The organism is Thermotoga sp. Mc24 (assembly GCF_000784835.1).
In the GTDB taxonomy this organism is placed as follows: domain Bacteria; phylum Thermotogota; class Thermotogae; order Thermotogales; family Thermotogaceae; genus Thermotoga.
Genome location: NZ_JSFH01000008.1, coordinates 1 through 56,362 on the forward strand (window position 1 = coordinate 1; position 56,362 = coordinate 56,362).

The 56,362-nt window shown below is 45.8% G+C and carries 63 protein-coding genes, 1 tRNA gene and 1 CRISPR repeat array (1 of these 65 cut by a window edge); of the genes, 48 read left to right on the top strand and 16 right to left on the bottom strand.

Annotated features, from left to right (window positions below):
- Nucleotides 1-16: 16 nt before the first annotated feature.
- Nucleotides 17-1,454: direct repeats of the CRISPR family, unit length 30 nt; unit sequence GTTTCAATAGTTCCTTAGAGGTATGGAAAC.
- Between the two features lie 203 nt (nucleotides 1,455-1,657).
- The 3 genes from MC24_RS03440 (at nucleotide 1,658) to MC24_RS03450 (ending at nucleotide 3,812) form a co-directional block, all read left to right on the top strand.
- Nucleotides 1,658-2,434, top strand: a complete 777-nt coding sequence (locus MC24_RS03440; RefSeq protein WP_038052552.1) for a GH12 family glycosyl hydrolase domain-containing protein — start codon at nucleotides 1,658-1,660, stop codon at nucleotides 2,432-2,434.
- Entirely contained in the window at nucleotides 2,431-3,255 is an 825-nt protein-coding gene (locus MC24_RS03445) for a GH12 family glycosyl hydrolase domain-containing protein (RefSeq protein WP_038052560.1), read from the top strand. Before MC24_RS03440 ends, MC24_RS03445 begins: the two co-directional genes overlap by 4 nt.
- A gap of 119 nt (nucleotides 3,256-3,374) precedes the next feature.
- Nucleotides 3,375-3,812, top strand: a complete 438-nt coding sequence (locus MC24_RS03450) for a ferritin family protein (protein ID WP_008194711.1) — start codon at nucleotides 3,375-3,377, stop codon at nucleotides 3,810-3,812.
- On the opposite strand, the gene MC24_RS03455 is transcribed toward MC24_RS03450, so the two are convergent.
- Nucleotides 3,774-4,196: an Rrf2 family transcriptional regulator gene (locus tag MC24_RS03455; RefSeq protein WP_004081895.1), complete on the bottom strand. Its 423-nt coding sequence runs from the start codon at nucleotides 4,194-4,196 to the stop codon at nucleotides 3,774-3,776. The two genes, MC24_RS03450 and MC24_RS03455, sit on opposite strands and share 39 nt — an antisense overlap.
- A gap of 27 nt (nucleotides 4,197-4,223) precedes the next feature.
- Here MC24_RS03455 and menA point away from each other — a divergent pair, with 27 nt between their 5' ends.
- From menA to MC24_RS03505, 10 genes are all read left to right on the top strand, one after another.
- Complete coding sequence (gene menA / locus MC24_RS03460; protein ID WP_004081897.1) at nucleotides 4,224-5,093, top strand: 1,4-dihydroxy-2-naphthoate octaprenyltransferase; 870 nt, start codon at nucleotides 4,224-4,226, stop codon at nucleotides 5,091-5,093.
- Nucleotides 5,094-5,098: 5 nt separating this feature from the next.
- The gene (locus MC24_RS03465) at nucleotides 5,099-5,719 is read left to right on the top strand and encodes a CPBP family intramembrane glutamic endopeptidase (protein ID WP_038052563.1); all 621 of its coding nucleotides are present in this window, start codon (nucleotides 5,099-5,101) and stop codon (nucleotides 5,717-5,719) included.
- 101 nt (nucleotides 5,720-5,820) lie between these two features.
- A complete protein-coding gene (locus MC24_RS03470) occupies nucleotides 5,821-6,678 on the top strand; it encodes an electron transfer flavoprotein subunit beta/FixA family protein (RefSeq protein WP_004081902.1) in 858 nt (285 codons plus the stop codon).
- Nucleotides 6,671-7,687 carry an electron transfer flavoprotein subunit alpha/FixB family protein gene (locus MC24_RS03475; RefSeq protein WP_004081904.1) on the top strand — a complete coding sequence of 339 codons (1,017 nt, stop codon included), beginning with the start codon at nucleotides 6,671-6,673 and terminating at the stop codon, nucleotides 7,685-7,687. The genes MC24_RS03470 and MC24_RS03475 overlap by 8 nt, the downstream gene beginning before the upstream one ends.
- A complete protein-coding gene (locus MC24_RS03480; RefSeq protein ID WP_004081907.1) occupies nucleotides 7,684-9,000 on the top strand; it encodes an NAD(P)/FAD-dependent oxidoreductase in 1,317 nt (438 codons plus the stop codon). Before MC24_RS03475 ends, MC24_RS03480 begins: the two co-directional genes overlap by 4 nt.
- 6 nt (nucleotides 9,001-9,006) lie before the next feature.
- Nucleotides 9,007-9,285 (top strand): ferredoxin family protein, encoded by a 279-nt coding sequence (locus MC24_RS03485; RefSeq protein ID WP_011943758.1) that lies wholly within the window; start codon nucleotides 9,007-9,009, stop codon nucleotides 9,283-9,285.
- Nucleotides 9,286-9,294: 9 nt separating this feature from the next.
- The gene (locus tag MC24_RS03490; protein ID WP_008194733.1) at nucleotides 9,295-9,636 is read left to right on the top strand and encodes a hypothetical protein; all 342 of its coding nucleotides are present in this window, start codon (nucleotides 9,295-9,297) and stop codon (nucleotides 9,634-9,636) included.
- Nucleotides 9,602-10,501, top strand: a complete 900-nt coding sequence (locus MC24_RS03495; protein ID WP_038052566.1) for a polyprenyl synthetase family protein — start codon at nucleotides 9,602-9,604, stop codon at nucleotides 10,499-10,501. The genes MC24_RS03490 and MC24_RS03495 overlap by 35 nt, the downstream gene beginning before the upstream one ends.
- A gap of 12 nt (nucleotides 10,502-10,513) precedes the next feature.
- Nucleotides 10,514-11,098, top strand: a complete 585-nt coding sequence (locus tag MC24_RS03500; RefSeq protein WP_038052568.1) for a DUF981 family protein — start codon at nucleotides 10,514-10,516, stop codon at nucleotides 11,096-11,098.
- Nucleotides 11,099-11,155: 57 nt separating this feature from the next.
- A complete protein-coding gene (locus tag MC24_RS03505) occupies nucleotides 11,156-12,481 on the top strand; it encodes a B12-binding domain-containing radical SAM protein (protein WP_038052571.1) in 1,326 nt (441 codons plus the stop codon).
- Here MC24_RS03505 and MC24_RS03510 read toward each other — a convergent pair.
- The 10 genes from MC24_RS03510 to recJ all read right to left on the bottom strand — a co-directional run bounded on the left by MC24_RS03510 (nucleotide 12,469) and on the right by recJ (nucleotide 21,403).
- Nucleotides 12,469-12,738: a rod-binding protein gene (locus MC24_RS03510; RefSeq protein ID WP_038052574.1), complete on the bottom strand. Its 270-nt coding sequence runs from the start codon at nucleotides 12,736-12,738 to the stop codon at nucleotides 12,469-12,471. The genes MC24_RS03505 and MC24_RS03510 overlap by 13 nt on opposite strands.
- Before the next feature lie 10 nt (nucleotides 12,739-12,748).
- On the bottom strand, nucleotides 12,749-13,744 hold the full coding sequence (locus MC24_RS03515; protein WP_038052577.1) for a flagellar basal body P-ring protein FlgI: 996 nt from the start codon (nucleotides 13,742-13,744) through the stop codon (nucleotides 12,749-12,751).
- Between the two features lie 10 nt (nucleotides 13,745-13,754).
- Nucleotides 13,755-14,354, bottom strand: coding sequence for a flagellar basal body L-ring protein FlgH (locus MC24_RS03520; RefSeq protein ID WP_038052581.1), 600 nt, complete (start codon nucleotides 14,352-14,354; stop codon nucleotides 13,755-13,757).
- Nucleotides 14,351-15,211, bottom strand: coding sequence for a flagellar basal body P-ring formation chaperone FlgA (gene flgA, locus MC24_RS03525; protein ID WP_038052584.1), 861 nt, complete (start codon nucleotides 15,209-15,211; stop codon nucleotides 14,351-14,353). The genes MC24_RS03520 and flgA overlap by 4 nt, the downstream gene beginning before the upstream one ends.
- Nucleotides 15,212-15,217: 6 nt before the next feature.
- Nucleotides 15,218-16,003, bottom strand: coding sequence for a flagellar basal-body rod protein FlgG (flgG, locus tag MC24_RS03530; protein ID WP_038052587.1), 786 nt, complete (start codon nucleotides 16,001-16,003; stop codon nucleotides 15,218-15,220).
- Between the two features lie 17 nt (nucleotides 16,004-16,020).
- The gene (gene flgF, locus MC24_RS03535) at nucleotides 16,021-16,770 is read right to left on the bottom strand and encodes a flagellar basal-body rod protein FlgF (protein ID WP_038052590.1); all 750 of its coding nucleotides are present in this window, start codon (nucleotides 16,768-16,770) and stop codon (nucleotides 16,021-16,023) included.
- A gap of 4 nt (nucleotides 16,771-16,774) precedes the next feature.
- Nucleotides 16,775-17,785, bottom strand: coding sequence for a rod shape-determining protein (locus MC24_RS03540; protein ID WP_004081933.1), 1,011 nt, complete (start codon nucleotides 17,783-17,785; stop codon nucleotides 16,775-16,777).
- A 67-nt stretch (nucleotides 17,786-17,852) separates the two neighbouring features.
- Nucleotides 17,853-17,928, bottom strand: a tRNA-Arg gene (locus MC24_RS03545).
- Nucleotides 17,919-18,575, bottom strand: coding sequence for a RuvX/YqgF family protein (locus MC24_RS09355; RefSeq protein WP_156105036.1), 657 nt, complete (start codon nucleotides 18,573-18,575; stop codon nucleotides 17,919-17,921). The genes MC24_RS03545 and MC24_RS09355 overlap by 10 nt, the downstream gene beginning before the upstream one ends.
- The gene (gene recJ / locus MC24_RS03550; RefSeq protein WP_038052593.1) at nucleotides 18,536-21,403 is read right to left on the bottom strand and encodes a single-stranded-DNA-specific exonuclease RecJ; all 2,868 of its coding nucleotides are present in this window, start codon (nucleotides 21,401-21,403) and stop codon (nucleotides 18,536-18,538) included. The genes MC24_RS09355 and recJ overlap by 40 nt, the downstream gene beginning before the upstream one ends.
- A gap of 78 nt (nucleotides 21,404-21,481) precedes the next feature.
- Here recJ and MC24_RS03555 point away from each other — a divergent pair, with 78 nt between their 5' ends.
- Genes MC24_RS03555 through MC24_RS03565 form a run of 3 tightly spaced genes read left to right on the top strand, consistent with a single transcriptional unit; the run spans nucleotide 21,482 to nucleotide 25,562 of the window.
- Nucleotides 21,482-22,894: an HD domain-containing protein gene (locus tag MC24_RS03555; protein ID WP_038052596.1), complete on the top strand. Its 1,413-nt coding sequence runs from the start codon at nucleotides 21,482-21,484 to the stop codon at nucleotides 22,892-22,894.
- A complete protein-coding gene (locus tag MC24_RS03560; protein WP_235280294.1) occupies nucleotides 22,888-24,702 on the top strand; it encodes a polysaccharide biosynthesis protein in 1,815 nt (604 codons plus the stop codon). The genes MC24_RS03555 and MC24_RS03560 overlap by 7 nt, the downstream gene beginning before the upstream one ends.
- On the top strand, nucleotides 24,687-25,562 hold the full coding sequence (locus MC24_RS03565; protein WP_038052602.1) for a glycosyltransferase family 4 protein: 876 nt from the start codon (nucleotides 24,687-24,689) through the stop codon (nucleotides 25,560-25,562). The genes MC24_RS03560 and MC24_RS03565 overlap by 16 nt, the downstream gene beginning before the upstream one ends.
- On the opposite strand, the gene MC24_RS03570 is transcribed toward MC24_RS03565, so the two are convergent.
- Nucleotides 25,458-26,348 carry a DUF1385 domain-containing protein gene (locus MC24_RS03570; protein WP_038052604.1) on the bottom strand — a complete coding sequence of 297 codons (891 nt, stop codon included), beginning with the start codon at nucleotides 26,346-26,348 and terminating at the stop codon, nucleotides 25,458-25,460. The two genes, MC24_RS03565 and MC24_RS03570, sit on opposite strands and share 105 nt — an antisense overlap.
- A 76-nt stretch (nucleotides 26,349-26,424) precedes the next feature.
- On the opposite strand from MC24_RS03570, the gene amrA reads away from it, so the two are divergent.
- From amrA to lepB, 22 genes are all read left to right on the top strand, one after another.
- Nucleotides 26,425-26,949 (top strand): AmmeMemoRadiSam system protein A, encoded by a 525-nt coding sequence (gene amrA / locus MC24_RS03575; RefSeq protein WP_038052606.1) that lies wholly within the window; start codon nucleotides 26,425-26,427, stop codon nucleotides 26,947-26,949.
- Nucleotides 26,950-26,961: 12 nt separating this feature from the next.
- Nucleotides 26,962-27,957 carry an AmmeMemoRadiSam system radical SAM enzyme gene (gene amrS, locus MC24_RS03580; RefSeq protein WP_038052608.1) on the top strand — a complete coding sequence of 332 codons (996 nt, stop codon included), beginning with the start codon at nucleotides 26,962-26,964 and terminating at the stop codon, nucleotides 27,955-27,957.
- Complete coding sequence (locus MC24_RS03585; protein WP_038052610.1) at nucleotides 27,924-28,973, top strand: FAD:protein FMN transferase; 1,050 nt, start codon at nucleotides 27,924-27,926, stop codon at nucleotides 28,971-28,973. Before amrS ends, MC24_RS03585 begins: the two co-directional genes overlap by 34 nt.
- A gap of 35 nt (nucleotides 28,974-29,008) precedes the next feature.
- Nucleotides 29,009-29,329, top strand: a complete 321-nt coding sequence (locus MC24_RS03590; RefSeq protein ID WP_235280295.1) for a NusG domain II-containing protein — start codon at nucleotides 29,009-29,011, stop codon at nucleotides 29,327-29,329.
- Nucleotides 29,326-29,871: a Gx transporter family protein gene (locus MC24_RS03595; RefSeq protein WP_038052616.1), complete on the top strand. Its 546-nt coding sequence runs from the start codon at nucleotides 29,326-29,328 to the stop codon at nucleotides 29,869-29,871. The genes MC24_RS03590 and MC24_RS03595 overlap by 4 nt, the downstream gene beginning before the upstream one ends.
- Nucleotides 29,795-30,409: a Maf family nucleotide pyrophosphatase gene (locus tag MC24_RS03600; protein WP_038052618.1), complete on the top strand. Its 615-nt coding sequence runs from the start codon at nucleotides 29,795-29,797 to the stop codon at nucleotides 30,407-30,409. Before MC24_RS03595 ends, MC24_RS03600 begins: the two co-directional genes overlap by 77 nt.
- On the top strand, nucleotides 30,336-31,004 hold the full coding sequence (gene radC, locus MC24_RS03605) for a RadC family protein (RefSeq protein WP_038050999.1): 669 nt from the start codon (nucleotides 30,336-30,338) through the stop codon (nucleotides 31,002-31,004). Before MC24_RS03600 ends, radC begins: the two co-directional genes overlap by 74 nt.
- Entirely contained in the window at nucleotides 31,001-31,549 is a 549-nt protein-coding gene (locus tag MC24_RS03610; protein ID WP_038052621.1) for an HD domain-containing protein, read from the top strand. Before radC ends, MC24_RS03610 begins: the two co-directional genes overlap by 4 nt.
- 11 nt (nucleotides 31,550-31,560) lie before the next feature.
- Entirely contained in the window at nucleotides 31,561-32,307 is a 747-nt protein-coding gene (deoC, locus tag MC24_RS03615; RefSeq protein WP_038052627.1) for a deoxyribose-phosphate aldolase, read from the top strand.
- Nucleotides 32,297-32,905, top strand: a complete 609-nt coding sequence (locus MC24_RS03620; protein WP_038052628.1) for a cyclodeaminase/cyclohydrolase family protein — start codon at nucleotides 32,297-32,299, stop codon at nucleotides 32,903-32,905. The genes deoC and MC24_RS03620 overlap by 11 nt, the downstream gene beginning before the upstream one ends.
- Entirely contained in the window at nucleotides 32,890-33,999 is a 1,110-nt protein-coding gene (gene tgt / locus MC24_RS03625; RefSeq protein ID WP_038052629.1) for a tRNA guanosine(34) transglycosylase Tgt, read from the top strand. Before MC24_RS03620 ends, tgt begins: the two co-directional genes overlap by 16 nt.
- Nucleotides 33,996-34,796, top strand: a complete 801-nt coding sequence (locus MC24_RS03630) for a hypothetical protein (RefSeq protein WP_038052632.1) — start codon at nucleotides 33,996-33,998, stop codon at nucleotides 34,794-34,796. The genes tgt and MC24_RS03630 overlap by 4 nt, the downstream gene beginning before the upstream one ends.
- 4 nt (nucleotides 34,797-34,800) lie before the next feature.
- A complete protein-coding gene (locus MC24_RS03635) occupies nucleotides 34,801-35,607 on the top strand; it encodes a mechanosensitive ion channel family protein (RefSeq protein ID WP_038052634.1) in 807 nt (268 codons plus the stop codon).
- Complete coding sequence (locus MC24_RS03640) at nucleotides 35,582-35,854, top strand: acylphosphatase (RefSeq protein WP_038052636.1); 273 nt, start codon at nucleotides 35,582-35,584, stop codon at nucleotides 35,852-35,854. Before MC24_RS03635 ends, MC24_RS03640 begins: the two co-directional genes overlap by 26 nt.
- 151 nt (nucleotides 35,855-36,005) lie before the next feature.
- Nucleotides 36,006-37,307, top strand: coding sequence for a signal recognition particle protein (gene ffh / locus MC24_RS03645; RefSeq protein WP_038052638.1), 1,302 nt, complete (start codon nucleotides 36,006-36,008; stop codon nucleotides 37,305-37,307).
- Nucleotides 37,308-37,320: 13 nt separating this feature from the next.
- Nucleotides 37,321-37,608 carry a 30S ribosomal protein S16 gene (rpsP, locus tag MC24_RS03650; RefSeq protein ID WP_004081979.1) on the top strand — a complete coding sequence of 96 codons (288 nt, stop codon included), beginning with the start codon at nucleotides 37,321-37,323 and terminating at the stop codon, nucleotides 37,606-37,608.
- A complete protein-coding gene (locus tag MC24_RS03655; protein WP_004081981.1) occupies nucleotides 37,605-37,832 on the top strand; it encodes a KH domain-containing protein in 228 nt (75 codons plus the stop codon). Before rpsP ends, MC24_RS03655 begins: the two co-directional genes overlap by 4 nt.
- 4 nt (nucleotides 37,833-37,836) lie before the next feature.
- Nucleotides 37,837-38,367, top strand: a complete 531-nt coding sequence (gene rimM / locus MC24_RS03660) for a ribosome maturation factor RimM (protein ID WP_012896407.1) — start codon at nucleotides 37,837-37,839, stop codon at nucleotides 38,365-38,367.
- Nucleotides 38,367-39,104: a tRNA (guanosine(37)-N1)-methyltransferase TrmD gene (gene trmD / locus MC24_RS03665; RefSeq protein WP_012896406.1), complete on the top strand. Its 738-nt coding sequence runs from the start codon at nucleotides 38,367-38,369 to the stop codon at nucleotides 39,102-39,104. The genes rimM and trmD overlap by 1 nt, the downstream gene beginning before the upstream one ends.
- Nucleotides 39,098-39,676 carry an RNA methyltransferase gene (locus MC24_RS03670; protein ID WP_012896405.1) on the top strand — a complete coding sequence of 193 codons (579 nt, stop codon included), beginning with the start codon at nucleotides 39,098-39,100 and terminating at the stop codon, nucleotides 39,674-39,676. The genes trmD and MC24_RS03670 overlap by 7 nt, the downstream gene beginning before the upstream one ends.
- 2 nt (nucleotides 39,677-39,678) lie before the next feature.
- Nucleotides 39,679-40,026: a 50S ribosomal protein L19 gene (rplS, locus tag MC24_RS03675; protein WP_004081989.1), complete on the top strand. Its 348-nt coding sequence runs from the start codon at nucleotides 39,679-39,681 to the stop codon at nucleotides 40,024-40,026.
- Nucleotides 40,026-40,946 carry a signal peptidase I gene (gene lepB / locus MC24_RS03680; RefSeq protein WP_038052640.1) on the top strand — a complete coding sequence of 307 codons (921 nt, stop codon included), beginning with the start codon at nucleotides 40,026-40,028 and terminating at the stop codon, nucleotides 40,944-40,946. The genes rplS and lepB overlap by 1 nt, the downstream gene beginning before the upstream one ends.
- On the opposite strand, the gene MC24_RS03685 is transcribed toward lepB, so the two are convergent.
- Nucleotides 40,943-42,754, bottom strand: a complete 1,812-nt coding sequence (locus tag MC24_RS03685) for an outer membrane protein assembly factor BamB family protein (RefSeq protein WP_038052643.1) — start codon at nucleotides 42,752-42,754, stop codon at nucleotides 40,943-40,945. The two genes, lepB and MC24_RS03685, sit on opposite strands and share 4 nt — an antisense overlap.
- Nucleotides 42,755-42,823: 69 nt before the next feature.
- Between MC24_RS03685 and truA the strand changes: the two genes are divergently transcribed.
- From truA to prfB, 6 genes are read left to right on the top strand one after another with little or no spacing between them, the layout of a single operon-like run.
- The gene (gene truA / locus MC24_RS03690; RefSeq protein WP_008194815.1) at nucleotides 42,824-43,561 is read left to right on the top strand and encodes a tRNA pseudouridine(38-40) synthase TruA; all 738 of its coding nucleotides are present in this window, start codon (nucleotides 42,824-42,826) and stop codon (nucleotides 43,559-43,561) included.
- Between the two features lie 35 nt (nucleotides 43,562-43,596).
- Nucleotides 43,597-44,874: a PQQ-binding-like beta-propeller repeat protein gene (locus MC24_RS03695; protein ID WP_235280296.1), complete on the top strand. Its 1,278-nt coding sequence runs from the start codon at nucleotides 43,597-43,599 to the stop codon at nucleotides 44,872-44,874.
- Nucleotides 44,853-45,656 carry a TlyA family RNA methyltransferase gene (locus tag MC24_RS03700; protein ID WP_038052648.1) on the top strand — a complete coding sequence of 268 codons (804 nt, stop codon included), beginning with the start codon at nucleotides 44,853-44,855 and terminating at the stop codon, nucleotides 45,654-45,656. Before MC24_RS03695 ends, MC24_RS03700 begins: the two co-directional genes overlap by 22 nt.
- The gene (locus tag MC24_RS03705; RefSeq protein ID WP_038052651.1) at nucleotides 45,653-46,879 is read left to right on the top strand and encodes a hypothetical protein; all 1,227 of its coding nucleotides are present in this window, start codon (nucleotides 45,653-45,655) and stop codon (nucleotides 46,877-46,879) included. Before MC24_RS03700 ends, MC24_RS03705 begins: the two co-directional genes overlap by 4 nt.
- 1 nt (nucleotide 46,880) lies before the next feature.
- Nucleotides 46,881-49,496 (top strand): preprotein translocase subunit SecA, encoded by a 2,616-nt coding sequence (gene secA, locus MC24_RS03710; protein ID WP_038052654.1) that lies wholly within the window; start codon nucleotides 46,881-46,883, stop codon nucleotides 49,494-49,496.
- Between the two features lie 5 nt (nucleotides 49,497-49,501).
- Entirely contained in the window at nucleotides 49,502-50,605 is a 1,104-nt protein-coding gene (gene prfB, locus MC24_RS03715; protein ID WP_008194827.1) for a peptide chain release factor 2, read from the top strand.
- On the opposite strand, the gene MC24_RS03720 is transcribed toward prfB, so the two are convergent.
- On the bottom strand, nucleotides 50,597-51,532 hold the full coding sequence (locus MC24_RS03720; RefSeq protein WP_156105044.1) for a helix-turn-helix domain-containing protein: 936 nt from the start codon (nucleotides 51,530-51,532) through the stop codon (nucleotides 50,597-50,599). The two genes, prfB and MC24_RS03720, sit on opposite strands and share 9 nt — an antisense overlap.
- A gap of 118 nt (nucleotides 51,533-51,650) precedes the next feature.
- On the opposite strand from MC24_RS03720, the gene MC24_RS03725 reads away from it, so the two are divergent.
- The 4 genes from MC24_RS03725 to MC24_RS03740 are packed head-to-tail and all read left to right on the top strand — an operon-like array spanning nucleotide 51,651 to nucleotide 54,947.
- A complete protein-coding gene (locus tag MC24_RS03725; RefSeq protein WP_038052657.1) occupies nucleotides 51,651-52,796 on the top strand; it encodes an alkaline phosphatase family protein in 1,146 nt (381 codons plus the stop codon).
- A 10-nt stretch (nucleotides 52,797-52,806) separates the two neighbouring features.
- Nucleotides 52,807-53,250, top strand: coding sequence for a ribonuclease H-like YkuK family protein (locus tag MC24_RS03730; protein ID WP_004082010.1), 444 nt, complete (start codon nucleotides 52,807-52,809; stop codon nucleotides 53,248-53,250).
- A 12-nt stretch (nucleotides 53,251-53,262) separates the two neighbouring features.
- Complete coding sequence (locus MC24_RS03735; RefSeq protein WP_038052661.1) at nucleotides 53,263-54,345, top strand: hypothetical protein; 1,083 nt, start codon at nucleotides 53,263-53,265, stop codon at nucleotides 54,343-54,345.
- Entirely contained in the window at nucleotides 54,339-54,947 is a 609-nt protein-coding gene (locus tag MC24_RS03740; RefSeq protein WP_038052664.1) for a ComF family protein, read from the top strand. Before MC24_RS03735 ends, MC24_RS03740 begins: the two co-directional genes overlap by 7 nt.
- On the opposite strand, the gene MC24_RS03745 is transcribed toward MC24_RS03740, so the two are convergent.
- Together MC24_RS03745 and MC24_RS03750 are read right to left on the bottom strand one after the other, a co-directional pair.
- Entirely contained in the window at nucleotides 54,937-56,190 is a 1,254-nt protein-coding gene (locus MC24_RS03745; protein ID WP_038052668.1) for a glycerate kinase type-2 family protein, read from the bottom strand. The genes MC24_RS03740 and MC24_RS03745 overlap by 11 nt on opposite strands.
- A protein-coding gene (locus tag MC24_RS03750; protein ID WP_038052672.1) for a nitroreductase family protein crosses the window boundary here: on the bottom strand, nucleotides 56,169-56,362 show its end. It continues 427 nt past the right edge of the window; the window shows 194 of its 621 coding nt (coding positions 428-621); its start codon lies off the right edge, out of view — the gene reads right to left on this strand; its stop codon occupies nucleotides 56,169-56,171. The genes MC24_RS03745 and MC24_RS03750 overlap by 22 nt, the downstream gene beginning before the upstream one ends.

The following is a 56,362-nucleotide window of genomic DNA, read 5'->3' on the forward strand; positions in this document are numbered from 1 at the left end:
CTTTTGAACTCAACGGGTTTCAATAGTTCCTTAGAGGTATGGAAACGTCGTTCGACGAGCTTTTGTTAGATCAAAGCGTGAAAGTTTCAATAGTTCCTTAGAGGTATGGAAACGGCTTCTTCACTCTAATCTCACCCTCACCTGCTTCTGTTTCAATAGTTCCTTAGAGGTATGGAAACTGTGGGAAAGGAGGTGTAAACATGGCAGATATCCCCAAGTTTCAATAGTTCCTTAGAGGTATGGAAACTACGAATACCGTGCGGGAGCTCAGACAGTCGTATTCGGTTTCAATAGTTCCTTAGAGGTATGGAAACAACGAGGTTCGCTGAGACGAGTGTGTAGTCTCCTCCCTGTTTCAATAGTTCCTTAGAGGTATGGAAACTCTTTCGAATATCCCTGTGCCGTGAGTCGTCTATATGGTTTCAATAGTTCCTTAGAGGTATGGAAACTTTCAATAGTATTGATAATGTATTCTCCAGAAGGAAGTTTCAATAGTTCCTTAGAGGTATGGAAACACAAAGACATCGTACACAACTCCTTCCCCGGTCTTGTTTCAATAGTTCCTTAGAGGTATGGAAACCAATATGTGCCGTATTTCAAACTTGGAGGTGTGCGCTATTAGTTTCAATAGTTCCTTAGAGGTATGGAAACCTCACATCACTGTGAGCGTAAACCTTCATAACTCCCAGTTTCAATAGTTCCTTAGAGGTATGGAAACCTATCAAGAAGCAATCGAAACAAACAAAACAGTGCAAGTTTCAATAGTTCCTTAGAGGTATGGAAACTTCGCTATATCGAGCATAGCTGGGATAACTTCTTCGTGTTTCAATAGTTCCTTAGAGGTATGGAAACTTCTTCATCAACGAGGATCACCTCCCCATCTCCCAGTTTCAATAGTTCCTTAGAGGTATGGAAACTAAACACATCGGCATCCCTTGGGCTGAGAGAAACAGGTTTCAATAGTTCCTTAGAGGTATGGAAACTATGTTCCCAAATATTCATAGTATGGTTGTTCAGCGGTTTCAATAGTTCCTTAGAGGTATGGAAACCGAGATACGGCACTTGTAATGAACCACTCATCGTATCTCCAGTTTCAATAGTTCCTTAGAGGTATGGAAACCTAAGCTCTCTAATATCGAATATTCCTTTCTCAGGAGTTTCAATAGTTCCTTAGAGGTATGGAAACAGATACAACACAATCTGTTGCAGGTGAGACAATAAGTTTCAATAGTTCCTTAGAGGTATGGAAACGCCTCCAGTGTCACAGTATCAGATGTCTGAAGCTCCTGTTTCAATAGTTCCTTAGAGGTATGGAAACAAGGTTCTGGAGTACTCCTCAATGCATTTGCTCACTCTTTGTTTCAATAGTTCCTTAGAGGTATGGAAACCCGTGACGGTTTTGGATCTGTTCACGAGTATGTCGTGTTTCAATACTTCCTTAGAGGTATGGAAACGCTCCCTCCTGCAGTCGTGGTCCACGATATTGAATCAGTTTCAATGCATCTTCAGAGGTACAAGAACAAAAATTTGATGAAAAGAGGAAAGCAGGGATTAATACCCCTGCTTTTTTATTTATTGGGTGTATTTAGTTCTATTTGCGAATTTTCAGATTTTGAATGTAAACATTTTCATAATAAGATGTTTTCTGGAGGTGATAATGGTGGTACTGATGACAAAACCGGGAACATCGGATTTTGTGTGGAATGGCATTCCCCTTTCCATGGAGCTGAATCTGTGGAACATAAAGGAATACTCCGGTTCTGTAACTATGAAATTCAACGGTGAAAAGATAACTTTCGACGCGGACATTCAGAATCTTTCTCCAAAGGAACCAGAAAGGTACATTCTCGGTTATCCCGAGTTTTATTACGGTTACAAACCCTGGGAAAATCACACGGCAGAAGGCTCGAAACTTCCGGTACCAGTTTCCTCTATGAAATCACTTTCCGTTGAAGTCTCTTTCGACATTCACCACGAACCGTCTCTGCCTTTGAACTTTGCCATGGAAACATGGCTCACAAGAGAAAAGTATCAGACGGAAGCATCGATCGGCGATGTTGAAATCATGGTCTGGTTCTATTTCAACAATCTCACACCCGGAGGCGAAAAGATAGAAGAGTTCACGATCCCGTTCATGCTGAACGGAGAGAGTGTCAAAGGTACCTGGGAACTGTGGCACGCGGAGTGGGGATGGGACTACCTCGCTTTCCGTTTGAAGGATCCCGTGAAGGAAGGAAAGGTGAAGTTCGACGTGAGGCATTTTCTCGATGCCGCCGGAAAAGCTCTTTCGAGTTCTGCTCGAGTGAAAGATTTTGAAGATCTTTACTTCACTGTCTGGGAAATCGGAACAGAATTTGGAAGTCCGGAGACAAAAAGTGCGCAATTCGGGTGGAAGTTTGAAAACTTCTCTATTGATCTGGAGGTGAGAGAATGAGGTGGGCAGTTCTTCTGATGGTGGTGTTTTCCGCTCTGCTCTTTTCCTCTGAAGTGGTTCTCACGAGCGTTGGTGCAACAGACATTTCCTTCAACGGATTTCCAGTCACCATGGAGCTCAACTTCTGGAACGTGAAATCTTACGAGGGAGAAACATGGCTCAAATTCGATGGAGAAAAGGTTGAGTTCTACGCGGATTTGTACAACATCGTTCTTCAGAATCCAGACAGCTGGGTGCATGGTTATCCGGAGATCTACTACGGTTACAAGCCCTGGGCGGGACACAACAGCGGCGTGGAATTTCTTCCTGTGAAGGTGAAAGATCTTCCAGATTTCTACGTGACTCTTGATTACTCGATCTGGTACGAAAACAACCTGCCTATCAACCTTGCCATGGAGACGTGGATCACGAAGAGTCCCGACCAGACTTCTGTTTCTTCGGGTGACGCAGAGATCATGGTTTGGTTCTACAACAACGTCCTGATGCCCGGTGGTCAGAAAGTGGATGAGTTCACCACAACAGTCGAGATAAACGGTGTGAAGCAGGAAGCAAAGTGGGATGTTTACTTCGCACCGTGGGGATGGGATTACATTGCTTTCAGACTGACAACGCCGATGAAAGAAGGAAAGGTAAAAATCAACGTGAAGGACTTCGTTCAGAAAGCCGCGGAAGTTGTCAAAAAACACTCAACAAGAATAGACAATTTCGAAGAGCTGTATTTCTGCGTCTGGGAGATCGGAACGGAGTTTGGAGATCCAAACACAACAGCGGCTAAATTCGGCTGGACCTTCAGAGACTTCTCCGTCGAAGTTGTAAAATAAAGCACAGAATCACCAACGAGAAAGGCGGGGGCTTCCCTGCCTTTTTCTTTTGGTAAATTATACACAAGTAGTATAATATTCTATGCAATGTGTGAAAATCAGAACAATGAGGTGATTCTATGAAAGTAAGCGACATTCTGACGATGGCTATCAGGCTGGAGGAGGAAGGCGAAAGATTCTACAGAGAACTCTCAGAACATTTTGATGGAGAGATAAAAAAGACTTTCCTTGAGCTTGCCGATCAGGAAAGGATTCATGCGGAAATCTTTAGAAAGATGTCAGACCAGGAAAACTGGGATGAGGTGGATTCTTATCTCGCGGGATACGCTTTCTATGAGGTTTTTCCTGACACGAGTGAAATTTTAAGGAGAAAGGATCTAACCTTGAAAGAGGTTCTGGATATAGCCATATCCGTTGAAAAAGACAGCATAATTCTCTACTATGAACTCAAAGATGGTCTTGTGAATTCCGATGCACAGAAAACAGTGAAAAAGATCATCGATCAGGAAAAAGAACATCTAAGAAAGCTTCTCGAGATGAAACGTGAAAGTACCTGAGGCGATATCTTTGATGGTGATGTTAGAAAACAGATCTTTCAAATAATCGGAAAGCCAGTTCCAGAAGTATTTTACCCTGCAGGCCCTGTAATTCTTGCACCGGCTGTTGCAGTCCACAATAACAAGGTCTTTTTCAAAGACGCTGATAACATCCAGAAACGATATTTCGTCTGGCGACTTTGCAAGAACAAAACCACCGTTTTTTCCTTTGATCGAATTCACAAGGCCCGATCTTTTGAGGTAATGAAGGACTTTCAAGGCGAAATTTCTGGTGATGAGTTCTTTCTCAGCGAGTTCCGAAGAAGACATAGGTCTGTTCTCCAGCGACAATCTCACGAGAAGTCTAAGAGCGTATCTCACGTGTTTTTGACACTTTCCAAACATCAAGCGCACCTCCAGGAGGGATAGATAGTGAAGTATTTCGTAGCTGTGAGACCGTTTTCCTTCGTTGCAAGTGCTTTTCCTGTTACTGTGGGAGCCATGCTGGCTGAGGAATTTTCCTTGATCAGATACATTCTATCACTGATTGCTTCCATTTTCCTACATGCAGGTGTCAACACAACGAACGATTATTTCGATTACAAAAAAGGTGTAGATACTAAAGATTCTCTTGGTTCGAGTGGACTTCTTGTTTCCGGGAAAATAACACCACGCGAAGAGCTCCTTTTGAGTGTTTTCTGTTACGCGGTGAGTGTGGTTCTGGGGCTTGTTCTCATAAAGATCTCTGGACCTGCTCTGCTGTGGCTGGGACTTACTGGTCTGGTTCTCGGGTACGCTTACACTGGGCATCCGTTCTATCTGAAATACAAATCCCTTGGTATGTTTCTCGTGTTTATTCTCATGGGACCCCTGATGGTGCTGGGAGCCTATTATGTTCAGACGGGAAGGTTCTCACTGGAAGCACTTCTGGTCTCTATTCCCGTGGGGATCGCTACAGATCTCATTCTCCTCGCCAATGAAATCAGAGACTCCGAGTTTGACAGAAGAAGTGGTATCAAAACCCTTCCTATTTTGATCGGAGACAGAGCAGCGTCTTTTCTCTACGCGGTCCTCACTGGTTTGATCTACGTCTTTATCGTGATCCTCGTATCGACGGGTGTTTTTAGAGTAATCTCTCTTGTCAGCTTAGTTTCTCTTCCGCTGTACATACGGGTGATAAAGCAGTTGTTTCAAAAATCAGCGGGAAGGAAAAATGCACGAGAGATCGCTGACGTTGATAAAATGAGTGCGCTGGCGGAAATGATACTCTTTGTTTCTATGATTTTGGGACTTTTGAGGTGATGCCGATGGTTAAAAGAATCTCTGAGATAAGTTTCCTTTCAGTTTTGATCGGACTTTTTTTAGGATGGTATTTCGTCTTTCAGGTGAATATGCTCGATTTCTGGTGGAGAATGTTCATGACCACTCTGATTTTTTCTGTGATTTCGATCTTTCTTGGCGGAAAGAGGAACATAAAGCCAAATAAGTACGAGGCGCCCCTTGCGATCTACTCCGCTGCAGCAGCTTATCTTCTTTTCGTCGTTGGATATTTGATTTCGCTTTTGATTCCTCCGTTTCACAGGGATGTTGTCAGTGTTTACGGACTCGCGGAAGGGCAAAATGCATTGAAAGTGATCATTCTTCTCGTGTTCATAGCCTTTTTTGAAGAGATCATATGGCGTGGTTTTGTAACAGAATTCCTTCTCCAACGGCTGGACGTTGTTCCTTCAATACTGATCTCTTCGCTTCTTTACAGCGTAGTCCACGTGTTCACTGGAAATATGGCTTTGATAGTGGGGGCGTTTGTCCTTGGGATAATTCTTTCTCTTCTTTATGTGATCACTGGAAAGGTCAGCACACCAGCTTTTGCGCATGCGCTGTGGAGCCTTCTCATATTCGTTGTTTTGCCTCTGAAAGGGGGTTTTTGAATGAAAGCACTGAAGCTGATAATCGAGTTTCCGGTTGCTGCAGCTGTTCTCATGTTCGTGGGATTTGACCTTTGGAGGAGATATCTGAGGAGGCGAAGAGCATGAATGTGGTTGTCTGTATCAAACAGGTTCCCGATACAACGAACGTCAGAATCGACAGAAAAACGAACAACCTTGTGAGAGAAGGTGTCCCGTCTATCATAAATCCCGATGATGAAAGGGCACTCGAACTTGCCTCACAATTGAAAGAAAAATTCGGAGCCACGGTTTATGTGATCACTATGGGACCACCGCAGGCGAAAGAGGCTCTGAAGGATGCCATTGCCTTCGGTCTCGATGAAGCAGTCCATTTGAGCGACAGGACGTTCGCGGGAGCGGATACGCTCGCCACGACGTACACACTTTACTGGGGAATAAAGAAGATCGAAGAAAGAATAGGAAAGATAGATCTCATTTTGACAGGAAAGCAGGCGGTGGATGGAGACACCGGTCAGGTGGGACCTGGTCTTGCTACAAGATTCGGATACGCGCTCGGTGCCTACGTCGTTCGAATAGAGGAAATAGATCCAGAGAAAAAAGAGATGGTGATAGTCAGAAGACTGGACCAGGGATTTGAAAAGATACGGCTCAAACTGCCAGCGGTTCTCACAATCACGGATGAGCTGAACAAACCGAGGTACGCAGATCTGCCCAATCTCATCAGGGCGATCAGGTACGAGCCCATCGTCTGGACTCACAAAGATCTGGGTCTCGATCCAAAAAAATGTGGATTCTTTGGATCACCTACAAGGGTTGTGAGCACAAACATACCCCCGGCGAGAAAAGGTGGAGACATCATTTCAAAAAATGAAGATCCGGAAGTGGCAGCGGAGAAACTCATAGAAGCTTTGAAAAAATTTGAAGCCGTTCGACTCGTGGAAGCGTTGAAACCTGTGTTGGAAGGTGAGAAAGATGAGTGAGAAAAAGATAATTTTCGTCCTCATAGAACATCACGGTGGAAAAGCTCATCCTGTTTCCTGGGAACTCATTGGAAAGGCAAGAGATCTCGCCTCGAAACTGGAAAATTCAGAAGTATGGGGTGTTTTGCTGGGAGAAGGTCTGGAGAGTGTGGCAAAAGAAGCAATTCAACGCGGAGCGGACAAAGTTCTTTATGTTAAGAACAGGGAATTCAACACGTATGTGAACTATCTCTACAAGAAAGCCCTCGTGGATATGGTGAGAAAGTACAGACCGGAGATATTCTTAATAGGTGCAACTCTCGAGGGAAGAGAGCTCGCTGGAATGGTGGCAACAGAACTTGAAACAGGTCTGACTGCCGATTGCACAGGACTGGATATAATACCGGACAAAAAGCTTCTTGCCATGACGAGGCCCACATTTGGTGGAAACCTCATGGCAACCATCATGTGTCCGGATCACAGACCGCAGATGGCAACGGTGAGACCGGGTGTTATGAAAGAGCTTCCGCCGGATCCAGAGAGAACGGGAGAGATCATAGAAGAGGAGTACGATTTAGGAACTTTTGACAAACTGATCGAGATTCTGGAAACCATACCGCTTCAGACCCAGGTGAACCTCGAGTACGCTCCGGTTGTGGTAGCAGGTGGAAAAGGAGTTGGGGGACCGGAAGGTTTCAAGAAATTGAAGGAACTCGCGGATCTCCTTGGAGGAGAAGTGGGAGCTTCAAGGGCGGCTGTGAAAGCTGGATGGATTTCTCCAGAGCATCAGGTTGGCCAGACCGGAAAAACTGTGAGGCCCGTTCTATACTTCGCGTGTGGCATTTCCGGTGCGATCCAGCACGTGGTTGGAATAAAAGAGTCAGAAATAATAGTGGCCATAAACATAGATGAGAAAGCACCAATATTCGATATAGCCGATATAGGGATCGTTGGTGACCTGCACAAAGTAGTTCCCGCTCTCACTGCAAAACTCAGAGAGCTTCTGAACAAAAGCGGGGTGAAAAAATGAAGATAGAATTCGACGTTGTCGTCGTTGGTGCTGGCCCTTCTGGTCTGTCCTGCGCATACGTTCTTGCCAAGAATGGTCTCAAAGTTGCGGTCGTGGAGAAAGGAGAATATCCGGGTTCCAAAAACGTGATGGGAGGGGTTCTCTACGTACATCCTCTGAAAGAGATCATGCCAGATTTTCTGGAAAAAGCGGCAAATTCGAAAGCTCTTGAAAGAAACGTTATAGAGCAGAACCTTTGGCTCCTCGGAAATGAAGGTGTCATCAAGATCGGTCACAGAAACGTGGAATGGAAAGAAAATCCGAATGCATTCACTGTTTTGAGGGCAAACTTTGACAGATGGTTTGCCCAGGAGGTGGAAAAAGCAGGTGCCCTGATCATACCAAAAACCAAGGTGGAAGACTTCCTGAGGAACGAAAAAGGAGAAATAGCAGGCGTGGTGACCTCGAGACCAAAGGGAGAAATACACAGCAAGGCGGTTGTGATCGCGGAGGGTGTGAATCCCATCCTCACGATGAAAGCTGGGCTCAGGAAGGAAGATCTGAAACCACACATGGTGGCCGTTGCTGTGAAAGAGGTGATCAGTGTTCCTGAAGATGTGGTGAACAGGGTCTTCGGTGTGGAGGGAAACGATGGAGCAACGATAGAACTTCTTGGAAGCTGGTCTGAAGGTATGTTCGGAATGGGATTTCTTTACGCCAACAGATCTTCCGTATCTCTGGGTTGTGGGGTTCTCCTTGAAGATCTCAGAAAAAAGAAGATCAAGCCGTATCAACTTCTTGAGAATTTGAAAAATCACCCTGTCATTTCCGATATGCTGGGAGAATACAGAAACAACACGATGGAGTATCTGGCACATTTGATACCTGAAGGTGGATACTACGCGATGCCGAAGGTCTATGGAGACAGGGTTCTGGTCTGTGGAGATGCGGCAATGCTTGTGAACTCTATACATAGAGAAGGATCGAATCACGCGATCACATCGGGAAGACTCGCTGCTGAAACACTTCTCGAAGCTTTTGAAAAGGGAGATTTTTCTGAAAAAATTCTGAAAAATTACTACCTCAGATTGAAAGAATCCTTCATATTGAAAGACCTGGAAAAGTACAAAGATCTCATGCCCACTATGGAAAAGAACCACCAGTTCGTGGAAATCTATCCGGATCTTGCAAACGATGCTTTGAAGAGATTTCTGCAGGTTGACGGAACTCCAAAGTGGGACGTTCAAAAACAGATCGCGGACATGGTACTTTCCAGGAGAAGTTTGATTGGAATCTCCCTTGATCTGCTCAGATTCTGGAGAGCTGTGAGGTGATGTACTGTGAGGATCGAAGATAAACTCTATTTGAACAGATACAGAACGGACGAAGAAAATCCACATCTGAAGATAAAGGATGAAAGCATCTGTGCGGAAAAATGTCCCGATCGACCATGTGTAAGCTGTTGTCCTGCGGATGTGTACGAATGGACGGAGAGTGGAATGGAAGTGAAATTCGAAGGGTGCCTCGAGTGTGGTACCTGTAGGATTGTCTGCCCCTTTGGAAACATAGAATGGAAGTATCCAAGGGGAAATTACGGTGTGCTCTACAAATTCGGGTGAGGTGATTTTATGTATGTGAAGATCGACAGAAAGAAGCTTCCCTGTGTGGAAACTGAAGGAACGGTTCTGTGTACCACCTGTGGAAACAGTTATCAGATAGAACCCCGGCAAAAATTGCACTCCATCATAGTTACAACGTGTCCGCACTGTGGCCATCAGAACATAAACGTTGTGACAAACAGCGTAAAGTTCATAGAAGAGGTCTTATCCAAGATAGACAGGCTGAGGAAGGATCTGATGGAGCTGAAGAAGTCCCTTGAAATTGAGATGCAGCAGAACGGCTTTGTCGACAACTATCCGGAGGTGTTCAAAGCAGATGATGAAAAACAGGCTGAACCAAAACTCCTGTGAACTGGAAAAAGTCAAAGAACGCATCGAACAGATTCTTTCCCGATTCTTCCCCGAACAGATAATGAAGGATCTTCCGCTCTACGGAAAGATGTTGAGGGTGAGACTTTCGATACTTTCTTTCAAAAATAGAGGAGTAGAGATCAGTGAAGATGCGATATCTTCTCTTGCGGCGCTCGAACTCGTTCACCTTGCCTCACTTCTCCACGACGATGTGATCGATGGTGCTCGTTTTAGAAGAGGAAAAGAGACGATAAATTTCATGTACGGTGACAAAGCGGCGGTAGCAGCGGGGGATCTTGTACTTGTCAGTGCGTTCTATACGGTTGAAGAGATAGGAAATGACAGACTGAGAAGGACTTTTTTGAATGTGATCAGGAGAATGTCGGAAGCGGAGCTGATCGAACAGCTGAGTCGATACAAACCGATTACAAAAGAAGAATATCTTCTCATAGTTGAGGGAAAGAGCGGTGCGCTTTTCGGCCTGGCGCTGCAGCTTCCCGCATTATTCGAAGGGGAACTCGGAGAAGATCTTTACAATCTGGGGGTCACCATTGGAACCATTTATCAGATGTTCGATGACATCATGGATTTTGCCGGGATAGAAAAGATTGGAAAAGACGGGCTTCTTGATCTCAAAAACGGTGTCGCTTCTTTTCCGCTGGTGACGACGATGGAAAAGTTTCCAGAAACCAGACAGATGTTTGAAAATCGTGATTGGAATGGATTGATGTCGTTCGTGAGGGAAAAGGAAATTCTGAAAGAATGCGAAGAAACTTTGAAGACTCTTGTGAAGAGAGTGATGGAGGAAAATCCTTGGTTGAAAGATTTTGTGGAGGGAATTTTCAGGGTCAAAATCTTTTCATGAGGAGGGGTGCGTATGTTTGTTGATTACCTGACCGTGTTCATGGCAGACGTGGTTGCTGGGCTTGGTGTTCTCATCGCTTTTGTTCTCAAAGGTTTGAACGATTCCGAGAAAGCGAAGTCTTTTGCTCCAGCTTTTGCGGCGGTTGGGCTTCTGGCGATCGCTACAGGACTCCACATGGTTCTGACCTGGCCACTTCCCGGAAGTCACAACATAGCGTTTGGAGAACCTTTCCTTCTCTATGGTTTTGTGTTCCTCGCCGCAGCGATAACCGTTGCGAAGGGATGGGACCTCATGCCCACGACGATCTTTGCTCTGTTTGCGGGGATATACGCGATCATAGTGGGAGGATCCATCATAGGTTACGGTATGACGAGACATCCGTTCACTTCTGGTCTTGGATTCATCGCAGCTGGTCTTGTGGGTGTTCTGAGTCCTGTAGTTTGGAAACTCAGAGAAAACAAGGTCATAAGGTTTCTCGGTGTGGTGCTTCTTGCTTTGACACTTCTTCTGTGGTTTATCACCATGTACGGCTCCGTCACAGGACATATAAACCCGCAGGGCAGTTTCGGAAAGTGGACTCCAATTCCGATGAGATAAAAAGAAGGGGCCGAAGCCCCTTCTTTCTGTGTTAGAATACCCACAGAGGTGGTTCTCATGAAAATACTCCTCGTAAATCCCTACAGCGGCGGGTACTACTACAGACTCGGTGCCGTCTATCCTCCCCTCGGTCTCATGTACATCAGTTCCTTCCTCAAGAGAAAAGGACACAGTGTGACTCTGATAGACATGAACGTGGAGAAGTTCGATCTGGAAAGGTTCAATTTCAGAGATTACGATGTGGTGGGTATATCAACCGATACTGTGCGATTCCCTGTTGTGGAAAGAATCGCAGAGAAAGCTAAAGCACAGAACGTAACAGTGGTGATGGGAGGTCCACACGCGACGGCCTACTACAATGAGATCCTTCGGAGAGGGCTCTGCGATTACGTCGTGCTCGGAGAGGGAGAAAAGGCCTTTTCAGATCTTGTAGAAAGCATATCAAGCAATGAAAAATATCCTCTCATACCCGGTGTTGCCTACATGAAGGATGGAGAAGTGGTAGCTTTGCCTTCTCGATTTTTGGAGAACCTGGACGATCTGCCGTTCCCCGACAGGGAGAAAGTCCATCTTTACAGGACGAAATTCGCGGGTGAGAGAGCGACGAGTCTGATCACTTCAAGGGGCTGTCCCTTCAACTGCGAGTTCTGCAGTGCTTCTCAGTTCATGGGAAGGAGAATCAGGTGGAGGAGCATTGAAAACGTGATGGATGAACTGAAGATCTTGAAAAAGAAGGGATACGGATCTGTAGTCTTCTTCGATGACAACTTCACGATAAATCCAAAAAGAGTCGTGAATCTGTGCGAAGAAATGTTGAGTGAAGATCTTCGTTTCAAGTGGTGGGCGTTCTCAAGGGCGGACGAACTTTTGGGACGAGAAGATATGGTGGAAGCGATGTCGAAGGCCGGTTGTAGAATGCTTTTCATAGGTTTTGAGAGTGCGAGCGATGAAGTGCTCGAGGAATACGGAAAGAATTTGAAATCGGATATAGCTTTCGACGTGATGAAACTTTTGAAGAAGTACAAGATAGACGTGTTTGCAAGCTTTGTGATAGGAGCTCTAAAAGACACGAGGAAAACCATAGAGAAGACTGTGAAATTCGCCAAAAAACTGAAAGCTTCCATCGTTCAGTTTTCTATTCTCACACCGTATCCCGGCACCGTTCTTTTCGAAAAACTGAAGCATCTGATCGTTGAGAAAGACTGGAGAAAATTCGACGGGACACACCTGGTCTTCAAGCATCCAAACTTCTCACCAAGGGAGCTGAGAAGACTCTTCATGAAGGCCTACTATGCCGTTTACACGTCACCGAAACTGATGTTCAAGCGCGGCATACCGTTCCTTGTGCGTCTACTCTCACATAGAGAAGCCTACTCTCTCTGAGGAAGGCTGGAGATTTTCTTTCCACCAAGACTCTTCATGACCATGTCGGCCAGAGGGCTCTGCTCTGCGGCGTGTTTCGAGTACTCCTGGAGGAGCATTTCTTTGAACCACTTCTCAGCGGTCGTTTCGGGTACGAGATCGTACTTTGGGATCGACTCGTACATTTCTTTGAAGATCCTGTAGAAGAGATCGCTCACGAATTCGACACTCGCATCCCGCAGATTATTTATATTCGAAGAAACTCCGTAGATGAACACGCTTTTCACCTCACATGATTATGAGCTCTCCTGTGATGTATCCTGATTTGTAGATCACCTGCAGAATGGCTATGATGTCCTGAGGAGTGGCACCCGCTGCTTTGAGGGCGCTGACGAGATTGGAGATTGTGGCATCCTTGTCTCCTATTTTTCCCCCCGTCACACTTATCGTGAAGTTTCCGTAAGAGATCACAAAGTCAGAGAGTTTCACATCTCCTCCGAACAGGACAGTGCCTGTTCTTTCGTTCACCACAATTCTTGCCGGAACGTCTGGCTGAACTTCTATCTCTTCAACGAGCGAGAGAAACGTGATGAGATCATCTTGGAACGCGCTGGGAACGGCCAATTTGATGGCAGATGGATCGACGGCCTTTGCAAGATCCATCTCGAACTTCTCGTTTATCGCCCTCGCCACCCTGGCTGCCGTGGTGACATCCGGCTGTCTCAGAAGGATCGTCACGCTGTCTCCATCGAGCATGTTGGATGGAATATCCCTTTCCACAATGGCACCCTCTGGAAGGTAGCCAACCACCCTGTACCTCTTTTGAAGATTGGAAGAGAGCTTCACGTCTTCTCCCCCGATGATCACGGAACCCTGCGCTACGGCGTACACCTTCCCATCGGCACCGTAGAGAGGAGTCTGGAGGAGATATCCACCCGCGAGCGATTTCGCATCGGCTATGGAAGCGACCACACAGTCTATTCTCATGCCTTCTTTGGCAAAAGGAGGAATGTCTGCAAGGACCATCACAAGCGCCGTGTTTTTGGATTTCAGGTCGTTTTCCGAGACCTGAACACCGAATTTTTTCATCATTTCGAGAAGAAGAGGAGAGTTCACATTGCCGGAGTCTCCTGTTCCGTTGAGTCCCACGACGAGACCTATTCCGAAGAGCTGGTTGTCACGGGCACCTCTGAAGAACGCTATGTCTTTTATTCTTGTGGTCACAGAGAACGAGAAGGTGATCGTCAAAACGATGACAAGCAGAACAGCCGATCTCTTCTTCATGTTCATCACCTCATGTGAAGAGTCCTGCTAAGAACGCGAGTATCTTGTCGAAGAAACTCTCTTTTCCAGGTTCCTCGCTGAAAACGAGTTTCCCGTTCACCCATATCTCGGAATCCGCGAGTTTGGTAGAATCCACTTCGTTTCCTATTTCTATGTCATCTGGCCTCACTTTTCCCTTCACGATGATTTCCTGATAGTCCTTGTCCACTTTTATCGTCTTTCTTCCTTCCACCACAAGGTTGCCGTAGGGATCGATGTCAACAACCACCACCGAGATCTTCGCCACAACTGAAGACTGCACCTTTCCACCGCGCTGTCTCTCAGGAGAGTTGTTGTTTATAGGAATGAAGTTGTTGAGGTTGACACCTGCGGCTGCGTTCACAACGTTCCCCAAGATGTTCAAGAGAGTTTTCTGGATCTCAAGACTTTCCCTCTCTGAAGACACGTTGTTGTTTTCTCGGATCACTATGGTGAGGATATCTCCAACCTTCGAGGCTTTCTGTATGGAAAGGAGGTTTTTGTACTCGGATTCGCCCGCGGAGTTCCATATTGAGAACGAGAAGATGCTTGTTGCGAAAACGATCAATAGCACTATCGATATCTTTTTCACTCTACCACCTCCAGGATTCTCAGCACGGGTCCTCTTTCTACTCTTCCAAAGACGTATTTTTTGCTCTCCACGTTCATTGCCCTCACCGTTTCACCGAGATAGCCGTTTTCCAGAACCTCAACGAACGTTGTCACTTTTATGCTACCCATGTCCACGTAAGCTGGAACCACCTGGCCTTTCACCACGTCGGGAGGATCTTTCAACATGTCTGCGGTCAAAACAGTTCCCTCTTTCAGGTATCTTCTGGATATCTTTCCGACCACCTCTGAAACGTCGAAGAACGGCTCTCCGTAGATCTCGAACACGTTTCGCTTTTCCAGTTTCACGTCTTCTTCCTTTATCACATCACCCACATTTATATTTCTCTTCAGAACCACCACATTCCTTTCTTTGCGTAGCAACATGTTGAGGGTCACGTACGTGTCTGGGAATCTCAGAAAGACGCTGAAGAAATTTTTCGAGATTTTCGTTGCTCTGATGGTTTGAGGTTCGAATTTCTCCGGTAGGGTTCCAAAGGTCTTCACCACGAAGGCTTCGAAGTCCTCCATTCCCGCTTTCTTTCCTATCTCTTCGAAAACAGCGTTTTTGAGACTGCTGGGTCCTTCCACAGTTATTCTCACACTTTCCGGGCCTGTGAAATCGTACTCCGGAAATTTTGTTCTGAGGAACTCTCTGGTCACGAGATATTCGAGTCCGGGTAGAAGGATCATCAGACTCTTTTCGGATTCTACCTTTTCGATTGTGATGTCATCTAAGAAAAGAACTCCTGGCGAAGCCAGGAGTGTTTCCTTCAACGTCAGAGTTTCAGAGAAGAGGAAGGAGGAGATGAGCGCTATCAAAACCGGGAGAATCCTCATAACTCATCATCTCTTCACGTTCGTAGCCGTTCTGAGCATTTCATCTGCTGTCTGAATGACTCGAGAATTGAATTCGTAAGCCCTCTGTGCCGTGATCATATCCACCATTTCTCGCACCACATCGACGTTGGACTTCTCCAGAAAACCCTGCTTTACAGCACCGAAACCGTCCTGCCCCGGAACACCCTCGATCGGATCTCCAGAAGCCGGAGTTGCGATGTAAAGGTTGTCTCCTATGGATTTCAGACCAGACGGGTTCACGAATCTCACAAGGGTGATCGTTCCAAGTTCCTGTATCGTTCCATCCTGGAGTTCGGCAGAGACGATTCCATCGGGAGAAACGTTTATCGAGACGGCGTTCTCAGGTATGGTGATCTCCGGTACCAGAAGAAGTCCGTTGGAAGTGACCATTCTTCCTTCGCTGTCAATCTTGAAGCTTCCGTCTCTTGTGTAGGCGATTCTACCATCCTGAAGCTGGATCTGGAAGAATCCGTCTCCAGCTATCGCAAGATCGAGCGCGTTTCCCGTTTGCTCGAAATTACCCAATGTGAAAATACGCGTTGTCGCTGCCGTTCTCACACCGTGGCCCACGTAGAGTCCTGTTGGAAGTGATGACGTCGCGGCGGTTGGAGTTCCGGCGTTCTTCACATACTGATAGAGAAGGTCCTGGAACTCTGCCCTCACTTTTTTGTAGCCTGTTGTGTCCACGTTGGCGAGATTGTTCGCTATGGTATCGAGTTTGAACTGCTGTGCTGACATTCCCGTTGCCGCGGAGTAAAGCGATATCATCATCTTTCAACACCTCCGGTTCATTTCAGACTGGCGAGTGAGTTAATGAGCTTTCCGTTCAGTTCGTCGTTCACTGTCACAGCCCTCTGCGATAGTTCGTAATGTCTCATCGCTGAGATCATGTCCACCATGGCTTTTAGGGCATCCACATTTGATTTTTCTACGTATCCCTGCATAATCCTAAAGTTCTCCGAAGGTGATGGATTTTCACCTGTGAAGAGCGTGTTCCCGAATTTTTCCGGGTTTTCCAGATTGTACACACCGATCCTGGTGATGATGTTTCCATAGGCGTCTCTCACGTAGCCCTCTTCGTCCACGGTGAAGTCATCGAAAAACCTGACTCTTTCACCGTTCTCATCGAGGAGGTAGCCCCCATAGTTCGTAACGATGTATCCCTCGTTGTTCACGGTGAATTCCCCGTTTCTTGTGTAGTATTCTTCTCCGTTGAATTCTATTCTGAAGAATCCTTCTCCATTTATCGCGAGGTGGTAAGGAACGTCTGTTTTTTCAACAGGACCCTGAGAGAGATCTGTTCTGACCTCGTCGAGGACAGTAGCGTACTCCAGAGGGCCAATTGGTACTTTTTTCGTTCTGCTCTCCACCGGGTCTGGCTCCTGCCTGAACACCTCTCGTCTCAGGTAGGACCTGAAGGCTTCCCGGTCCTGTTTGTAGCCGGCAGTGTCAACGTTTGCCAGATCGTTGGCGATTCTGTCGAGTTTGGCCATATCCACAAGCATTCCCATCGCAGCGTTGTATATGCCCCTCGTCATAGCATCACCTCGAATAGGTTTCACACACGGTTTTCAATAGCTTCTCATCTTCCAGGAGAATCCCCGTTCCCCTCGCGACACAGGTTATGGGATCGTCTGCCACGATCGTCTTCACGTGTATCTCATCGTATATGGTTCTGTCCAGCCCTCTGAGCAGTGCGCCACCGCCGGTCAGACGAATACCGTTGTTTATGATGTCAGCAGAGAGTTCTGGAGGTGTTCTTTCCAAGACGTTCTTGAGTTTTGTAAGAAGTGCAAAGATAATGGGCTCTATTGCTTCTCTCACGTCTTCTGAACTCACACGGTCCGTTCTTGGAAGACCTGTCACCACGTCTCTTCCTTTTATTTCTATTTCGTAATTTTCGAAAGCTGGATGTGTTTTCCCAATTCTTTTCTTGATCTCTTCAGCGGTGGATTCTCCGATGATGAGACCGTATTTTTTCCTTATGAACTTCACGATGGCTTCGTCCATTGCGTCTCCGGCCATTCTCACGGACTCTCCCACCACTGTTCCTCCGAGACTGATGACCGCTATGTCCGTGGTTCCTCCACCGATATCCACCACCATGTTTCCCTCTGAAGCCATCACATCTATTCCGGCACCTATCGCGGCTGCGATCGGCTCGGAAACGATGTGAACCCTCCTGGCACCTGCGTTCAAACCGGCTTCGAACACCGCTCTTTTTTCCACCTCTGTTATTTTCGTGGGGACACCTATGATGAGGGAAGGTTTCACGAAGCTGAACCTTCCTATGATTTTCTTCAAAAAGTTTCTTATTATTGCTTCGATCATTCTGTAATCTGCTATCACACCATCTTTCATAGGTCTTATAGCTTTGAGACCTTCTGGAGTTTTACCGAGCATCTTTTTCGCTTCTTCTCCTATGGCAACGATTTCTCCTGTCTTTTCTGAAATTGCAACGACAGAAGGTTCGTGCAGGACTATTCCTTCTCCTCTTTTGTAAACGATTATGGATGCTGTTCCAAGATCTATTCCGATGTCGCCTCTTGGCATTTTAAAACCTCCTCGTCATGATATTTCTTCTTCAAAATGTGATTTTCCTAAGAAATTAAAAAAAATCTGGTGTGCCTGGCGGGACTCGAACCCGCAACCTCTGGATCCGGAGTCCAGCGCTCTATCCGTTGAGCTACAGGCACACCAGCCTACCGTTTTCTTTCAGGTATTTCTTCAACTCTGAGCAGTTTCTTCCAGAAACGATCAGGTCGTACTTCTTTTCTCGGAGTTCTCTTTCAACGAAATATCCTTTTTTACTGTAGAAATAGGCAAGAACCGGGTTTTTGGTGACCACGTCAACTTCTCTCGCTTCGATGTCCAAAGAAGGATCCGGGAACTCGTACAGAAGAACCTCTCCATCGGTTTTTTCCAGAGTCAGATTGACTTTTCTTCTTGGGTCTGTGATTTTTTCACATGCAGAGGGATTCTCGGAGAAAGACTGAAAAATCAAAGCAGCGCTCACAGCGTCATCTCTCTTCGAGATTCTTTCTCCTATTTTCGTGGTGAGTCTTTCGTCGCAGAGATATGTTTCGTACTCTTTTGAAAATTTGAAAGCAACCGCAACCGTTTTGAACGTTTGCTGGGTGTATCTTCCACTCATCGAGAGAGGCAATCCAAAGATTATTCTATCAGGTTTCAACTTTTTGATGAACCCATTCAGGTTCTTTGTGGGTATTACAAGACTTTTTTGAGGAAGAATTTCTCCAAAGGCAACTCCACATTTCTTTTCTCCGTAATCCACAGCGACTATCACTTTATCACCGTATTCTTGAAGAAATTGAATATCCACTTCAGATCCTTTGAGAGAACAGAAACTGTCTCTTCGAACTGGGCTATTTCGAGTTCCCTCTCGAGTAACCTCCAGGGTACTCTTTCATCTTTCGAGAAGCTCCATTTATCGAAGTCGAATCCGAATTCTTCCAGAAGGTCCAAATAAATCTTTCTCAGAGTGGTACTGTTCAGCTCGTACTCGCTCTCCAAAATTTTCTCCAGTTTTTCTTTGTCTTTCAGGTTCATCGCTGTGATCGCTATTTCTTTTAGCTTTTCACGATCTGGAAAGAGTTTGTTGAGCTCGTATCGACGTTTTTCGATGTCGGAGGAAGAATAGCAAAGATTAACCACCGATTTTCTTCTCAGGAGATCTACTATTTCGTAAATGCTGAGTGGGAAGTCGTAAAAGAAGATGTCACCCTTTATGTGTGTCGGAAGCCCATCGGTGTTGCTTGTGATGATCGCCTTTCGAGCGGATCCACTCTCTATCAATCCAATCACTTTTATTCTCTTTTCCATATCCATGTTCGCGTAATAAACGATTGTGTCTTTACCGATTTTCCGATAAAGATCTGGTATGAGTTTTTTCTCCGAGACAACCACCGAGAAACTGGGAGCATCTATGAGAGAATCGATGCTGAAAGAATTTCTCTGGTCTGAAAACAGAAATTCTTCGGATTCACCAGTTTTCAACTCAACAACATTGTATTTTTCCTTTTTTAGGAATTCTTCCAGCTCGAGGTGTTCCATCGAAGCAACAAAGATGAATTTTCCGGGGTGTTTGTCGACTATGTTCAGAAAGTTCTTGACCAGTTCGTTATCACGATACGCCAGAAAATCTTGGAATTCGTTCACCACGAAAATATCGAACTCGTCCAGGTAGTTTTTCTTCAGAAAACCCACGAGGGTGAAGAGAACAATATCGCTTCCTTTTTCCTTGGAAAAGGTGGAATTTACGAATCCCAGGTTTTTGGAGGTGTAGTACCTCGAAAGACATCCCAGAACGTTCTGAGTAGCGGCATTTGTTAGAGAAACGATCGCCAGTCTTCCTTGAAGCTCTTCCCTCATGGACAGTAGAAGCTTTGTTTTTGATGGGTAAGGTACTTTTATCAGTGTTTTTTCTTCCTTAGATCTACTCAGTATATGGCTCACTTCTCTATTTTTCACAGAGAGAACAGGTTTCACATCCAACGAGACGAGATAGTAGGAAATTCCATTTCCCATAGGACGCAGATTCACCACAACGTCTCCTCTGGTGGGAGTTACTGGTAATGCAGAGAGAGAACTTGAAAGATTCTTGAAATTGTATCCCACCACTTCCAGGTTCTTCTCGCCGTTTTTCAGGTGGAGGAACACGTTGCTGCCGTCTTCTCCAAAGAAATGGATCTTTTCTACCAGAACGTCTTTGAAAAGAAGAACGGGTTCCGGATTTCCCTGACCGAAGGGCATGAGGTTTTTAATGTCTTCAATGAAGCGATCATCTATGTCTTCCATTCTGACCTCAGCATCAACGATCACCTTCTCCTCTCGCTCTTCCAAAGAAATGTTTCTGATGTATTCTCTGAACGTTTCCAGTTGATCTCTTTTCAGGGAAAATCCAACTGCCGAGGAATGACCACCTATCTCTTCGAATATTTTGAGAATATCCTCGTTGAAGATACTCATTATGTCATAACCGTTGTAACTCCTTATGGAGCCTTTTGCTATCTTTTCATCCAGAGAGACAACTGCGACGGGTTTCTCATAACGATTTGCCAGTTTGGCGGCAACTATACCGATGACTCCTACGTGCCAGTTTTCTTTCGCAACGACTATGACAGGATCTCTCCACAGGTCGTTTGTCTCGATTATTTCAATAGCTTCTTTGTATATCGCCCATTCTGTCTTTCTCCTGATGCTGTTCAACTCCATCAACCTATCCACAACACTGTCCGCTTTCGCTGGATCGTTCATTATCAGTAGATTGAAAGCGTCACTGGCACTGCCCATACGGCCCGCGGCGTTGAGGCGGGGAGCTATTTTGTAGCTGATATCGTGAGATGTGAGATTTCTGAGCCCGAGTCTCTCCAGAAGCCTCTTTAAACCCACGCGTTTTGTGTTCGAAAGCAGCTCTATTCCCTTCTTCACGAAATATCTGTTTTCATTGAGAAGAGAGACCATATCGGCGACCGTTCCAAGAGCTACCAGCTCCAAAAATCTCTCGGGATGGAGATAATTGATCGCCTCAGAAAGAGCCTGGACGAGTTTGTAGGTTACGCCGACACCCGCAAGATCTCTGAATGGGTAGTTCTCTCCAGGTACTTTTGGATTCACAATGGCATCGGCGGGAGGAAGGTCACCGTTCACCTCGTGGTGGTCTGTGATGATCACTTTCATTCCGAATTTTTTCGCAAGGGCCACTGAATCCAGCGCGGTTATTCCGCAGTCAACCGTTACAAGACAGGAAACGTTGTTCTCTTTAAAAGTTAAGATGTTTTCCAGCTGAATACCGTATCCTTCTTCGATGCGGTGTGGAATATAAACATCGACGCGCCAACCGTTTTCTTCGAGAAATTCTTTCAATATAACGGTGGAGGTTATCCCATCCACATCGTAATCTCCGTGGATCAGAACGAGCTCGTTCTTAGATCGGGCCTCAAGCAGGGTTTCGACCGCTTTCTCCATATCGTTAAAGAGAAAGGGATCGTGCTGGTGGGACTCGTTGACGAACAGAAAATCCTCTGCAGCTTCAATGGTGGTGAAGCCTCTGTTTACAAGTATTCTCGATGCAACTTCATTGAGACAAAAATGCCGAGAAATCTCCAACACAGCCTTCTCATCAGGCTGTGAAAGTTCCCACTTTTTCATCCTCCGCTTCTCCTTTTCTTTTTTAATAATTTTACCATATTCTTGGATGATAAAATTTAACCGAAAGGTGGTGATAGTGTGTTCAAAAAAGTTTCGAGGGATCCAGTGCATTCAGAAATATATCTGTATCCATTGGAAATACTTGCCACCGACACAAAGGTGGTTCAGAGGCTTCGTTTTCTTTCACAACTGGCAGGGGCGACCGTTGTTTATCCCGGTGCAACTCACACACGCTTTGCACACTCGCTGGGAACCATGCATGTTGCTGGATTGTACGCGAGGAACCTTTTCAAAGAAAGCGATCGAATAAGGATAGTACGTCTTGCCGCTTTGCTGCACGATGTTGGACATGGTCCGTTCAGTCACCAGTTCGACGATGTGGTTTTCAAAAGATACGGATACAATGATGGTCACGATGAGTTCAGAAACAGGCTCGTAATGGAAAAGCTCCCAGAAGAGATGATGAGGGTTTTCAACTCATACAACGAAAGGTTGAAACAGGCAGTGCTTGAAGATATACGAGAGACGGTGGGAGATGTTTCCTTAGAAGACGCCTTTCAGGAGATAGCAAAAAGGGTAGTTGAGGTATACAAAGGAGAGGAAACGGGAAGTGTGGACTTCAACATCATCCAGGGACCGCTGGGAGCCGACAGGCTCGATTTTCTGCTGAGGGATTCTTACTACAGTGGAGTGGGGCATTTCGCCCCGATGAACGTGGACAGGGTGTTGAGGAATTCACTTGTTAAAAAGGCGGATGGAAAGGAGATACTCTGTTACCATGTGAAAGTGGTTGACAACATATACTCGATACTGTTCAGTCGATTCATGATGTACAAAAATGTGTATTTCCACAAAACGTCCCGTGCTGCCGATCTCATGATTCAAGAGATACTGTCAAGGGCCTGTGAGATTCTCGATCTGGAAGAAAGATTAAAAGATCTCGACGAATTTCTCGAATTGACGGACTATTCCATTCTCAGGGAACTCGAACTGAAGGGGGACAGTGAAACAAAGAAACTCGTGGAACGGTTCAAAAATCGTGATCTGTGGAAAATGATTGTTGAGCGTCCCTTCTCCGCTGAGGGATTTGATCCATCCGAACTCAGTCTGTCCGCAGCCAGAAACTTGATCGATAAGATCGTCGAAAATATCGACCGCGTGCTGTCCAGTGGAAACGTAGAGGATTCCGACAGAAGCATTCTCGAAGAGATTCGTGATTACGGAGAGAGATTCTTCAGGATCGACACACCGTACAAACTCACCATCTTTCATCCTGATGAATTCCTACAGAACAATGTCTTCCTCTACGATCCCAAACATGATGAGATTCTCACGGTGGACGAGTACGTGAAGAAGTACCCCGCGTACAGGTTGATGGTGAGCAACATGATTCAGATTGTGAGGGTATACGTAACGGAGGATGTACGCGAGGTACTTTTCAAGTATGGAGTTATACCGGAGGATGGGAGAAGGGTGATCACAAGATGGTAAGAAAGGCACTCCTTTTTGTAGTCGACGTGGCTCTGACGTACTTTGCAGGTGTGGTGGCGCTTTTTTCGAGGTTCGGTTTTGACTTTCAGGAAATGAGCCGTTACGACGAATCTGTGATCGTATACGCTGTTGTTTCGGCTGTTGTCTACATTCTGAACGGAAACTACTCCATCGTGTGGGAATACGCCAATGCCAGAGATTTCCTCATTCTCATAAGAGGAAGCGTTATCTCTTATCTTTCCAACCTCGCGTTTTTTTACTTTTACAGGGGGATTGTTCTTCCCAGATCCGTGGGGTTTGCCACTTTTCTTGGTTCGATGGTTCTTTTAGTTCTGAGCAGAATCACGTGGCAGTGGATGATTGTGAACGGGAGAGGTAGAGTCTCGGGAGAAAAGAGAATATTGATCATAGGAGCGGGAGATGCGGGAGTCTCTATCCTCGAAGAATTCGAGAAACACCCTCATTTGGGGAAAGTGGTGGCTTTCGTGGACGATTCTCCCAGAAAGATTGGTCGAAAGGTGAGAGGAGTCCCGGTTTTTGGACCAATAGAGAAGACGATGGAAATTGTGGAGAAAATGAACGTGGACGAAATCGTGATAGCCATACCTTCCGCTTCCAGAGCTGAGATGGAGCGAATTCTCAAAAGCATCGATTTGAAAAAGGTTAGGGTGAAGACCCTTCCCAGTGTGAGAGAGCTGATAGAAGGGCGCGTCAGGATCTCCCATTTGAAAGAAGTGTCCATAGAAGATCTCCTGGGTCGAGAGGAAGTGAAGGTGGATTTTCATGAAATAGGGAAATTTTTGAAAGGAAAGAGAGTTCTTGTGACCGGGGCAGGGGGCAGTATCGGTTCTGAGCTTTGCAAGCAAATAGCCAGGATGAATCCAGCGGAGATCTTTCTTTTGGGGCACGGAGAGAACAGTATATATCTCATAGATGAATTTCTCACCGAACACTTTCCGGGGGTGAAGAAAAGAAGGATTATAGCGGACGTTGCCGACGGAAAAATTATGGAATATTGGTTGGCCTGGCTGAAGCCGGATGTGATCTTCCATGTAGCGGCACACAAGCACGTTCCTTTGATGGAGGAAAATCCGCTCGAGGCTTTCAGAGTGAACGTTTTGGGAACGGTGAATCTTGTAGAACTCTCCGAAAGATTCGGTGTGAAGTACTTTGTTTTCATTTCAACAGACAAAGCGGTGAATCCCACTTCTGTGATGGGTCTCACCAAGAGGATAGCAGAACTCTATATCCTTTCGAGAGAAAAAAACAGCACGAATTTCTCGATCGTGAGATTTGGAAACGTTCTTGGAAGCAGAGGGAGTGTGGTGGAAAGATTTCGTCGCCAGATAGAAAAGGGTGGTCCTGTAACGGTGACGGATCCACGAATGAAGCGCTACTTCATGTCCATACCTGAGGCTGTCTCCCTCATCCTCCAGTCCCTTCTCTTCTCTTCCGGAAAGGATCTCTTCATCCTCGACATGGGAGAGCAGATACCCATTTTGAAGCTTGCGGAAACCATGATCATGCTTTCTGGATACACTCCCTATCAGGACATAAAGATAGTTTTCACCGGGATCAGGCCTGGAGAGAAAATGTACGAAGAGTTACTCTATCCTTACGAGGTGAAAGAGTTGACTCCACACTCGAAAATCTTCAGGGTGAAAACATCCGTTCTTCCAGGGAAAGAGAGCGTAGAACAGGCAATCAACAGAATGAAAGAAGCCTTCGAAAACGGCGATATAAAAAGGCTTCTCACTGAAATGAAAAAAATTAGTCCCGGAGGCACAAATAAATGTGGGAAGCGATAATTAGTTTCTTTCTGACTTTGGTGCTATCTGTTTTTGCGAAGAAGACGGGATTTCTCGATCGTCCCGACTCCAGAAAATCCCACGGGAAAGCAGTTCCGCCGATCGGTGGTATTTCCGTATTTCTAACGCTTCTCATCTTCGAAAGAGACAATCCTTTTTTTCTCTTTTCGATCCCCTTGTTCTTTCTTGGACTTCTGGACGATCTTTTTGACCTTTCCTACAGAATCAAACTTGCCGTGACCACTCTGGTTGCTATCTGGTTCTCCTTTGCTGTGACCATAGAAATCAGTATCTTTGGAGTGAAAATACATCCAATCTTTTCTGTGATCTGGTTTGTCGGCATGGTTAACGCGTTCAACGTAGTTGACGGGCTGGATGGTCTTCTGAGTGGAATATCTCTATTTTCTTCGCTCATGATAGGAGAAAGGTCTCTTGCGTTTTCGATAATTGGTTTTCTTCCATGGAACCTTCCAGACGCGAGGGCCTTTTTGGGAAACAGTGGTTCGTTTCTTCTCGGTGCATACCTTTCCACAGCATCGGTGGTTTTCTTCGAAGGAGATCTTGGATACGCCACGCTTTTCCTTGGATTTCCGTTCTACGAGATCGTATTCAGTTTTGCGAGAAGGTTAGTTTCGAAAAAAAACCCGTTCTCTCCGGATGAGGAACATACTCACCACGTGTTTTCCAGAAAGGTTGGAAAGTGGAAAACACTTTTGATCCTCGTTTCCTTTTCACTGATGTTCAATCTTCTTGGACTATCCCAGAAGTTCTACTTCATCCTCCTTTACGCTGTCCTCTGTTGTGTTCTTCTCTTCGCCTACTGCATGTTTCAGCGCGGTGATGGCAACCTCGAGCTGTGAGTCGTCTGGTTTTGCTGTAGTCAAATACTGGAGAAGGTACCCTGGAAGATAGAGGAGTTTCACCAGTCCCTTTCCATTGAAAAAGGCGATGACTTTCAAGAGTTCATAGGAAATCCCCGCTGCGAAGGGGAGAAGGACAAGCCTTGAAACGATCCTCGTCCAGGTGTTCATCTCCACAACAACACCGACTAAACCGAGAAGCAGGATGGCCACTATCAAAAAGATCATCAAAAAGTTGGTCCCGCACCTTGGGTGTATCGTCGAATACTTCCTCACATTTTCCGGTGTGAGTTCCTCTCCATGTTCGTAAGCGTGTATCGTCATGTGTTCTGCACCGTGGTACTGAAATACACGTTTCACATCCTTGAACAGGGAGATGATCCAGACGTAGAGGAGAAAGAGTCCGAACCTTATGAATCCTTCTACAAGAGAATAGAGAAACTCTCCTTTCTTTGACACCAGGAAGTTGGTCAGAAAGATGGGTACTATCACAAAAAGACCAACGGCAAGCCCAATGGCTGTGATGAGTGAAAAGAGCTTCTCGCTTTCCTTCAATCTTTCGCCGGAAGAGATTTCAGAGGAAAGATTGAGGGCTTTTATTCCAAAGTAGAGAGAAACAAAAAGCGAGTAAAAACCCCTCAAGAAAGGTATCTTCGCCCAACCTGGAAATTTCACTTTACCAAGTTCCCTGATCTCGATGTTCCCATCTGGTTTTCTAACGGCAAGGGAAACTTTTCTCGCGATCATGAGTACTCCTTCTATTACTGCCTGACCACCTGCTCTCATCTTCTATCCTCTCCTTTCAAGGTCTCTCAAGTTCTATGATACAACAGGTGCTATAATTGTTACAGGTGGTGAGAGTATGATAGGTGAGCATCCTTACGTGAAATGGGCAATAAAGGTCATAGAAAATTATGTGAGATATGGAAGAGTGATCGAACCCGATGAAAGTGTTCCTGAGGAGCTTTTCAAAAGGAGAGCCGGTGCTTTTGTGACTCTCCACAAAACGGACGGTTCTCTGAGAGGCTGCATAGGAACCTACCTTCCCACAAAGCCGAATCTTGCTCTCGAGATAAGAGATAACGCCATCGCGGCTGCCACTCAGGATCCAAGGTTTCCTCCGGTCTTGCCCGACGAACTCGACGATATCGTTGTGCATGTGGATGTTCTCAGTTCTCCTGAACCAGTGAAGGATATCTCTGAGCTCGACCCGAAAAAATACGGTGTGATAGTGGTGAAAGGCTGGAGGAGAGGACTTTTGCTTCCGGACATAGAAGGTGTGGATACGGTCGAAGAACAGCTCAGAATAGCGAAACTGAAAGCTGGAATTCCTGAATGGGACGACGATGTGGAGATTTACAGGTTCACGGTTGAACGCTACAAATGAGGAGGATGGGATATGGAGAGAATGGCTTTGCACTTTGAAATTCTTGAGGATGAGAAAGTTAAGTGTCTTCTGTGCCCGCATGAGTGTGTACTCGGTAACGGACAAACTGGTTTGTGTGGAGCGAGAAAGAATAGAAACGGTTCCCTGGTGAGTCTGAACTACGGTGAGGTAACGGCGATCGCCATGGATCCTATAGAGAAGAAACCGCTTTTCCACTTCAACCCCGGTGAGCAGATATTCTCCGTGGGAACTTTCGGCTGCAATTTCAAGTGTGGTTTCTGTCAGAATTGGGGGATTTCACAGGCAAAGCCAGAAACCAAAAGAGTTACTCCCGAACAGCTTGTTAAGATAGCCCAGATGAACAGGAACTCCAAAGGAATCGCTTTCACGTACAACGAACCTCTTATCTGGTACGAGTTCGTTCTTGACACGTCGCGTGTGGCGGTAAAGGAGGGTATGTATTGTGTTCTTGTAACCAATGGTTTTATAAACGAGGAACCTCTTGAACTCCTCTTTCAGTCTGTGCATGCGATGAACATAGATCTCAAGGGATTCAACAGAGATTTCTACAGGGAGATCGGAGGAGATTTGGACGTGGTCCTCAGAAACATAGAGAAGGTTTACAACGCTGGTATCCACGTTGAGCTCACCACACTGATAATTCCGGGAAAGAACGACGACAAAGAAGACCTGAGAAGAGAATTCGAGTGGATCGCCGATCTGGACAAGGACATTCCTCTTCATATAAGCCGCTACTTCCCAAATTACAAGTACACCATACCTCCAACGCCTGTCGAAGAGCTCATCGAGATATACGAGATGGCCAGGGAATATCTGAATTTCGTTTACCTCGGCAACGTGTGGGACGAAAGATACGAGAGCACTTTCTGTCCAGATTGTGGAAGTCTTGTGATCAGAAGACAGGGCTATGAAGTGGAAAAGATGGGTCTGGATGAGGAAGGGAAGTGCACAAAATGTGGCCGTCAGATAGCAACGATCATCGGTTAACCAGAAGAAACATCATCATCTTTTCTTCTCTCCTTCTGGGATCTCTTGCGATTCTCTTGACTTTACTTCTCATTCGAACGAAAGATCAGTATTATGAGCTCAGAGATTTCGCTCTCGGAACGAGTGTAAGGATAGTCGTTTCTTCTCAGAAGATAAATCCCAGAACGATCGCAGAAGCCATTCTGGAAGACATGAAGAGAATCACCTACAAGTTTTCTTTCACGGATGAAAGAAGCGTTGTGAAAAGGATAAACGATCATCCCGACGAATGGGTTGAGGTGGATGAAGAGACCTACAGTTTGATCAAAGCGGCCTGCGCGTTTGCAGAACTCACAGATGGAGCGTTCGATCCAGCGTTAGGAAGGCTTCTCGAACTCTGGGGGTTTACCGGGAACTACGAAAATCTCAGGGTACCTTCTCCGGAAGAGATCGAAGAAGCTCTGAAGCATACCGGGTATAAAAACGTTCTCTTCGACGATAAGAACATGAGAGTGATGGTTAAAAACGGTGCGAAGATCGATCTTGGTGGTATAGCGAAAGGGTACGCCCTCGACAGAGCCAGGCAGATAGCCCTCTCTTTTGATGAGAACGCAACGGGTTTTGTCGAAGCGGGTGGGGATATTCGCGTTATCGGGCCAAAGTTTGGAAAGTATCCGTGGGTGATAGGAGTAAAGAATCCCAGGGAAGACGGTGTGATAGATTACATCTATCTGAAATCCGGAGCGGTTGCGACTTCCGGTGATTACGAAAGATATTTCGTTGTGGACGGTGTCAGGTATCATCATATTCTCGATCCTTCAACAGGGTATCCTGCCCGCGGTGTGTGGAGTGTAACGGTCATAGCCGAAGATGCCACCACGGCTGACGCTCTCTCCACAGCGGGCTTTGTGATGGCCGGAAAGGACTGGAGGAAAGTGACACTCGATTTTCCAAATATGGGCGCTCACCCGCTGATAGTTCTTGAAGGAGGAGCGATCGAAAAGTCTGAGACCTTCAAGCTGTTCGAAAGAGAGTGAAAAAGGTGAGGAGTTTCTTCAGAAAAAAAGATGTGGTGCTGATTCTTCTGATCTTCGTTGTTCTCATCTTTTCAATACTCGCTTCAGAGAAGAAAGGAAGCAAGGTTGTGGTTCAAGGGAAAGACTTCAGAAGGATTCTATCGAAACCAGGAACGTACGACATAACAGAGAACGGAAAATTCCTCATGAAGGTGGAATTCGATGGGAATAGGGTCAGAGTCGTTGAGTCAACCTGTCCTCTGAAACTGTGCGTGAAAACCGGATGGGTTGGTCCAAGAGGAACCATCATCTGTGTGCCAAACGAGGTGATAATATTCTTCGAGGAAAAGACAGATTACGATACCGTGACCTGGTGAGGAGGATAGCACTTCTTTCAGTTTTGACTGCTCTCTCTTCTACTTTTTATGTCTTGGAGAATCTGCTTCCTTTTCCGGTGCCGTTCGGAAGATGGGGATTTTCTAACTCGATAGTTCTCATGATAGCTTCGGAAATTGGTTTTGGAGATGCTCTGATCGTCGCATCTGCAAAGAGCATTTTGGGTGCTCTCTTTTCCGGCAGGTTTCTTTCTCCATCTTTTCTAACTGGATTCTTCGGTGCCGTTTCCGCTGCCCTGGTGGAAGCGTTTCTGGCCCGGTTCGATTTTGGTTACTTGAGCTTGAGTGCAATGGGATCTTTTGTGAACAACCTTGTTCAGCTCATCGTCATATCTTTTCTAGTTGAAAGCACGAAGACCTTCTTGCTCTTTCCTTTGATGGTGATACTCGGTCTTGTCTCGGGAACAGTCAACGCCTTCCTGGCAAGCAGGATGGGAGGGATAGTGTTTGAGAATTATTCTCGCTTCTTCTTCGCCCAGAAGAAGGCAGCTGATGAAGTTGCTGGGGATAGAGTTCGAAGTTGAAAAGCCTGATGTTGAAGAGGAGTTTCTTGAAAGTCCCGAAGAGACCGTTAGAGAACTCTCGTTGAGAAAAGCGGAGTGGGTGTTCAAAAAGAGGAAAGAAGAGGGAATACTCGTCATTGGATCCGATACGGTGGTGGTTTTGGATGGTAACATACTGGGAAAGCCGGAGTCTCTGGAAGAAGCGAAAGGTATGTTGAAGAAGCTTTCTGGAAAATGGCACGTGGTTTACACAGGGGTGGCGTTCGTCTCCAGTGAAACGAAAGACGTGTTCGTTTCTTCAACGAAGGTCAGGTTCAGAGAACTCCCAGAGAGTGTGATTGATTACTACGTTGAGAAATACAGACCTCTCGACAAAGCGGGGGCTTATGGGATACAGGATTTCGCGGCCGTCTTCGTCGAAAAAATAGAAGGAGACTTTTTCACTGTGGTGGGATTTCCTCTTGGAATGGTCTGGCAGTACCTCTATGAAAAGGGATGGTGGAAGGTTGCTTCCAAGAGAGAGGATGATAAAGGCGGGGCCAGAGTCGCTTTCGGTTGAAGAACTCGTCGCCATAGTGTTGAGAACTGGAAAGAAGGGAAAACACGTTCTCGAACTTTCAAAGGATCTTCTTGAAAGGTTTGACGGCTCGTTGATAAAACTCTCGAACGCAGGTCTCGAAGAGATAGCTTCGGTCGAAGGGGTCGGTATGGTCAAGGCCATCACTCTGAAAGCCGCTCTGGAGCTTGGAAAAAGACTTCACAGAGAACTGGAAAGGATACCGGAGAAGCTGGACTCTTCCGTGAAAGTTTACAAATACTGCCAGGAGATGGTGTATCTTGAGAGGGAAATTGTGAAGGTGATCTGTCTCGATACGAAGCTCAACGTTATAGGAGAAAACACACTCACTGTTGGAACTTCTGACAGGAGTTTGATACATCCGCGGGACGTGTTCCGAACGGCTATCAGGGCTAATGCATCTGGAGTGATCGTCGTTCACAACCATCCTTCTGGTGATCCCACTCCCAGCAAAGAAGATCGTTTGATCACGGAAAGGTTGAAACGAGCGGGAGAGATCCTTGGGGTGAGTCTTGTGGATCACGTCATCGTATCGAGACGAGGATATTTCAGCTTCAGGGAGGAGGGAGAACTTTGATCAGCAGAGAAAGGGCAATGGAGCTGTTGAAAACCCACGTTAAAACGAAAAATCTTGTGAAGCACTGTCTTGCAGCGGAAGCTGTTATGAGAGCTCTCGCTAGGGAATTCAACGAGGACGAAGAAAAATGGGGTCTTGCCGGACTTCTTCACGATCTAGATTACGACTACACCAAAGATAAACCCGAGGAACATGGCTTGAAGACCCTGGAGATCCTGAAAGATGAGGACGTACCCGAAGACGTTCTCAACGCTATTCTGGCCCACTGCGAAAAGAAAACTCCAGAAACTTTGATGGAGAAGGCTTTGTATGCGGTGGATCCAACCACTGGTTTTATAGTAGCGGCCGCACTGATCAGACCAGAGAAGAAACTGGATGTTATCGATGTGGATTTTCTGCTGAGGAGATTCAAGGAAAAGGCCTTTGCGAAGGGAGCGAGTAGGGAACAGATGAGAACCTGTGAAAACTTTGGACTCTCTCTTGAGAAATTTCTGGAAATCTCCCTTGAGGCGATGAAATCAATCGCCTCCGAACTCGGTCTGTGAGGTGATTTCTCATGATAGAGTACATGATCGAGGAAGCAATAGCGAGGTACAGAGAATCTTACGAGTTCAAGCCTTTCAGAGAAAGCGCGGGTATCGAAGATGTGAGAAGTGCTATAGAGCACACGAATCTGAAACCGTTTGCCACACCAGACGATATAAAAAAACTCTGTCTTGAAGCAAGGGAAAATCGTTTCTATGGAGTCTGTGTGAATCCGTGTTATGTGAAACTGGCTCGTGAAGAACTCGAAGGAACCGATGTGAAAGTCGTCACCGTTGTTGGTTTTCCACTGGGAGCGAACGAAACTCGGACGAAAGCCCATGAAGCGATCTTCGCTGTTGAGAATGGAGCCGATGAGATCGATATGGTCATCAACGTTGGCATGCTCAAGGCAAAGGAGTGGGAGTACGTTTACGAGGATATAAGAAGTGTTGTCGAATCAGTGAAGGGAAAAGTCGTGAAAGTGATCATTGAAACGTGCTATCTGGATACGGAAGAAAAGATAGCAGCGTGTGTCATCTCCAAACTCGCTGGAGCTCATTTCGTGAAGACTTCTACAGGATTTGGAACGGGAGGGGCAACTGCAGAAGACGTTCATCTCATGAAGTGGATCGTGGGAAACGAGATGGGTGTAAAAGCTTCCGGAGGAATCAAAACCTTTGAAGACGCTGTTAAGATGATCGTGTACGGTGCTGATAGAATAGGAACGAGTTCAGGTGTCAAGATTATTCAGGAGGGAGAAGATAAATATGGAGGTTGAACGTCTTTCACTCAAGGATTTCTGTGATATGGTTGCGGAGAGAAAGCCAACTCCTGGTGGGGGAGCAGTTGGATCAGTCGTGGGAGCCATGGCGTGTGCCCTCGCTGAAATGGTTGCGAATTTCACCAGGAAGAAAAAGGGTTACGAAGATGTGGAACCGGAGATGGAGAGGATAGTTGAGGCAATGGAAGAAGCGAGACTGAAACTCTTCGATCTTTCAAAGAAAGACATGGAAGCCTTTGAAAAGGTCATGAAAGCTTACAAATCCTCTGAAGGAGAGCTTCAGGATGCTCTGAAGGAAGCCGCTTCTGTACCGATGGACGTGATAAGGGTGATGAAAGACCTCGCACACGAGCTCGAGAAGCTCGCCGAATTTGGAAACAAGAATCTGGCATCGGACACGTTGAACGCCGCAGATCTCTGCCGCGCGGTCTTTCAGGTTGAAAAGGTGAACGTTCTGATCAATTTGAAAGAGATTTCAGACGAGACTTTCAGGAAAAACATGCTGGAAGAGCTCGAAGAACAGGAAGCACAGATTGAAGGGTGCTATCAGAGGGTGAAGAAGATGCTGGAGGGAATCGTGTGGAGTTCGAAGTGAAAAAAACTTTCGGAAAAGCAAGACGGGGAACCATAAAGCTTCACCATGGAGCTGTTGAAACTCCTGTTTTCATGCCGGTTGGAACCAACGCGAACGTGAAGCTTCTCACTCCCAGAGATCTGGAAGAAGCGGGAGCGGAGATAATTCTTTCGAACACGTTTCACCTCATGTTGAAGCCCGGTGTGGAGATCATAAAGCTCCACAAAGGACTTCACAACTTCATGGGATGGAAAAAACCGATACTCACCGACAGCGGAGGGTTTCAAGTTTTCAGTCTTCCAAAGATCAGGATAGACGATGAAGGTGTGGTCTTCAGATCTCCTATTGACGGTTCGAAAGTTTTCCTGAATCCAGAGATATCCATGGAGGTTCAGATCGCTCTGGGATCGGATATCTGCATGGTTTTCGATCACTGTCCTGTACCCGATGCCGATTACGAAGAGGTGAAAGAGGCAACAGAGAGGACCTATCGGTGGGCTTTGAGATCTAAAAAGGTTTTCAAAACAGAGAATCAAGCACTCTTTGGAATCGTTCAGGGAGGGATCTACCCGGATCTGCGGAGAGAAAGCGCTCTTCAGATCACATCGATTGGATTCGATGGATACGCCGTAGGAGGATTGAGCGTAGGTGAAGAAAGATCCCTCACTCTTGAAATGACCGAAGTCACGGTGGAGTTTCTTCCAGAAGATAAGCCCCGTTATTTCATGGGAGGAGGGTCTCCAGAACTCATACTCGAGCTCGTTGAACGAGGAGTGGATATGTTCGACAGTGTTTTTCCAACCAGGATAGCAAGACACGGAACTGCTCTCACCTGGAATGGGAAACTCAACCTCAAGGCCTCTTACAACAAGCGATCCCTCGAACCGGTGGACGAAAGGTGCGGGTGTTATACCTGCAGGAATTTCACGCGGTCTTATATCCATCACCTCTTCGATCGAGGAGAGGTTCTTGGACAGATACTACTCACGATTCACAACATCAACTTCATGATCTCTCTGATGAAGGAAGTAAGGCATTCTATAGAGAACGGAACTTTCAGGGAACTAAAAGGCAAAGTGGTGGAAGTCTATTCTTCAGGGGGTGTGAGTGTATGAAGAAGGTTTTTATTTTGATTCTCGCGATTTCAACATTGACAGTGGCTTCCCAGCTCGAGATTTTTTCCTATTCTGGTGAGTGGGCTTTCTTCGAAAATCCCGCGCGGCTTCTTTCCATGAACAAACAGGGAGTCATGGGTTCGTATCAGGTGTTTTCAAGCGGAAGCGAATCTCTGGGAACCTTCCTGGTTGGACTCTTCCAGACTCCCGCACCAAACATCGCTGGAGTGTTGTATTTGAAAAGAAGCACTCTAACGGAATCCAGCTACAGGACCACGATCGAATACGATGCGGCTTTTTCGCCAGAGGAGAGCTTGAGTGTCGGAGCTGGTGTTTCTTTCACTATGGATCAGGAAGAGAGAAAAGAGATCGATCTTCATGGAGGTGTTTCTGGTTACTTGTTCAAAGATGTTGGTTTTGGCGTCAGCGTTCGGGATTTCACCCTCTGGAGTCAGAAAGGAACTTACATGGGAGGAACTTATCTTTTGAAGCTTTTCTACGATTCCTCCAGGAAAAACAGGTTCTCCTACTCTCTGGTATTTGACCAGGAAGTGTTGGAAAACAGAATAGATTTCACGATCGGATCGGAACAAAAAGCTGGTCTGGGAGTTTCGATGCTGAGCAACACCAAGACAAAAGAAGGTGCCGTGAAAATCTCTCTTGGTTTCTACGCAACTGTGAACAACGTATCTGTAGGTTTTGACACGTTCATCATCAGTTCACCTGTGAGTAGCGATCCTTTTTCGGAGTATTACTACACTCAGGGAACGGGCATCAAATTTGCTGTGAGGTGGTGAGAACTTGTTCACCAGACTGATCCTGACGGCGGTAACAGTTGTTGTTTCTTATCTGGTTTTCAAGTGGCTGTTCAAGCTCATCGAAAAGAGTGTGGAAAAGCTCGGAAAAGAGCTTCAGATGAGAAATACCATTAGATTCTTCCTTGGATTGATCATCTCTGTGATTGCGGTGATGGTGGTTCTCGACATATGGAATCTGAGCCTCGCGCCACTTCTTGCTGGGGTTGGTATCGGAGGTCTTGTCATAGGTCTCGCTCTTCAGGAACCGCTGGCCAATTTCTTCTCCGGTCTGTTCCTTCTCGTGTCTCGAGCTGTCAAGGAAGGAGAGGCTCTGGAAGCTGGTGGAGTCTCTGGAACCGTCGAAGTGGTGAATTTGAATCATACCGTGATCAGGACCTGGGATGGTCGAAGGGTGATGATACCAAACAAGGCTGTCTGGAACGACAAGATAATACACTTCTGGCCTTCAAACGTTAGAAGACAGGAAATAGTGGTGGGAGTTCCTTACTCGGCTGATTTGAGGAAAGTGGTGGAGATCTTCCAGAAAGCGCTGGAAGACGAAGAAACCGTTGAAAAAGATCCGGCACCAGCTATTGTTTTCTCCGCGTTCAACAGTTCTTCCATAGACTTCATTATCAGATTCTGGGTCAACCGTGATAACTTCTTCGAAGGTGTGAAGAGATTGGCTTTCAGAATAAAGGATTATCTAGAAAAAGAGGGAATCTACATACCTTTCCCACAACTCGACGTGCATTTTGACGAAGAATTCATAAGGATGTGGAAGCATGAAGGCTCTGAAAATAAGAGTTGAGGGGATCGTTCAAGGAGTGGGTTTTCGATATTTCACAAGGAGAGTCGCGAAATCTCTTGGTGTGAATGGTTATGTGATGAACATGGATGATGGGTCTGTCTTCATACACGCCGAAGGTGATGAGAATGTCCTTCGGCGTTTTTTGAGTGAGATCGCGAAAGGTCCACCCGCGGCGGTTGTGACGAACGTGAGTGTGGAAGAAACAACGCCTGAGGGATACGAGGATTTCACGATCAGGTATTATTAAAAACATGTTTAGTTTAGTAGGTGGATTAAGTTAAACTACCTATTCAACGCAAAGAAATCGTAACATTAAATGCGCTACTCCTTAGATGATTGGAAACCTGGTATTAATGAGAAGCGTCTAATATGAGAGAAGGTCCTTCGGAGGTGTTTCGATGTTCGAGAATCTTCAGGAGAAGCTGTCCAGAGTTTTTAAGAATCTGTCTGGACGCGGAAAGATCACAGAAAAGAATGTAAAAGACGCGATCAGGGAAGTGAAACTTTCCCTGCTTGAAGCCGATGTCAACTACAAAGTTGTGAAAGAATTCGTGGACCACGTCCTCCAAAAAGCTCTTGGAGAGGAAGTTCTCAGAAGTCTCACACCAGACCAGCAGTTCATAAAGATAGTGAGAGACGAGCTGGTAAGAATCATGGGAGAAAAGAACGAACCACTGAGACTCGTTCACAGACCATCTCCCATAATGATGGTGGGACTCCAGGGAAGTGGAAAGACCACAACGTGTGCAAAACTCGCGAAACTTCTCAAAAAAGAGGGAAGAAATCCTTTGCTTGTAGCAGCGGATCTGTACCGCCCCGCAGCCGTTGATCAGCTTGTGAAACTTGGAAATCAGATTGGTGTAAATGTTGTTCACGATTACAACAAAACACCAGTTGAGATAGTAAAGAAAGCTGTGGACGTTGCTGAGAGTACAGGAAAAGATGTCCTGATAGTGGATACTGCTGGTCGACTTCACATAGACGAAGAAATGATGAAAGAGTTGGAAGAGATAAAGAAAATTCTGAATCCAGATGAAATCCTGCTCGTCGTTGACGCGATGATGGGACAGGATGCGGTTAATACCGCCAAGGTGTTCGATGAAAGACTCGACTTAACGGGATTCGTTGTAACGAAGATGGACGGAGATGCGAGAGGCGGTGTCATCCTTTCCATAAAATACGTGACGGGAAAACCAGTTAAATTCATCGGAATGAGTGAAAAACTCGATGGTCTTGAGCCGTTTCATCCAGACAGAATCGCAAACCGAATCCTGGGAATGGGAGATGTTCTTTCACTGATCGAGAAAGTGGAAAGAGAACTCGATCAGGAAAAGATGAAAAAGAGTGCGGAAAAGTTCCTGAAGGCGGAATTCACCCTGGAAGATTTCAAAGAACAACTTCAGGAAATGAAAAAACTCGGTCCTCTTTCTTCCATTCTTGAGATGCTCCCGGGTGCACCAAAGATCGATGTGGAAGTGAGTGAAAAAGAACTGAAAAAGATCGAAGCCATCATAAATTCGATGACTATAGAGGAAAGGAGAAATCCAGATATAATAAACGCCAGTAGAAAAAGAAGAATCGCACGCGGAAGTGGAACCACCGTCCAGGATGTGAACAAACTTCTCAAAAGTTATGAACAGATGAAAACTCTCATGAAGAGAATGAAAAAAGGCAGATTCAAAATACCATTTGGATTCTGAGGAGGTGTGTTCGGTGGTAAGGATCAGACTCACAAGGATGGGAAAAAGACACCAGCCTTTCTACAGGATAGTCGTTGTTGATAGCAGGAAGAGGAGAGATGGTGCTTACATCGAGTCTCTTGGATACTACAACCCTCTGAAAGAAGGGGAAATAAAGATCGATGTGGAAAGAGCCGTGGAATGGATTCTGAAAGGAGCTCAGCCGAGCGACACTGTGAGGGATATCTTCAGAAAATTCGGGGTTATGAAGAGGGTCCACGAGATAAAGTACGGAAAGAAAGAGGAGGCCACGGCTGAATGAAGGAGCTCCTCGAGAAGATTCTTCGGGGAATAGTGAAGCATCCCGAAGAGGTTGTGGTCATGGAGTTCGACGAAGAAGGAAAGAAAGTATACGAAATCGTTGTGAACGAAGAAGATGTTGGACAGGTCATAGGAAAAGATGGAAGAACGATAAAATCTTTGAAGATACTTTTGAGTGCGCTCATGGGAGATTCTAAGGAGATCACCATCAAGGTGGTCCGGTGAGAGTATGATAAGAACCATTCAAGACCTGTTGGATGAAAGAGTAGCGATTGGAAAGATCGTCAACACACACGGCCTCAAGGGAGAGGTCAAGTTCTTTCCTTACACGAACTCTGAAGAAATCGTGAAGAACCTCTCCGATGTGATTCTTTATAACAGCGAGAAGAAGGCGTTTTACAACCTCACCGTTGAGTCTGTGAGGAGGATGAACAAGCTCTTTCTCATCAGGTTCAAATCGATAGACACGATAGAAGCCGCAGAAAAGATCAAAGGCTGTGAAGTCTTCGTAAAATACGAGGAACTACCAAAGCTCAACGAAGACGAATACTACTTTTACGAAATACTGGACTGCGATGTTTTCTACGAGTCTGGTGAAAACGTTGGAAAAGTAGTTGACATAATAGAAACCGGTTCGAACGACGTACTCGTGGTGAGGAAAAAGAAGAAAGAAACCCTGATCCCCATGACGAAGGACTGTATCGTTGAGATCGATAAAGGTGCGAAAAGGATCATAGCAAAGGAAATGGAGTGGATTTGATGAGGATCACCATTGTAACAATATTCCCTGAAATGGTCGAAGTTATAAAAAAGTACGGCGTCATAGCCCGGGCGGTAGAGAGAGGCATCGTGGAGATAAACGTGGAGAATTTGAGGGATTACACCACCGACAGACACAGAACGGTTGACGATTATCAATACGGCGGCGGATACGGCATGGTGATGAAACCTGAACCTTTCTTCAGATTCTACGAAAGTTACGTAGAAAAATACGGAAAACCTTACGTTGTTCTCACAAGTCCGCAGGGAAGAATTTTCAACTACAAGATAGCAGAAGAACTTTCAAAAAAGGAAGACATCGTTATATTCTGTGGAAGGTACGAAGGAATAGATGAAAGAGTGATGAGCATCGTTGACGATGAAATATCCATAGGAGACTACATACTCACAGGTGGAGAGCTACCCGCAATGGTCATAACTGACGCTGTTGTGAGGCTTGTACCGGGTGTTGTCGAGAGAGAATCTGTAGAAAGAGAATCGTTTCATCAGGGACTGCTTGATCATCCCGTTTACACACGGCCTTATGAGTACAAGGGTATGAAAGTTCCAGATGTTCTCCTCTCTGGAGACCACGAAAAGGTGGAACTCTGGAGAAGAAAGGAGAGCATAAAGAAAACACTGGCAAAGAGGCCAGATCTTTTCTTAGCGAAGGAACTGGACGAAATGGACAAATTGGCTATAATAGAGTTGTTCAGGGAGATGATGGAGAAATGTTAGAGAAGGTGTACGTGGCCCTGATTCACTACCCAATAAAAGGAAAAGACGGCAGCATCATATCAACGGCCGTGACAAACCTTGATGTCCACGATATAGCAAGGACCGCGAGAACGTACAACCTCAAGGGATACTACATTGTGACTAACCTCAGAGCGCAGCAGGATATGGTAAGCAAGATGCTGAAGTTCTGGAGAGAAGGTTTTGGAAGCCGGTACAACCCTTCCAGAACGGAATCTCTCACACTTGTGAAGCTCAAATCCTATCTGGAAGATGTGTTGGAAGACATAGAAATCCTCGAAGGAGAAAGACCTTTGATCTTCTTCACCTCTGCGAAAAAACGCGAAAATGATATTTCTTTCGAAGAGGGAAGAAGAATAATCATGGAAACCGAGAAACCTGTTCTCATACTTCTCGGTACAGGCTGGGGTCTTCCCGATGAAATTCTCGAGATATCCGATTACGTACTGGAGCCCATAAGGGCGCAGTCTGATTTCAACCATCTTTCCGTGAGAGCGGCTGCTGCCATCATCATCGATCGGTTGATAGGAGAAAATTACGCGAGGAGGGATTGAAGATGGATCATCTTGTGAAAATCATCGAAAAGAAATATGAAAAAAAGGAGATTCCCGATTTCAGACCAGGAGACACCGTGAGGGTACACGTGAAAGTTATAGAAGGTGACAGAGAAAGAACACAGGTGTTTGAAGGAATCGTCATCGCAAAGAGAGGTTCCGGAATAAACAAAACGTTCACAGTGAGAAGAATAGGCAGCCACGGTGTTGGAGTAGAAAGGATCTTCCCCGTCCACTCCCCGGTTGTTGAGAAGATCGAGGTTGTGAGAAAGGGTAAGGTGAGGAGAGCCAAGCTCTACTACCTCAGGAACGTCAGAGGTAAGATCAGGATCAAGGAGCGCAGAGATTGATGAACCTGAAAAAAGAATCCGTGGAATGGATCAAGGCACTACTTTACGCACTGGTTGCAGCTACGATCGTGAGGCTCTACATATTCGAGACTATGCTGGTTCCAACTGGGTCGATGATCCCAACGATACAGATTGGGGATCGACTCTTCGTCGAAAAGATCACGTACACTGTACGTGAACCGCAGATAGGAGAGATTGTGGTTTTCTGGTCACCGTTCGTGGATGAAAGAGCAAGCCACATGCTTCGACTTTTCGATAAATTCATGGATCTCTTTTCTCCCAGTAAGTTCAGGGGTCATGTAAAGTACGTGAAGCGTCTCGTTGGAAAGGGTGGAGACGTCCTCGAAATAAAGGACGGAAAGCTCTACGTGAACGGTGAAATTCCGGAAGTTTTGAAGGACAGGTACTACGAACCGGAGGGAATCTTCAAGTACGAAGATTTTTACGATTGGCTGTACACGGCCAGCAAGCTGAGAAAAGACAAACAGGCGTACAGAGATTTCATATACGATATCGCGAAGAATTACGGTAGAACAGCGGCAGTTCTTGTTTTCTCCCTCATCGGGGAGGAAGGTCTAAGCTACGGAGAAGCTTTCCTCCCCGGTTTGTTGAACTATTTCGATCCATCCATGGTTTACTACGACGAGAAAACGAAGTCCTATTACATCCCAGGAATGATCTACCATGAGTTTTACGAGGAATATTACTCCAAACTCGATCTCAAGAAGTACGTCGGAAAAACAGATGATGGTACGATCAGAATAAGGGTGCCGGAAGGATTTTACTTTCTGATGGGGGACAACACAAAGGAAAGTCTTGACTGCAGATATTTCGGTTTTGTCCCGAAGGACCACATCATAGGATGGCCGATCTTGAGGATCTGGCCCTTTGAGAGGTTCGGTCCTATTCAGAAATACTAAGGATGAACAGAATCAAAAAAGCAGTAGAGATTTCCACTTCTGGTGACAACCACCACACGTTCTTCGCCAACAACGGGTTCTACGGTGCTCTCCCCGACCTTTCTTTCCCATCTTCTCTTTCCATCGAGTGTGAAGGAGTAAAGAACGTCCTCAGACACGAAGTATACGTATCCTTCCCTTGAAACAGCCACCGGAGAAGGAGTGGAAGCTGAGATGATTCTTTTCACATTCCCAGAAAGATCGATCGAGTAGATTCCATCTTCCGCGTTCACGAAAACGGTATCTCCGAAAGCTGAAAGTTGTGAATTCAACGAGAGAGGAAGTTTCTTTTTCCAGATCAAATCACCGTTCGTTCTGTTAACGCACAACAACCAGCCTGAGTTACTTCCAGTGATCACATATCCGTCGATGATTATCGGTTTCATCGTTAGAAGATATCCTGCGCGGGTTTTCCATCTCAAGGAACCATTCGAATAGAGAGAGTACAGACTTCTCGAAGTTCCAAAATAGACGACTCCGTTTTCATCGACCGTTACACCGGTTGAAATCCACTCTTCGTCTTTGAATCGCCACACGATGGAAGAATCGTGATCGATGAAGTACACTTCGCCGCTGTCGGTGGCAAGGTAAATACCGTAGGAATTCACTTCAAAAGCCTTTGAAACATCAGCCCCAAGATCGATTTTCCACACCAGCTGGCCGTTTCGAGATATGGCGTAGAGGAAGTTATCCCAGCTCGTTACGTAGATCCTTTCCATGAAAACGCGGGGTGGTGCTGTTATAACGAAACCTGTTCTGTAGCTCCAGAGTTTTCCTCCGCTCATCGAGATAGCGTGAACGATTCCTTCTACATCTGCTACAACCAGCAGATTCTCAAAAATGACAGGTGAAGATCTCACCTCGGCTTCCAAACCCAGCTGCCAGATCAGATCTCCCGGTATGTACATCTCACCCTGAGCAAGAACCGGAAAAACCCTTTGAGCTGTTCCGATCTTCTTCAAAGAGAAGGCTCCCACTCTGTAGAGGTCGTTACCTTTTGTGAAGAGGATTGAATCCTGGAGTTTTACAACCGATGTGGTGTTTCCACTTGCGATGTACTCCTTGAACGCTCTGGGAGACGTCAATTTTGCCGCGTTCAAGGTGATCACTTTGTTTCTGAAAAAGACGACCAGAAAGTCTTCGATCCATTCTAAGTCTTCTGCTTCTTCAAATTTCGAGAAGAAAACGACCTTCGGTGCCAGAACGTTTTCCAAATCCACCAGAAAAATCGTTCCATCGGAAGTTAAGGCGGCGAACGCTTTTTTATTTTTGTTTACAGAAATCTTGTTTATCTCTGCCTTGGCCTCTATCTTCCAGATCTCTTCGCTGTTTTTCATGAGAGAAACGTATTTTCCATGACCCACCAGCAGGTAGCCTTCGTAGAAATCGACGTCAGAAACGGATTGTTGAAAACTGATCTTGCCGTATTTGAAAGAAACGGGATCCAGAAGCAGAACCTCTTTTTCGCAGATTACCACCAAACGTTCATCGTTCCACTTCAATTTCTTTGCCGGTATTTTCAGCGATCGGATGATTTCTTTGCTCCTCAGATTGTACTCCAGGAGAGCGTTTCCGGTCGCAAAATATGCCGTATCCGAAACCACGACTCCATCGAGGGGAGAGAACGGAAGGACGATCTCCAGGTTCTTCTTCAAGGAGTCTCCTTCCACTTCCACGAGGGAGGCGAGGTTTCCCTGGACGACCATGAGTTGCGCTGAGAATAGGTAAGACGCGAGAAGGATGCAAAAGAAGACGATTTTCCTCCACATGTATTTCAACTCCGGCTGTTAAAATATGATCTGGTACAGTAAAAATATAGCACGAATCGAGGTGAAAAGATGAAGCGCGTGGCGGCAGTGATCGAATACGATGGAAGTAATTTCTTTGGATATCAGGGGCAACCCGATGTCAGAACGGTTCAGGGAGTCATAGAAGACGCTCTTGAGAGGATATTCAAACAGAGAATCTACACCCAGGCAGCGGGAAGAACGGACGCCGGTGTTCATGCGAACGGTCAGCTCATCGCTTTCAACTGTCCGAACGATCGAATGACCACTGAGGACATAAAAAACGCCATGAACGCGAATCTTCCAGATGATGTTTATGTGAAAGAGGTTTTCGAGGTCTCCAAAAATTTTCATCCCCGTTTCGATGTGAAAAAAAGAATCTATCACTACTTCATCCTGACCTCGAAGCAGAAGAACGTTTTCCTCAGGAAATACGTCTGGTGGTTTCCCTACGAGCTCGATCTCGATGCGATGCGAAAAGCAGCGAAGTACCTGGAGGGTACCCATGACTTCACCTCTTTCAAGACGGGGAGTGATGAAAGAGATCCTGTGCGGACCATATACAGAATCAGAATTTTGAGGTTAAAAAACGATCTTGTTCTTATAAGAGTGGAGGGGAGATCCTTTCTGAGAAGAATGGTTCGAAACATCGTTGCCGCTCTTGTAAAAGTTGGTTTGAAGCAGTGGGAACCTGAGAAGATGAAGGAGGTGCTCGAAGCACGCGACAGGAGCGCGGCGGCTGGTACCGCACCTGCACATGGCTTGTACTTTTACAAAGTGCTGTTTTGATTCTTGCTTTCAATTACAGGATTGAGGAAAACGGAGTGCTTTACTTCCTCGGTGATGCGACGCCAACGTCGTATGAGATGGAGATCATCGAGGAATGGAAACGCCTTCCTGTGGTGACCCTTGTTTACGACGGCCCCTCTGAGTACGAAGGCGCTGTGAGAGATTTTCTCTCTGAAGAAGGAGTACTGACTGGTTCGGGAACACCCCTCATTGTCAAGATTCGAACTAAGGAAAATTACGTTGCCTTTCAGTTGATATTCGAAGAAAAGTCCGTGGATAACTTTGAAAATCTCTCAACAAAAGACACCTTCCCGGAACACTTCAGAAAAGCTATTAGGGAAATCTTTCCAGACTCTCAGCTTCCCGATGAGTTTTTCCTCGTCGTTTACAGAGATGGAAAGTTTGAAAGGAGCCTTCAACCGACTTCGACTCTTCCGGGAAGAAAAGCTCCCGTGGTGATAATTCCTCAGTGGAAAGAGAAACATACTCTGGAAATAGGAAACTACAGAAAGGTGGTTGACGAAGGGTTTTACCAGATCGGTGGGAAGATGATATACGCAGGAAGGGACATTTTCATAGAAGACGTCCCTGGACTCTACAGAAACATCGATATGGTCTTTTTGGACGGAGAAAAAGAATACATCTATCGCGATGGATTTCTTATGATGGAAGAAAAAACTCTAAAGGTCGAAGAGCCTGTTGATGTGGTTGATGGAATAGTGATCACCAGACACAGGATGGGAAGTAAAGAGATCGATGATACAATTCTGTTCAGATGGGACAATTTTGTTTTAACGGCATCGGGTTTCCTCATGGATATAAGAGGAAAATGGTCGTGGAAAGTTTCAAATACACCGGTAGAGTTTTCCTTTCAGGGTGATGTTTTCTACGTACTCGATGTGTGCGGTTTCTTGAGAAGTTACAATCTCAAAACAAGACAGCTTCTCTGGGAGAAAAAATTCGAAGGAGCCTGGGGACTGGACTCTTCTAAGGATCGGGTTTTCCTGGGTGCTGGAGACGAAGTACTCGTTTTGAACGCACAGGACGGAGAGACGATCGAAAGAATGGAAGCAGATGATTTCGCTGTGTGGAAGGGTAGACTGCTCGTTTACAAAGATGGAAAGGTAGATGGAGAGGATATGGAAGGGTTCTTCATCAGAAACTTTGGGATGCCTCTCTTCGTTTCGGGAAAGCGAGTTGTGATGTTTGGTACGGAGAAAAAGGAGTTCGAAGAAGTTGAGAAAGTGCGTCTTTTTGACTGGGGAACGGTGATAAAGGCAGGGGATGAATTGTGGCTGATAAGAAGAGATTAGACCAGCTTGTTTTAGAAAGGGGACTCGTGGAGAGCAGAGAAAAAGCGAAGACGTTAATCATGGCGGGGAAGGTCCTCGTGAACGGAGAAAAAGTCACAAAGGCCAGCAAACTCGTTCCAGAAGATGCCGATGTCGAACTCCTCGAGGAGCCAAAGTATGTGAGCAGAGGAGGGTACAAACTCGAGTCTGCCTTCGAGAGTTTCAAAATAGACGTTTCAGGGAAAGTCGCGTGCGACATAGGAGCGTCTACGGGGGGATTCACGGATTTTCTCCTCCAGTGTGGGGCAAAGAAAGTGTACGCTGTGGATGTGGGATACGGCCAGCTTCACTGGAAATTGAGAAACGACCCCCGGGTTGTTGTGATGGAAAAGGTGAACGCTCGCTATTTAACTCCTGAAGATCTAGGGGAGAAAGTGGATGTTGTAACCTGCGATGTGTCTTTCATCTCTCTGGAAAAGATCATCCCTGCCATTTCCAGGATACTGAAGAACACCGGTGATGCTGTTTTGCTCGTAAAACCTCAGTTCGAAGCTCCAAGAAGATTCGTAAAAAGGGGTATCGTAAAAGATCCTGATGTCCACCTTGAAGTACTGGGGGAAATACGAAAGAGATTAATCGAAAACGGTTTTATTTTGAAAGGATGCTGTTTTTCAAAAATCAAAGGAACGGAAGGGAACATAGAGTACTTTTTCTGGGTCAAAAAGGAAGGGGAGAACGCTGAGATAGATCTGAAAAATATTGTAGAACAAGCCTGGAGGTTTTTTGGGGAGAGGGAAAGATGAAGAAAACAGTATTTTTTCTGCTTTTAATAGCTTCTCTGTCTTTTTCAGTACCTGTTCTGCAGAACTACGATTACTTTATCCATATAAAGAATACCGGAGAGTTCTACTCGGCTTTGAAAGAACTGCCGCTCTTTGAATTTTTGTTCTCGAAAGGTGTCGGTTACGAAGAAACAGTTGTGAAATGGGTGGAAAGTCGATTGAACGATCCTGAAGAGTTCTTTCAGGGCATTTCAAACGAGATAGTGATCTGCGGAAAGGAAGATATTTCGAACCTCTTCACTCTGGATATCAACGATATTCTCTCCTTACCAGAAAAAATAGATGGATTCATAGCCTTCAAGACAACGGCTCCAGAAAGGTTCATTGAGGATTTTGCAAAGGTGATGGATCGCACCTTCATCAAAAGTGATGATCTCTTTGTTCTGGGAAACAACACACCTCTTTTCTCGAAAATATCAGGAGACTACGTCTTGATCTCTTCAACAGAGACTGTGTTCGAAAAGATAGAAGAGAGTGAAGACACGGCTGATAAACCGCTATTTGCCCGTATCAAGAAAATGAGCTTGTTTGGGAAAGAAGGCGAAGTCGAAATCGTGGGACAAGTGGAAGAATCGCACCTCACCGTTGAGATCACGCAGAAGGCCAGTCCGTTCAGGGTATCAGATAAAGAATATATTGGTAAACTACCGTATCTGGGAGATCTTTTTGCATTCACAAGCGATCCTGAACTCCTCATGTGGTTTTTCACGAATATGTTCAAAGGAAGCGATGTGGAGAAGTTTTTCAACACGATTTCTTCTGAGGGGAGCTCTATGTTTCTGGCTTCTCTGTATGAAACTCCACGGTTCGCTTTCCTGATGGAGAATAAAACGCTGGATGAGGTGACGTCCGATCTCGTCAGCCGTGGTGCGAAACTTGTGGGAGAAGAACTGCAGCTCGATGTGGGAGGTTTGCTTCTTCACTTCTTCGATTACAACGGGAAACTCGTTGTTTCATCCATAAAAAAAGTGGAATTTCTGCAGACTTTGAACAAAAAAAGACTCGAAAATCACCCGAGCTTCGTCTTTCTGGAAAAAGAAGCACCTCAAAGCGTTTTTCTCGAGGTGTTCGTTGACCTTTACACACTCTTCGATAAGCTCCTCGGATTTTCTCCAAGGTCGAGTCTTCTTCTGATAGGCTATGAGGAAGATGGTCTCATAAAATACAGATTGGAGGTAATGTGAAATGATACTCTTCGATAAGAACAAGCGCATTTTGAAAAAATACGAGAAGATGGTCTCAAAAATAAATCAAATAGAGTCCGATTTACGCTCAAAGAAAAACAGCGAGCTGATAAGACTTTCCACGGAACTGAAGGAAAAAGTGAATTCCTTTGAGAACGCCGATGAACACCTTTTTGAAGCGTTCGCCCTGGTTAGAGAAGCAGCACGAAGAACGCTCGGAATGAGGCCTTTCGATGTCCAGGTGATGGGTGGTATAGCGCTCCATGAAGGAAAAGTGGCCGAGATGAAGACCGGTGAGGGAAAAACCCTCGCCGCCACCATGCCGATTTATCTGAACGCTCTCATCGAAAAGGGTGTTCATCTGGTCACGGTCAACGACTATCTGGCCAGAAGAGATGCGCTCTGGATGGGACCCGTGTATCTCTTTCTCGGTTTGAGAGTGGGTGTGATAAATTCTCTGGGAAAGTCGTACGAGGTGGTGTGGAAAAACCCTGATCTCGCCAGAAAAGCAATAGAGGAAAACTGGAGTGTCTGGCCTGATGGGTTCAACGGAGAAGTTTTGAAAGAGGAATCTATGAACAAAGAAGCCGTTGAGGCTTTCCAGGTGGAACTCAAAGAGATAACCAGGAAGGAAGCCTATCTGTGCGACGTTACCTACGGCACGAACAACGAATTCGGCTTCGATTACCTGAGGGATAACCTCGTTCTCGATTACAACGATAAGGTGCAGAGAGGCCACTTCTACGCCATTGTGGACGAAGCCGACAGCGTACTCATAGACGAAGCAAGGACCCCACTGATCATCTCCGGTCCCTCCAAAGAGAGTCCTTCTGTGTACAGGAGATTCGCTCAGATCGCTAAGAAGTTTGTTAAAGATAAGGACTTCACGGTAGATGAAAAAGCGAGGACCATCATTCTCACCGAAGAGGGTGTGGCGAAAGCGGAGAAGATCATCGGTGTCGACAATCTCTACGATCCGGGAAACGTGTCTCTTCTCTACCATCTCATAAATGCCTTGAAAGCGCTGCACCTGTTCAAGAAGGATGTCGATTACGTCGTCATGAACGGTGAAGTTATTATCGTTGACGAGTTCACGGGAAGACTGCTACCTGGCAGACGCTACAGTGGAGGGCTCCACCAGGCTATCGAAGCCAAAGAAGGAGTACCCATAAAGGAAGAATCCATCACCTACGCGACGATTACCTTTCAGAATTACTTCAGAATGTACGAAAAGCTCGCCGGTATGACGGGAACAGCCAAAACAGAGGAAAGCGAATTCGTACAGGTTTACGGTATGGAAGTGGTGGTTATTCCCACTCACAAGCCCATGATAAGAAAGGACCACGATGATCTGGTCTTCAGGACTCAGAAAGAAAAGTACGAAAAGATCGTGGAAGAAATCGAAAAGCGCTATAAAAAAGGTCAGCCAGTTCTTGTCGGAACAACCTCCATCGAAAAGAGCGAACTTCTCAGTTCCATGCTGAAAAAGAAAGGTATCCCCCATCAAGTTTTGAACGCGAAATACCATGAAAAAGAAGCTGAGATCGTCGCCAAAGCCGGGCAAAAAGGCATGGTGACGATCGCCACCAACATGGCTGGGAGAGGAACGGATATAAAACTCGGACCGGGAGTGGCGGAACTTGGAGGACTGTGCATCATAGGAACGGAAAGACACGAGAGCAGAAGAATCGATAATCAGCTGAGAGGACGTGCCGGTAGGCAAGGAGATCCGGGAGAGTCCATCTTCTTCCTCTCTCTCGAAGACGACCTTCTGAGGATCTTCGGTGGTGAACAGATTGGAAAAGTGATGAACATACTCAAAATAGAGGAAGGACAGCCCATACAGCATCCGATGCTTTCAAAGCTCATCGAAAACATTCAGAAGAAGGTTGAGGGTATCAACTTCTCGATAAGAAAAACCTTGATGGAAATGGATGACGTCCTCGACAAACAAAGAAGAGCGGTGTACTCGCTTCGCGATCAGATCCTTCTCGAAAAAGACTACGACGAATATCTGAAGGATATCTTCGAAGATGTTGTCAGCACAAGGGTTGAGGAGTACTGTTCCGGGAAAAATTGGGATATCGAAAGCCTCAAGAATTCTCTTTCTTTCTTCCCGGCTGGTTTGTTCGACCTGGACGAAAAGCAATTCAGTTCTTCTGAAGAACTTCACGATTACCTGTTCAACAGACTTTGGGAGGAATATCAGAGAAAGAAGCAGGAAATAGGCGAGGATTACAGGAAAGTGATCAGATTCCTGATGCTCAGAATAATAGACGATCACTGGAGAAGATACCTGGAAGAGGTAGAGCACGTTAAGGAAGCCGTTCAGCTGAGGTCTTACGGTCAGAAAGATCCTATCGTTGAATTCAAAAAGGAAACGTACTACATGTTCGATGAAATGATGAGAAGAATAAACGATACGATAGCCAACTACGTCCTCAGAGTTGTTAAAGTCTCGGAAAAGGATGAAAAAGAGGCCAAAGAAGAACTTGGTAAAATAAGACTCGTGCATGAAGAATTCAATCTTGTGAACAGAGCGATGAGAAGAGCCACAGAAAAGAAAAAGAAAAAAGATGGACTGCACAGCTTTGGTAGAATAAGAGTGAAGAGGTGATGGGTATGATCAGTTTCGAAACCAAAACCAAGATAGAAGAACTTGAAAAGAAATACAAGGATGTTCTTTCGGTGGTCAACGAGGATGAAATCAACAAGGAACTCGAAGAGGTAGAGAAAAAACTCACAGATCCATCGGTATGGAATGATCAAAAAAAGGCGCGTGAGTACACCCAGAAACTGAAGAGGTTGAAGAACATCTCTGAAGATTTGAAGAGAGTGAGGTCTCTGTTCGAAGATCTGGAAGTCGCTATAGAACTTTCCGACGAGGACCAAGAAATGGCTCAGCACGTGGAAGAAATAGTCCAGGAACTGGAGGGCGCCGTCAAAAAACTGGAACTTGAAATCATTCTGAACGGAAAATACGATCCGAACAACGCTTACCTGTCGGTCCATCCAGGTGCAGGTGGTACTGAGTCCCAGGACTGGGCGCAGATGCTTCTCAGAATGTACATGAGGTGGGCAGAGAGAAAAGGTTTCGATGTTGAGATCGTAGAGCTGCAGCCAGGAGAGGAAGCCGGCATCAAGGATGCCACGATCCTCATAAAAGGTGAATACGCTTACGGTTATCTGAAATACGAATCCGGTGTTCACAGGCTGGTTAGGATCTCACCCTTTGACGCAGCCAGAAGAAGACACACTTCTTTCGCTTCTGTGAATGTGATTCCGGAGATAGATGACGATGTGGATATAGAAATCAAGCCAGAAGATTTGAAGATAGAAACCTTCAGAGCCTCTGGACACGGTGGACAGTACGTCAACAAAACCGAATCTGCCGTGAGAATCACTCACCTGCCAACTGGGATCGTGGTCTCCTGTCAAAACGAAAGATCGCAGCACCAGAACAAACAGACCGCGCTGAAGATACTCAAGGCGAAACTGTACCAGCTCGAGATGGAAAAGAAGCGAAGAGAAATACAGGAGATTCAGGGAGAACTCAAGGACATTTCCTGGGGAAACCAGATAAGATCTTATATTTTCCACCCGTACACGATGGTTAAAGATCACAGAACCGGAGTGGAAACTGCGAACGTTGACGCCGTTATGGATGGAGACATAGATATGTTCATAGAGGCCGAGCTGGTCTATTTCGCTCGTCGATCAAGTTAAACCGTATTTCTTCATCTTGTAAGACAGGGTCTTGTAGTTCATATTCAGGACTTCACATACTTTTTTTCGATTGCCCTCGTTTTCCTCGAGGGCTTTCTTTATGACCTTCTTTTCCACGAATTCAACCAGAGAATCAACGAATTCTTTCAGGTTCAAGCCTTTTATCTCATCGATTCCACTGGCGATTTTCATCGCCTGATCAACGGGATTCTCCAGAGTAATTATTTCGTAGACTTTCTCGAGAAACTCCTGCGTGTTTCCCGGCCAGTGGTACTCTATCAGGAGCTTTGTCAGATCGTCATCGATTTTCACTGTTTTTCCCTGGAATTGAAGAGATCTTATGACCCCGTCAAGCATGTAGGGTATATCCATCTTCCTTTCTCTCAAAGGCGGTATTTCGACGAAAGGGATGTTGTTTTTCGGCGTGCTGTTCATTCCCAGTATTATCTTTCTGCCACCAAGACCAGCAGGCGAGAAATCTGGAGGCACATCGTCGATGAAAACAGTGTATGAATTTATGTTCATTGGAAGATCTTCATGGTAGATGAGGGAAAGGTAATTTCCACCCGTTACAAAATCCACATACGCGTGTCTGTGAACCCCTTTCTCTGAAACAAGAGCGAAGATAGAAAAAGAATTGTAAAATTTCAAAACTCGGAACAGAATTTCCTTTATCTTGGCTCCCTGAAGCTCTGGAGTGTAGAGTAAAAGGTTGAATCTTGCTTTGATGGTTTCAAAATCCTTTCTGACAGCCGCGTACTTCAAGGCGATTTCCAGCTCTCTCAAAGACTGGACAAAAAGGGTATCCTCCAGTTCCAGGATCTTCTCACCGAAAACCACATCCCACTTTTCGGCAAGGATCTTGTCTCTGTAGTCTTCTCCTTCGTACAGATCCCAGATCACATCGTGGGATATCTCTGATATCATATCTTTGAAGGTGTTGACAATATCCTTTCTGATGAGGACCCTTAACACAGTATCAACCCCGTTGCCCGTTGCTTCCGTTTCAAATCTTACCACACGAAAGGGAGGAAAGAGGAACGGAATGGAGCTCAAAAAACTGGATGAAGGTCTTTTCTGGCCGGATTACAAAAACTCTATCGTCAATTTTTCAAATTCGATTCTCGAATTGTTCGACGAAAAACCACTACATAGGCCTTTCAGGTTCCCCAAGCGAGTTCTTGAAAACGTGAGAAAAGTGATCGTTATGGTAATAGACGGCCTCAGTTTTGAGATCTTTTCGGACACGATTCATGATGACGATGTTCAGGTTTTTCCCTGTTCGTCTGTTTTTCCAACCACCACCGCTGCTGCTCTTCCCAGTCTCTACTCTGCTCTCACACCGTTAGAACACGGCTTTTTGGGCTACATTCTTTATCTCAGAGAAGTGGGAAGCCTTGTGAACATGATAGAGATGTCTCCTCCGGGCCTTCCCAGAGACAGCGTGCTCAGGTTTCACGATTTCAAGTTCACCACTATCTTTCAGAGACTTCAGAGCAAAGTGAAGAGCTTCTTTTTTATTCCAAGGTATCTTCTGGGAACGGGTTTTTCCAGAATAATGTCCCAGGGATCGGAGCAGATCGGTTTTTCGAGTTTTGGGGATATGATCGAAAGAACTCTTGAAGTGCTTGAAAAACACGACAGAACGCTGGTTTTCATCTACTGGCCAACGTTGGATTCGATAGCGCACAAAAACGGTGTTGGAAGAGAGTACATCAGAGAGCTGAGATGGATTTACAGGATCTTGAAGTCCGAACTTCTCCGCAGGCTGAAGCAGGACACACTCTTTTTCCTTGTGAGCGACCACGGGCAGATTTCGACACCTCAAGACAACGAAATATGGTGGGATTTTTCTTCTGAAGTCATGAGGTTTCTCGACAGACCCCCCGCTGGAGAACAGAGAATGATGTTTCTTTATACGAAAAAAAAGAGAGCTTTGATAGAATATCTTAAGGAGAAATACGGAGATTTTGCCGTTTTTCTTGACACGAAAGACGTCGTCCAGCTTTTTGGAACTGGAAGAAAGCACCCAGAATTTTTCAGCAGAGTGGGAGACGCTGTTCTGATAACAAGGGAGACTTTTTCCTTTAACTACAGATACACAGGGAAGGAAGAGAGCTTGTCTGGAAGGCACGGGAGTCTTTCTTATCAGGAACTGGTGGTGCCTTTGGTAGTCTACAGGAGGTGGTAAGTTCCGTTATTTGAAGAGTCCAACCTGGGGAAAAGTGGATTACAGAACGGTTCGAGAGCTCATAAAAAAGTTCACAGAAGGATACAAATACAGCGTGTTTGTCGGGACGGACAGTGATGTGAAGGACGGGAAAGTGATATACGCCACAGCACTTGTTGTGTATCGTTTTGGGAGCGGTGCCACTTACTTTTACACGGTGTACAGGGACGGAAATGGAAAAGATCTGTATTCGAGGATCTTCAAAGAAGCGGAGATGAGTCTCGAGATGGCAAGATTCGTAGAGGAGATATTGAAGCTGGGAAAACCTGTTGTGCACCTCGACATAGGTTACGAGGGTCTCACAAAAGATCTCGTGTCCAGTGTGATAGGTTACGTGAAAGGGGTTGGATACCCCTATCAGATAAAACCTGATTCGTTCGCCGCCACGAAAATTGCGCATAAACACACCAAATAGGGAGGTATAGTTGTGAGAATTCTTCTAAGTGTCTCCAGATTCGAAGACGAACTGATCGAAATTCTCGATACACTCGATGAAACATACGAAATCTTCGCTGATAACGATTGTTTCGAGATTCTCAAAGATAGAATCCCTAGGATAAGACCGTTCGAAAGAGACGACTTCGATCTTCTTTACTTGAACTGGAAAGATTTGCCTTCTGAGAAACGAGAGGAAAAGATTCTTTCGGCCGTCGATGAGAACAGAACTCTCCTTTTCCTAAAGGCGATCAAGAATTATCGTGAAAAGCTTGTGGTGACCACCTTGGAAGATTTGAAACTCACCTTCTCTGAGATAGAAAGAGCGGGGGACGTTTCCCTTCAAACTAGGAGGTACCTTCTTCTCAAAGGGCTGGCATATTTTTTGAAAGTTCATTCCGAAGTTCTTGAGCACCTGTCTAATCTGTTTTTCATAAAGGATTGGAAAGCGATTGTCTTGGAAAGATTACAGGAAGGTATCAAAGCGCCTGTCAGTCTCCTGCCAGTGAGTGTTCCTCCAGAACTGGTTGAGGATATCGGTCTCGCTTCGCATCTAATAAGGTTCCTGCCCCAGAAAGCGTGCGTTCTGGTTAAAAATGGGAAGATCGTTTACGCTTCATTGACGGGTGATCTTCCAGAAATCGAAGGCGGTGTTTTCGCACTCAAAGGTGTGTTCAGAGGAGAGAAGAAATTTGACTTCATCGTGGCAGAGGATTTCGAAGGTGATGTGGAAGGTTTGAGAGTAAAAGACCTGCCCCCTCAAGAAGAGGGCCTCGTTCTTTTGGGAGCGTCTGGATACCTGAGAGAACCCGTTCCAACGAACAACTTCACAGAGGTGCTCTCTATGCACCCGGTTTTCGACAGCTGCGCTGTGACGAAAGAAGGAAAACTCGTCCTTCACGTTGTGGAACTGAACAGAAAAGATGTCTTGAATGCTCTTGAGAAAATTGACCTCTCGAACACGGAGGTGGCGTTCAACTTTCCCATTTCCAACGAAGCGAAAGCCGAACTGAAACAGAAGGGGGTAAAGAAGGTATCCTGGATAGACTCGAGAAGAATCTGGAGAAGGTGCTGAACTATCTTTTTGAGAATAACTGTCTTCTCTGTGGCAAGGAAGTGTCACCACTCAGATCTTTGTGTGAGAATTGTGAAGAGAAGGTCCTCAGAAAGGGACCTTCTTTTTATCGCGAAGTTCACAGAAAATACGAGCTCTTTGTGTACTCTGACTACACGGATGAAATTGAACGCATCATAAGGCTTTACAAATATCATGATGAAGTTTCTCTTTCCAGAACATTGGTGAAGCTTTTTCTGAAACTTTACAGTTATTTTCCCAGAGAAGCCAACCTCATCACATGGGTTCCTTCTTCTTTTGATTCTCTCGAGCAGAGAGGCTTCGATCACATGAGGCTTCTAGCGAAGAGAATGAGCAAAGAATTGAACATACCGTTTGACGCTGTTCTGGAAAACGTGTCAGAAGGAAGACAGGTGGAAAAGAGCAAAGAAGTGAGGAAAAGAACCGGAAGATTCATCTGTAAGAAGGATTCTCCTCAGAACGTGATACTGATAGACGATGTTTTGACGACGGGAACCAGTGTGAAAGACTGTGTGGAAACCCTTTTCAAGAACGGAGCCAGCAAAGTTTTCGTTTACGTTCTGACGAAAACTAAACGATGAGGCCTATTATCAAGTCGTTGACATTCGTTCCCGTAGGCCCTGTTATCAAGAGCGCCCCGGTTTTTTTCAGAGCGTTGTACGAATCGTTGTTCTCCAGATACTGGTAGGGGTCTTCTCCCATTGCCTTCAGCGTTTTTACCGTGTTTCCATCCACGATTCCTCCAGCTGCGTCTGTGGGACCGTCCGTTCCATCTGTTCCTATTGAACACAGGATCACTCCTTCTATCCCTTCAAGGGCTATCGCCGCTGAGAGGGCTAGCTCTTGGTTTCTTCCTCCGATGCCGTTTCCTTTCACATGAACGACCGTTTCTCCACCGAAGATCAGTGCGGCTGGTTTTTTCAGAGGTCTGTCTTTGAACTTGATCTCTTTCATGATACTCGCTATGAACCTTCCCGCTTCTCTGGCTTCGCAGTCTAGAGAAGTGGCTATTATCTCCGCACTGAATCCTTTTTCTTTTGCTAGTTTTTTTGCTTCGTCACACACCTTCTGAACATTTCCTATCAAATGTATCTCCACGTTCGATAGATGTTTCGGTGTTTCTTGAAGGATCGCTCTTTTCACCGATTCACTGATTTCTATTCCGTATTTCTTCAGAACTTTCAAAGCGTCTTCAGAGGTGGAGCTGTCCGGCCAGGCAGGACCAGATGCTATCGCGTCCAGCCTGTCACCGAGCACATCGGAAAGGGCGAGCGCTACGATTTTAGCGGGAAACACCCTCTCCGCGAATCGACCACCTTTCACTTGCGACAAGTGTTTCCTCACGGTGTTTATCTCTTCTATGTTTGCGCCACTTCTCAGGAGAGCGCTGGTTAGCTTTTGAATTTCTTCGAGAGGCACCTCTTCCACAGGCAACTCGAAGAGGGAGGAACCTCCTCCAGAAAGAAGAAAAAGGACTGCGTCGTTCTCATTCAGCTGATCAACAAGTTCTAAGACTCTCCTGGTGGCTTTTATGGTGTTTTCATCGGGAACCGGATGACCTGCCTCGTAGATTTCAAAGTCATCTATCGGTCCTTCGCTGTGGCCGTACTTTGTTACAACCACACCTTTTCTTATCTTCTCTCCGAGAATTTCATAAGCAGCTTTTGCCATTCGCCACGCTGCTTTTCCAACGGCAACGAGAATCACTTGATCGAGTTTCAAATTCGGTAGCGCTTCTTTCACCGCTCTGTCAGGAAGAACCGATTCTATGGATTTTTTGACTATTTCTATCGCTAATTTCTTCAAGGATTCAGGATCAAACAATACGTATCCTCCTCTCTTTTTTGTATCACAGGTTCTCTTTTGAATATCTCCCGGGCTGTGAGGTACGCGTGTGACAGAGCTATTCCCAGATCTACGGGCCTCTCCGAAGAGACGCAGAGTTCACCACCGGTGTATTTGATTTCCCACGGCTGTCTGTTCAGGGCAGACGGTG

Coding starts and splice junctions, on each gene's coding strand:
- MC24_RS03440 (WP_038052552.1), top strand. CDS start 1,658: ATGGTGGTACTGATGACAAAACCGGGAACATCGGATTTTGTGTGGAAT.
- MC24_RS03445 (WP_038052560.1), top strand. CDS start 2,431: ATGAGGTGGGCAGTTCTTCTGATGGTGGTGTTTTCCGCTCTGCTCTTT.
- MC24_RS03450 (WP_008194711.1), top strand. CDS start 3,375: ATGAAAGTAAGCGACATTCTGACGATGGCTATCAGGCTGGAGGAGGAA.
- MC24_RS03455 (WP_004081895.1), bottom strand. CDS start 4,196: ATGTTTGGAAAGTGTCAAAAACACGTGAGATACGCTCTTAGACTTCTC.
- MC24_RS03465 (WP_038052563.1), top strand. CDS start 5,099: ATGGTTAAAAGAATCTCTGAGATAAGTTTCCTTTCAGTTTTGATCGGA.
- MC24_RS03470 (WP_004081902.1), top strand. CDS start 5,821: ATGAATGTGGTTGTCTGTATCAAACAGGTTCCCGATACAACGAACGTC.
- MC24_RS03475 (WP_004081904.1), top strand. CDS start 6,671: ATGAGTGAGAAAAAGATAATTTTCGTCCTCATAGAACATCACGGTGGA.
- MC24_RS03480 (WP_004081907.1), top strand. CDS start 7,684: ATGAAGATAGAATTCGACGTTGTCGTCGTTGGTGCTGGCCCTTCTGGT.
- MC24_RS03490 (WP_008194733.1), top strand. CDS start 9,295: ATGTATGTGAAGATCGACAGAAAGAAGCTTCCCTGTGTGGAAACTGAA.
- MC24_RS03495 (WP_038052566.1), top strand. CDS start 9,602: ATGATGAAAAACAGGCTGAACCAAAACTCCTGTGAACTGGAAAAAGTC.
- MC24_RS03500 (WP_038052568.1), top strand. CDS start 10,514: ATGTTTGTTGATTACCTGACCGTGTTCATGGCAGACGTGGTTGCTGGG.
- MC24_RS03505 (WP_038052571.1), top strand. CDS start 11,156: ATGAAAATACTCCTCGTAAATCCCTACAGCGGCGGGTACTACTACAGA.
- MC24_RS03515 (WP_038052577.1), bottom strand. CDS start 13,744: ATGAAGAAGAGATCGGCTGTTCTGCTTGTCATCGTTTTGACGATCACC.
- flgA (WP_038052584.1), bottom strand. CDS start 15,211: ATGAGGATTCTCCCGGTTTTGATAGCGCTCATCTCCTCCTTCCTCTTC.
- flgG (WP_038052587.1), bottom strand. CDS start 16,003: ATGATGATATCGCTTTACTCCGCGGCAACGGGAATGTCAGCACAGCAG.
- flgF (WP_038052590.1), bottom strand. CDS start 16,770: ATGACGAGGGGCATATACAACGCTGCGATGGGAATGCTTGTGGATATG.
- MC24_RS03540 (WP_004081933.1), bottom strand. CDS start 17,785: ATGCCAAGAGGCGACATCGGAATAGATCTTGGAACAGCATCCATAATC.
- recJ (WP_038052593.1), bottom strand. CDS start 21,403: ATGAAAAAGTGGGAACTTTCACAGCCTGATGAGAAGGCTGTGTTGGAG.
- MC24_RS03560 (WP_235280294.1), top strand. CDS start 22,888: ATGGTAAGAAAGGCACTCCTTTTTGTAGTCGACGTGGCTCTGACGTAC.
- MC24_RS03565 (WP_038052602.1), top strand. CDS start 24,687: ATGTGGGAAGCGATAATTAGTTTCTTTCTGACTTTGGTGCTATCTGTT.
- MC24_RS03570 (WP_038052604.1), bottom strand. CDS start 26,348: ATGAGAGCAGGTGGTCAGGCAGTAATAGAAGGAGTACTCATGATCGCG.
- amrA (WP_038052606.1), top strand. CDS start 26,425: ATGATAGGTGAGCATCCTTACGTGAAATGGGCAATAAAGGTCATAGAA.
- amrS (WP_038052608.1), top strand. CDS start 26,962: ATGGAGAGAATGGCTTTGCACTTTGAAATTCTTGAGGATGAGAAAGTT.
- MC24_RS03585 (WP_038052610.1), top strand. CDS start 27,924: ATGTGGCCGTCAGATAGCAACGATCATCGGTTAACCAGAAGAAACATC.
- radC (WP_038050999.1), top strand. CDS start 30,336: ATGAAAAGGGATGGTGGAAGGTTGCTTCCAAGAGAGAGGATGATAAAG.
- deoC (WP_038052627.1), top strand. CDS start 31,561: ATGATAGAGTACATGATCGAGGAAGCAATAGCGAGGTACAGAGAATCT.
- MC24_RS03620 (WP_038052628.1), top strand. CDS start 32,297: ATGGAGGTTGAACGTCTTTCACTCAAGGATTTCTGTGATATGGTTGCG.
- MC24_RS03630 (WP_038052632.1), top strand. CDS start 33,996: ATGAAGAAGGTTTTTATTTTGATTCTCGCGATTTCAACATTGACAGTG.
- MC24_RS03640 (WP_038052636.1), top strand. CDS start 35,582: ATGAAGGCTCTGAAAATAAGAGTTGAGGGGATCGTTCAAGGAGTGGGT.
- ffh (WP_038052638.1), top strand. CDS start 36,006: ATGTTCGAGAATCTTCAGGAGAAGCTGTCCAGAGTTTTTAAGAATCTG.
- MC24_RS03655 (WP_004081981.1), top strand. CDS start 37,605: ATGAAGGAGCTCCTCGAGAAGATTCTTCGGGGAATAGTGAAGCATCCC.
- rimM (WP_012896407.1), top strand. CDS start 37,837: ATGATAAGAACCATTCAAGACCTGTTGGATGAAAGAGTAGCGATTGGA.
- trmD (WP_012896406.1), top strand. CDS start 38,367: ATGAGGATCACCATTGTAACAATATTCCCTGAAATGGTCGAAGTTATA.
- MC24_RS03670 (WP_012896405.1), top strand. CDS start 39,098: ATGTTAGAGAAGGTGTACGTGGCCCTGATTCACTACCCAATAAAAGGA.
- rplS (WP_004081989.1), top strand. CDS start 39,679: ATGGATCATCTTGTGAAAATCATCGAAAAGAAATATGAAAAAAAGGAG.
- lepB (WP_038052640.1), top strand. CDS start 40,026: ATGAACCTGAAAAAAGAATCCGTGGAATGGATCAAGGCACTACTTTAC.
- MC24_RS03685 (WP_038052643.1), bottom strand. CDS start 42,754: ATGTGGAGGAAAATCGTCTTCTTTTGCATCCTTCTCGCGTCTTACCTA.
- truA (WP_008194815.1), top strand. CDS start 42,824: ATGAAGCGCGTGGCGGCAGTGATCGAATACGATGGAAGTAATTTCTTT.
- MC24_RS03705 (WP_038052651.1), top strand. CDS start 45,653: ATGAAGAAAACAGTATTTTTTCTGCTTTTAATAGCTTCTCTGTCTTTT.
- secA (WP_038052654.1), top strand. CDS start 46,881: ATGATACTCTTCGATAAGAACAAGCGCATTTTGAAAAAATACGAGAAG.
- prfB (WP_008194827.1), top strand. CDS start 49,502: ATGATCAGTTTCGAAACCAAAACCAAGATAGAAGAACTTGAAAAGAAA.
- MC24_RS03720 (WP_156105044.1), bottom strand. CDS start 51,532: ATGATATCAGAGATATCCCACGATGTGATCTGGGATCTGTACGAAGGA.
- MC24_RS03725 (WP_038052657.1), top strand. CDS start 51,651: ATGGAGCTCAAAAAACTGGATGAAGGTCTTTTCTGGCCGGATTACAAA.